Genomic DNA, 57,034 nt, shown 5'->3' with positions numbered 1-57,034 from the left:
GACGCCGACGTTCCCGTGGCTCGGACCGCTCGGGGCGATCCCCTTGCCGACCAAGTGGACGATCCAGTTCGGCGAGCCGATCCCGACCGACGGGTATCCGCCGGAGGCGGCCGAGGACCCGATGCTGATGTTCAACCTGACCGATCAGGTACGGGAGCAGATCCAGCACACGCTGTACAAGCTGCTGGTGCAGCGGAGGTCGGTGTTCTTCTGAGACGTGCCGGGGAGGGGGTCGGCGGACGGAGTCCGGCGCAGCCGTGCGAAGCCCGCGGAGCGGTGCGAGGGCGGCAGACGGGAGGGGCCAAGCTGCTGGTGCAGCGGAGGTCGGTGTTCTTCTGAGACGTGCCGTTGAGCCACGCAAGTGCCCGTGTACGGCAGCGGGGGCGCCCCGCTCGGATGGGGCGCCCCCGCTGCCGTGACCGGTCCGGCGTCAGTGTGCGTCCTGGCCCTCGATGCCCAGGCCCGGCAGGAGGCCGGGGAGGAGCGGGGGGAGGGTGACGTCGGGGGCGGTGGCCGGCGGTTTGCTCGTGGACGGGGCGCTGCTGCCCGTGCTGGTCTTGGGCGGCTCCAGCAGGCCCCCCGTGTCGCCGCCGAGCAGGCCCTCGCCGCTGCTGCCGGTGGCCGTGCCGCTGGGGTCGCCGGTGCGTGCGTGCCTGCCGGAGGACGGGGTGGAGCCGGAGGAGCTGGGCGCGGTCGAGCGGTGGCCGCCGGAGGAGCCCGAGGACGACGGGCCGGAGCCCGGCTGCTTGTCGTCGCCGCCCTGGGCGGGCGGCTGCGGCAGCAGGGACTGCAGCGGGGCGACCTCCTGGTCTATGGCGTCGAACACCGACGACACCTGCTGTTTGACGTCCCCGAGCTGCACCGGCAGCTTGTCGCTGAGCGCGCTCCAGGCCTGGCGGTGGGAGCGGGAGAACGTGGACAGCGCCTGGATCGGGCCGAGGGAGTTCGGGTCGGCCTCGTACGCCTCGTGGAGCAGGCGGTGGCCCTCGGTGACGTCGTGCTGCATGCCGGAGAGCGTGCGGCGGATCTCGCCGATGGACTCGTGGTCGAGGTGGCCGCCGCGGCCGCGCTCCAGCAGCCGGCGGGCCTCGTTGAGCCGGGTGGAGGCCTGGTCGAGGTAGGTCTGGCCGCGGGCGTCGTCGCCGTCGGTCAGATAGTTGAGCTTGAAGTCCTCGATCCCGCGTTTGAGGCCGTAGAGGGAGTCACCGGGCAGGGCGTTGGAACTGGCGGCGGCGACTCCGCCGAAGGCTCCCGCGGCCACGCCGACGCTGAGCCCGCCGGCGGCGAGACCCTTGGTCAGCCGCGAGCGCGGGCGGAGCTTGCCCAGCGACGTCGCCCGGTGTGCGCCCCGGCCGCGTGAGCGCTGTTCGGGTACCGACGCGTCCGCCCCCGTGCCTTCCTGGAGCATGGCCTCCATCGCGGCCACCAGCTGCGCCCGCTGCACGACCTTGACCTCGGGGTCGAGCTGCGGCTTGGGCAGCGCGCCGAGGCCCGCGGCCAGGGCCAGCAGCTCGCCCTGCTCCGGCTGTTCCTCGGCGGTCGGCGGAGAACCCGCCGGGCTCACGGCCTGCTCGGCCGCCGTGTCCCGGTCGGACTGCTCCTCCAGGGCCTGGGCGAAGGCGTTCGCCCGCCGGTGCGCCGATACGTTCGCGATCACTGGCGGCACCTCCTCTCGTCATGACGGTCGACTCCCCAGGGGGTCCTGAGGGTTGCACGCCCGCGACCACTTGCACACGATCGAGCGATCAGGTCGGCCAGAACGTGACCACAGGGAGCCTGTATCCCGCACAACGACTGGCGCGGCACTTCGGTTACGGATGCCGGGCGCCCGGATCGAAATGGCAACCCGCTTTCACGGAGCGTGAGTTGAGCGTTGCTCAGGGTGGCGGACGGTCAGCGGGCGTCGTCCGGAAGGAGCCGGGCGAGGGTGCGCACGGCGCGGTACTGGAGGGTCTTGATGGCGCCCTCGTTCTTGCCCATGACACGGGCGGTCTCGGCGACCGAGAGGCCCTGGAGGAAGCGGAGGGTCACGCACTCCTGCTGCTGCGGGTTGAGCCGGCGTACGGCGTCCAGCAGCGCGGCGTTCGACAGGGACTCCAGGACCGAGTCCTCCGGGGAGCGCTCGACCTCGTTGGCGTCGAGCATCTCGCCGGTGGTGACCTCCAGCCGGAAGCGGCTGGACTTGAAGTGGTCGGCGACCAGGTTCCGGGCGATGGTCACCAGCCAGGCCCCGAAGTCGCGGCCCTGCCAGGTGAAGGTGCCGATCCGGCGCAGGGCGCGCAGAAAGGTCTCGCTGGTCAGGTCCTCGGCGGTGGCCCGGCCGCCCACGCGGTAGTAGATGTACCGGTACACCGTGTCGCTGTACTGGTCGTACAGCCGGCCGAAGGCCTCGGCCTCGCCGGCCTGGGCGCGCTCGACCAGGTCCATCATCCGGGCGCTGTCGCTGTCCGCGGCCGGGCGGCGGGCGGTGGCGGCGCCGGCCGAGCGCCCTCGTCTGCCCACGGCGGCGCTGCCCTCGGCCAGTGCGTAGCACGGGCCGACGGGCGCGGCGGCGAAGGCGGGGACGGCGTACGCGGTGGGGACGAGGCCGCGCAGCGTCTCTTTGACCGTTGCGACTGTTGCGCGCAGCGTAGCCAGGCCCGAGGCGTCAACCCCGACGTGTGGGTACACGGGACTCCCAGAGGCAGAGCTTCCATCACGTGCAGTGCGGGACCGTTCACCCGTCGTAGCGACGGCGAGGTACCGGTTTGCGTCTGAGGAGAATAACGCTTCGTACAGGCCCTGCTACACCGAGTTGCTCAAATCGTCGATTGCGTCGCTTCTGTTACCGATTGACGCCTCATCAAGTGCCGCAGTGTGATCGATTCCTGACCGATATTCGGCCGGTTTCGGTGAAGTCCAGGGCGTGTTGAAATGGCCGCGGCATAATCCGAGCGCGCGGCGCGGTCGCGGGGCTGTGTTGATGTGCGGCTCCGCCGCGTGGGCGCGACCAGCCCGCGACCGGTCGGCACTGACCCGCGCCCGGCGGCCGGCCCCTGCTTATCGACGCCGCCGGCTCAACGCGATCGCCGCCGCGGTGCCACCGGCGACCGCGCCGACCCCGGCCGCCGCCGGGATCCCGACCTTCGCCGCCTTGCGCCCGGTGCGGTAGTCGCGCAGCCGCCAGTCCTTCTCGCGGGCGTGCTTGCGCAGCTTGGCGTCGGGGTTGATGGCGTAGGGGTGCCCCACGAGGGAGAGCATCGGGATGTCGTTGTGGCTGTCGCTGTAGGCGGCGCAGCGGGAGAGGTCGAGCCCCTCGGCCGCGGCCAGCGCGCGCACCGCCTCCGCCTTCGCCGGCCCGTGCAGCGGCTCGCCCACCAGCCGGCCCGTGTAGACGCCGTCGACGGACTCCGCCACCGTGCCCAGCGCGCCGGTCAGGCCCAGGCGGCGGGCGATCACCTGGGCGATCTCCACCGGGGCCGCCGTGACCAGCCACACCTTCTGCCCGGCGTCCAGGTGGGCCTGGGCCAGGGCGCGGGTGCCGGGCCAGATGCGGTCGGCCATGTACTCGTCGTAGATCTCCTCGCCGATCGACTCCAGCTCGGCGACCCGGTGGCCCTTGACGATCGACAGCGCGGAGTCGCGGGCGTCCTGCATGTGCTCGGGGTCCTCGACGCCGGCCAGCCGGAACCAGGCCTGCTGCCAGGCGAACTTGGCGAGGTCGCGCGTCTCGAAGAACTTCCGCTTGTACAGGCCCCGGCCGAAGTGGAACAGCGCGGCGCCCTGCATGACGGTGTTGTCGAGGTCGAAGAAGGCGGCCGCCTTGTCGTCGCCGATCACCGGGAACTCCGGCTCCGTCTGCTGCGCCGGCGGGGCTTCCCGCGAGGACTTGCGGGCAGCCTCCGCCGAGGCCTCGCCTGCCAACACGCTGCGCGCCGTGGCGGAGCGCCTACGGGGAGTGAGCCATCCGAGAGCGGCCATGGCGTGAGCATAGCCAGTTCGTAGGGCCGATCCGTCGGTGGACAGGTTGGGTGTGTGTGAACTCTCCGCGACCGAGTCGTTAAAGAGCCGGTCCGAAGCGGGCGCGGCGCGAGCGAGAATGGCCGGTATGAGTCCTCTTTTCCGGCGCAAGGCCGACCCCGCCGACCCTCGTGACCGGCTCGTCACCCTGATCCGCAAGCCCGGCTGCCATCTGTGCGACGACGCGCAGGCGGTGATCGAGAAGGTGTGCGGGGAACTCGGGGTGCCCTGGGAGGGCAAGGACATCACCGAGGACCGGGCGCTGCACGACCGGTACTGGGAGCAGATCCCGGTCGTCCTGATCGACGGCGAGCAGCACACCTTCTGGCGCGTGAACGAGGAGCGGCTCCGTCGCGCACTGACCGACTAGTCCAAAGAGGCGGGAAAGTCGCTTAGGATCGACGGCGGTCTGATCTCGGGGGCGGGATTCGTGAGGAGAGTGTGCGGTTTTGCCCCCAGTAACGAAGGGACGCCGGTGTGTATGCACCGGTTCCGGCCACGGGCGTGAAAGCTGCGTGACCCCGGTCACTTCTGCCGGGCAAATCGGACACCATCTTTGTGCACGCGTTCACAAAGACATAGCCTGCTGTCGACGGGGCGGTCTGGGGACGTATGACCGCCTGCAGCCCCGCTCTACCCGCAGGAGCACCGTGGCAACTGGCCGAACACACCGACCGGCGACCCGCAGCCGAGGGATTCCCGAGGCCACCGTCGCCCGGCTTCCGCTGTACCTCCGAGCCCTCACCGCGCTGTCGGAGCGCTCGGTGCCCACGGTCTCCTCCGAGGAGCTGGCCGCGGCGGCGGGAGTCAACTCCGCCAAGCTGCGCAAGGACTTCTCGTACCTCGGGTCGTACGGAACGCGCGGTGTCGGCTACGACGTCGAGTATCTCGTCTACCAGATCTCCCGCGAACTCGGCCTCACCCAGGACTGGCCGGTCGTCATCGTCGGCATCGGCAACCTGGGCGCAGCCCTCGCCGGCTACGGCGGTTTCGCCTCCCGCGGCTTCCGGGTCGCCGCGCTCATCGACGCCGACCCCGCCCTGACCGGCAAGCCGGTCGCGGGCATCCCCGTGCAGCACTCCGACGACCTCGAGAAGATCATCAAGGACAACGGGGTCTCCATCGGCGTCATCGCCACCCCCGCCGGCGTCGCCCAGCAGGTCTGCGACCGGCTCGTGGCCGCCGGGGTCACCTCCATCCTGAACTTCGCGCCGACCGTGCTGTCCGTCCCGGACGGCGTCGACGTGCGCAAGGTCGACCTCTCGATCGAACTGCAGATCCTCGCCTTCCACGAGCAGCGCAAGGCCGGCGAGGAGACCGCGGCCGGCGACGTCGGCTCGGTGCCCGCCACCGCCCGCGACGCCTCCGGCGACCAGGGACCCGACGGGGACGTGCCCGCCGTGATGCCGGCATGAGTCTCCTCGTCGTCGGACTGAGTCACCGCAGCGCGCCGGTCAGCGTGCTGGAGCGGGCCGCGCTGAGCTCGGACGCCCAGATCAAGCTGCTGCAGGACACGGTCGCCGCCGAGCCGGCCACCGAGGCCGCGGTGCTCGCCACCTGCAACCGCATCGAGCTGTACGCCGACGTGGACAAGTTCCACGCCGGCGTCGCCGAGCTGTCCACGCTGCTCGCCCGGCACAGCGGGGTCGGCCTGGACGAGCTGAGCCCCTATCTGTACGTGCACTACGAGGACCGGGCCGTCCACCACCTGTTCTCGGTGGCCTGCGGCCTGGACTCGATGGTCGTCGGCGAGGGGCAGATCCTCGGCCAGATCAAGGACTCCCTGGCCACCGCCCAGGAGCTGCACACCGCCGGCAAGCTGCTGAACGACCTGTTCCAGCAGGCCCTCAGGGTCGGCAAGCGCGCCCACTCCGAGACCGGCATCGACCGCGCCGGCCAGTCCCTGGTCACCTTCGGCCTGGAGCAGCTGGCCGCCGGCGGCGACGTGCCGGCCTGGGCGTCCGGCCGCAGGGCGCTGGTCATCGGCGCCGGGTCGATGTCCTCGCTGGCCGCCGCCACGCTGGCGCGGGCCGGGGTCGCCGAGGTCGTCGTCGCCAACCGCACCTTCGAGCGCGCCGAGCGGCTCGCACAGATACTCACCGAGGCCGACGACAACGCGGTGGCCGCCCGCGCGGTACGGATGGACGCCGTGCCGGACGAGCTGACACGTGCCGACGTCGTCGTCTCCTGTACCGGGGCGACCGGTCTGGTGCTCACCGCGGAGGCGGTCGCCCACGCCGTCGAGGGCCGCACCGGGCAGCCCGCCGTCGCCCACACCACGGTGCCCGAGGTGAGCGCGAAGACCCCGCTGCCTCCCGCCGGCGCCGACGAGAACTGCCCGCTGGACCTGGCCGCCGTACAGCCCGGCTTCTCCGTCATGGGCGAGGCCGCCGTCGCCGGCATGGACGCGGCCACCCTCGAGCAGCACGCGGCCTGGGTCGCCGGAGGAACGATCGACCGCACGGCCCGCCGCAGCCCCGAGGCCGATGCCGAGCTGATCGCCGCGCTCGCCGCGACCGCCGCCACCGTGGGCCGGATCCCCGAGCGACGCAGGCCGGAGCCGCCGGCCGAGCGCCCGGCGCCCTTCTTCTTCCTTCTCGACCTGGCCATGCCCCGCGACATCGACGCGGCCGTGCACCGGCTGGCCGGGGTGCGGCTGGTGGACATCGAGTCGCTGGCGGAAGCCTCCGCCGACGCTCCGATGGCTGCCGACGTCGACCAGGTCCGGCGTATCGTCTCCGACGAGGTCGCGGCCTTCGGCGCGGCACAGCGGGCGGCGCACATCACACCGACCGTGGTCGCGCTGCGCACCATGGCCGCCGACGTCGTCGCCAGCGAGATCGCTCGGCTCGACGGCCGCCTGCCCGACCTGGACGAACGCCAGCGCGGGGAGATCCGCCAGGCCGTGCACCGGGTCGTCGACAAGCTGCTGCACGCGCCGACCGTACGGGTCAAGCAGCTCGCGGCCGAGCCCGGCGGCGCCGGGTACGCGGACGCGCTGCGCACCCTGTTCGACCTCGACCCCGAGACGGTCGCCGCCGTCTCCCGGGCCGGGGACAGCACAGACGAGAAGGACCGACCGGCATGACTGAGAAGGCACTGAGGCTGGGGACCAGGCGCAGCAAGCTCGCCCTGGCCCAGTCCGGCCAGGTGGCGCAGGCCGTCCGCCGGGTGACCGGTCGGCCCGTGGAGCTGGTCGAGATCACCACGTACGGCGACGTCTCCCGCGAGGCGCTGGCGCAGATCGGCGGCACCGGCGTGTTCGTCACCGCGCTGCGGGACGCGCTGCTCAAGGGCGAGGTCGACTTCGCGGTTCATTCGCTCAAGGACCTCCCGACGGCACAGCCCGAGGAACTGGTCCTGGCCGCCGTACCGGAGCGCGAGGACCCCCGCGACGTGATCGTCGCGCGGGACGCGCTGAAGTTCACGGACCTGCCGCGCGGGGCGCGCATCGGCACCGGCGCGCCGCGCCGCATGGCGCAGCTGAACGCGTACGCCCGCGCGCACGGCCTGGACATAGAGACGGTTCCGATACGCGGCAACGTCGACACCCGCATCCGGTACGTCCGCGACGGCGAACTCGACGCCGTCGTCCTGGCGGCCGCCGGCCTGAACCGGATCGGCCGGATCGACGAGGTGACCGACTTCCTGTCGGTCGACACGGTTCTGCCCGCCCCCGGCCAGGGGGCACTGGCGATCGAGTGCGCCGCGGACGCCGCGGACCTGATCGCCGCGCTCGGCGAACTCGACGACCCGCTCACGCGGGCCGCCGTCACCGCCGAACGGTCACTGCTCGCCGCCCTGGAGGCCGGTTGCAGCGCCCCTGTGGGCGCGCTGGCCGACCTTCCCCCACTCTCGGCTCCGCTCGAGCGGGGGGACCCCCATGCCGACGGGCAGATTGTCAAGGAAATGCGCCTGCGCGGCGTCGTCGGCACCACCGACGGTTCCCGCATGGTGCAGCTGTCCACCACCGGTCCCGTGCCCCAGACGCACGACCAGGCGTGGGCACTCGGTCGCGGCCTCGCCACCGAGATGCTCGCCCAGGGCGCGGCCGGTCTGATGGGGGAGCGAGCACATTGAGCCCCACCGCCCTTCCTGCCGCCGGTCCGGAACACGGGCACGTCACCTTCCTCGGTGCCGGACCCGGAGATCCGGGACTGCTGACTCTGCGCGCCGTGGAGGCGCTGTCGCACGCGGACGTCCTGATCGCCGAGCACGAGGTGCTCGACGTGATCCGGACGCACGCCCGACAGGGCGTCTCCGTGGTCCGGACGGACGCCGACCCCTCTTCGGTCTCGCCGCCTGGCACGGGCACGCCCCAGCTGACGGTCGTTGACGGCACGTCAACACCCGCCGCTGTCCCGGCTGCTGCCCGGGATGCCGCTCATCTTGTCATGGAGGCCGCGCGGGGCGGCAGGCGGGTCGTCCGTGCGGTGTCGGGGGACCCGGGACTCGATACGTACGCGGCCGGGGAAATGCTCGCCTGCGCCGCCGCCGGGGTGCCCTTCGAGGTGGTCCCGGGTGTGGCGGCGGCGGTCGGTGTGCCCGCGTACGCCGGTGTGCCGCTGCGGGACGCCGAGGGCGCCGACGTCCGGTTCGTGGACGCCCGTACGGCCTCGGACCGCTGCTGGACCGAGGTGGGCGCCTCCGACGGCACGGTGGTCGTCTCCACGACCCTGGACTCGGTGGCCGCGGCGGCGGGCGAACTGGTCTCGGCGGGCCGCAAGCCCGACACCCCCCTGACGGTCACCGTCGCCGGCACGACCACCCGCCAGCGCACCTGGGCGGCGACCCTCGGCACGATCGCGCAGACCCTGAAGCAGGCGAAGGTCCTGCCGTCCCCGGACGGCGGCCGGCCGGTCATAGCCGTGGTCGGCGAGCGCAGCGCAGCCGCCCGGCGCGACCAGCTGTCGTGGTTCGAGTCCAAGCCGCTGTTCGGCTGGAAGGTGCTCGTGCCGCGCACGAAGGAGCAGGCGGCGTCGCTCTCCGACCAGCTGCGGTCCTACGGCGCGGTGCCGCACGAGGTCCCGACCATCGCGGTGGAGCCCCCGCGCACCCCGCAGCAGATGGAGCGCGCGGTCAAGGGCCTGGTCACCGGCCGCTACGAGTGGATCGCCTTCACGTCGGTCAACGCGGTGAAGGCGGTACGGGAGAAGTTCGAGGAGTACGGCCTTGACGCTCGGGCTTTTGCGGGTATCAAGGTGGCTGCGGTGGGCGAGCAGACGGCGAAGGCCCTCGTCGCCTTCGGCGTGAAGCCGGACCTGGTGCCGAGCGGCGAGCAGTCCGCGGCCGGCCTCCTGGAGGACTGGCCGCCGTACGACCCGGTCTTCGACCCGATCGACCGCGTCTTCCTGCCGCGCGCCGACATCGCCACGGAGACGCTGGTCGCCGGCCTGATCGAGCTGGGCTGGGAGGTGGACGACGTGACCGCCTACCGGACGGTCCGCGCCTCGCCGCCCCCGGCCGAGACCCGCGAGGCCATCAAGGGCGGCGGCTTCGACGCCGTGCTCTTCACGTCGTCTTCGACGGTCCGGAACCTGGTCGGCATCGCGGGCAAGCCGCACAACGTGACGGTCATCGCCTGCATCGGCCCGGCCACGGCCAAGACGGCCGAGGAACACGGCCTGCGGGTGGACGTGATGGCCCCGGAGCCCTCGGTCCACAAGCTGGCCGAGGCCCTGGCGGAGTTCGGCGCAAAGCGCAGGGCCGCCGCCTTGGAGGCCGGCGACCCGGTGACCCGGCCGAGCGAGCGGAGGCCGGGGGCGCGGAGGCGGCGGTCGACGACGTGAGCCCACGGCGGAGTGCTCCTTAACGGGGCACTCCGCCGCGCTGTTTACCTTGCCTACTGAGCTGGCGTCAGCCATCGAGTGTCATGGGCAATGTGAAGTCCCTTGATCTGCCGGTCCGTTCATGTCATCCTGCAAGGCTTTGCTCGCGACATGACGACCAGTTGTTTGGGGGAAGTATGGTGACGGCGGCGGTGGGGAGCCCGTCCGGCGGGGATGACGAGCAGGTCGCACGTCTCGCTGCGGGCTCGTCGAATTTCGGGCACCTGCTCAAGCACGAGCCGTTGCTGGTGACGCTCGGCTGCGCGGCAGAGTCGTACGTGCACACCGATCCGCACGCGGCCATGGTGAAAACCCGCCTCTTCGGTGAGGTCATGACGCGGCACCTGGTCACGCTCCTCGGACTCACCGTCCCTGGAACCCGGCAGGTCGATCGGATCAACGCGCTCACCAGGGCCGGTGTTCTCGTCCCGCAGGTCCGCGGGTGGTTCGAAGCCGTCCGTACGACGGGGAACCGGGCGGTCCACGAGTACTACGCCAACGTGCGTGAGGCACTCCAGTCCGTCGAGACCTGCTTCCGTCTCGGTGACTGGCTGCACCGTGCCTTGGACCCGTCCGACACCACGCACAGGGTCTTCCTGGCGCCCGCATCGCCCTCGTCCGCGCCTGCGCCTACGACCGCCGCCGACCAGCAGGAGCTGGAGCAGCTCCGCGCCGAGCTGGAGGCGTACCGCCGTCGGCTGGAGGAGGCTCGGCTCCGCTACGACGGCAAGCAGAGCCGCCTGGAACGTGAGCAGGCGGCACGCGCTCAGGCCGAGGCGGAGCTGGCTCGCGCGGAGGCTGAGCGGGCGGCATTGCAGGGCCTGATCGCCGAGTTGAGCGACAAGATCACCGAGCTGACGGCTCCGGCCATGGAGTCCCGTTCAGCCGCCCGCCCGCTGGACGGGGCCTCTCAGCGCGACGAGTTCATCGCCCACGCGCAGAAGGCCGCCCGCCCGCCGATGAGCGAGGCGCAGGTCCGTGCCGAGCTTGACCGCATCCTGGAGAAGGCGGGCTGGGTCGTCCAGGACGACAGCACCAAGGACCTCTTCGCGGGCCGTGGCGTCGCCGTCCGGGAGGTCTCCACCGCCGTCGGACGCGCCGACTACCTCCTCTACGTCGACCAGCGCCTGGTCGGCGTCATAGAGGCCAAGCGGGAGGGCGCCGACTTGGAGGCAGCCATGCAGCAGGCGGCCCGCTACGCCACCGGCCTCACCCGTAGCCAGCAGCTCAGCGCCTGGCGCGCCAGCCTGCCCTTCCGGTACGTCGCCGACGGCAACACCGTGCGCTTCCACAACGCGCTGGACCCGTCCCCTCGCACGCGTGACGTCTTCGCCGTGCACCAGCCGGAGACCATCGCGCGCTGGGTCGAGGAGGCGGAGGCCGACCCGAGCGCGCCGACTCTGCGCGCCCGGATGCGTCGGCTGCCGCAGACCTTCCTCGACCCGGAGCCGCTGCGCCCGGCGCAGCGCAAGGCGATCACGGGTCTGGAGCGCTCCCTGGCCAAGGACGACCCGCGCGCCCTCATCCAGATGGCGACCGGCGCGGGTAAGACGTACACGGTGGTCAGTGAGAGCTACCGGCTGCTCAAGCACGCCGGCGCCAAGCGCATTCTGTTCCTCGTCGACCGCAACAATCTGGGCAGCCAGGCTGCCACGGAGTTCGAGAACTTCGACACCCCGGACGACGGCCGTAAGTTCACCGAGCTGTACGTGGTGCAGCGCCTGGCGGGTGACACCGTGCTGGGCTCGGCTCACGTGGTGGTCTCCACGGTGCAGCGGCTGTGGCTGGCGCTGACGGGCCGCGAGGTCCCGAGCGCCGACAGCGAGGACGCCGCCCTCGACCGCTACGACCTGGTCGACGAGCCGGTGGAGGTCGGCTACAACGCGGACCTGCCGCCGGAGTCCTTCGACCTCATCGTCGTCGACGAGTGCCACCGCTCCATCTACGGCAAGTGGCGCGCGGTGCTCGAATACTTCGACGCCCACCTTGTCGGCCTGACCGCCACCCCGGTCAAGCAGACCTTCGGCTTCTTCTTCCAGAACCTCGTCAGCGAGTACCCGTACGAGCAGGCCGTCGCCGACGGCGTGAACGTCGACTTCGATGTCTTCCGGATCCGTACCGAGCTGGGGGAGAACGGCGGCACGATCCCGGCGGAGACGGTCGTCCCCATGCGCGAGCGCAAGACCCGCCGCGAGCGGTACGAGGAGCTGGAGGAGAACCTGGAGTGGAAGGCGTCCCAGCTGGGACGCCACGTCATCAGCAAGGGCCAGCTCAAGCTCGTCGTCGAGACGTTCCGCAAGCACCTGTTCACGGACATCTTCCCCCCGGTGGGGGACGGGGATGCGCAGCGGTCGCGTACGCACGTGCCCAAGACGCTGATCTTCGCCGTGGACGACAACCACGCCGACGAGATCGTCCAGACGGTCCGGCAGGTGTTCGGGGAGGGCGACGACTTCTGCACGAAGATCACGCACGCGGCCAAGCGGCCCGCCGAGCTGATCAAGGCGTTTCGCAACAGCCCCGAGCTGCGGGTCGCGGTGACCGTCGACATGATCGCCACGGGGACCGACATCCCGCCGCTGGAGTGTGTGTTCTTCCTGCGGGACGTCAAGAGCTGGGCGTACTTCGAGCAGATGAAGGGGCGGGGCTCGCGGACCGTGGACCCGGCGGAGTTCCAGTCGGTGACGCCTGACGCCGAGGTCAAGGAGCGGTTCGTGATCGTCGACGCGGTCGGTGTGACGGACTCGCCCCGTGTGGACGCCCGCCCGCTGGTCCGTGTTTCCGAGCGGAAGATTCCGCTGGAGCGGCTGATGGCGAAGACGGCGGGTCTGGCACTGACGGAAGACGAGGTCGCCACGCTGGCAGGCCGTCTGGCACGACTCGACCGCCAGCTCACGCCTGAGGAACGGGAGGAGATCGAGGAACTCGCCGACCAGCCGCTTCAGGAGATCGTCGGTGGTCTGGTCCGGTCCGTCGACCCCGACCAGCAGGAGAAAGCCCGCCGCATCGGCGGTGAGAAGCAGGTCCGGCAGGACATGCTGGAGGCGCTGAAACCGATCGCCTCCAACCGCGAGCTGCGGGACCGGCTGATGTCCATGCGCCGCGCCCACGACATCGTCATAGACGAGGTCAGCGTGGACGAGGTGAAAGAGGCGCGCGGCATCACGGCGGACGAGCTGGCGATGCGGAAGGTGACCTCCTGGCAGCAGTACATCAAGGAGCATGAGGACGAGATCGCCGCGCTCACCCTCGCGTTCAGCGAGCGCCGGGACCCGAAGGAGGTCTACCGGCGGCTGAAGGACCTCGCCCGCAAGATCGAGCGTCCTCCGTTCCAGTGGACCCCGGCGCGGCTGTACGACGCGTACGTCCAGCTCGGCAAGGCGGCCAAGCATCCCCGGGGCGCGGCCGGCGTGGTCGACCTCGTCGGCCTGCTGCGCTTCGAGCTGGGGTTGGACCAGGAGGTCCGGCCGTACCGGGCGCTGGTGGAGGAGCGGTACGCGGCGTGGCGGGCTCGGCAGGAGCAGGCGGGGGCGATGTTCACCGAGGATCAGGTGTGGTGGCTGGACCGGATCGTGGACGTCATAGCGACGGATGCGGCGATCGAGCCGGATCACTTGAAGGACGTACCCTTCATCGAGCGCGGGGGCGTGGACGGGTTCCTTCGGGAGTTCGGGGCGGACCGGGGGGCTGAGATTTTGGATGAGCTGGGACGGGAGTTGGGTGCGTGAGTAATCCTTCAGGGCTGCCGAAGGGGTGGGTTTGGGTGGCGCTGGATGACGTTGCTGAGTCTGTACGTAACGGAATCTTCGTCTCCCGTCCGGGTACGGAACCTAATGGTGTGCCCATTCTGCGTATTGGGGCAGTTCGGCCGCTTCGTTTGGACTTGAGCGACCTCCGATACAGTGGTGAATCAGCGGAAGATCTCCGGGCCGGTGACCGCCTGGCGCTGCCGGGAGATCTCCTTTTCACGCGATACAACGGCAACCCGGAACTGGTCGGGGCATGTGCAGTTGTTCCTCCTGCGGCACCTACGCTTACGTACCCGGACAAGCTCATTCGGGTACGCGTTGATCGACGGTTGGCGGTGCCCCAATTTTTGGCCTACGCGTTCTCGTGGCAGGAGACTCGTGCTCAGGTTCGTGAGCATGTGAAGACGAGTGCTGGACAGGCTGGGATTGCTGGAGGCGAGCTAAAAAAGATTCGGCTTCCCCTGCCCCCGCTGGAGGAACAGCGGCGTATCGTTGCTGTGCTCGATGAACACCTAGCCCAGCTGGTGCGAGCACAAGATCTTCTAAGGTCTAACCTGCGCAAGCTCTCGGCATACGGTGATCGTTTGCTCCTTCAAGCTGGCACTGGTCAGCTTCTTGGGCTGCCTCCTTCCGGTGATCAGCCTGCCCCTTCCGCTGCCGATTGCATCGATGGCGACCTCCCGCCGTTGTCCGAAGGGTGGACCTGGCGACGCCTTGGTGAGATCGCCGATGTGGTTGGTGGCATCACAAAAGACGCCAAAAAGCAGTCAGATGCCGAGTTGCCGGAAGTGCCTTACCTCCGAGTGGCTAATGTGCAACGTGGACGCTTGGATCTGTCAAACATCTCCTATATTCGCACCACGCCTGAGAAGGTGGCCGCGCTGACCCTTCAAGCAGGCGACGTACTGTTGAATGAGGGCGGAGATCGGGACAAGCTCGGGAGGGGATGGATTTGGGAAGGTCAGATCGAGAAGTGTATCCATCAAAACCACGTATTTCGGGCGCGGGTTCGTGATGGTTTGCTCGATCCCAAGATCCTTGCCTGGCATGCAAACAGCTTCGGGCGCCGCTGGTTCGAGGTGAATGGAAAGCAGAGTGTGAATCTCGCCTCGATCAGCCTTCGGAAGATCAAGCAGTTCCCTGTGCCGATCCCCCCTCAACCTCTCCAGGGGCGGATTGTCCAGGAAACCGAACGTCAACTGTCGGTGCTTGAAAATACGGAAGCGGCTGTCCGGTCTGCGCTGGTTCGTTCTGAAGTCCTTCGCCGCTCCCTGCTTACCGAAGCCTTCGCCGGTCGGCTGGTCTCCCAAGCGCCCTCTGACGAGCCCGCTGAAGCCCTGTTGGCCGGTATCCGCGCGGAGCGTGAGGCCGCCCGGGCAACCACAACCCGTCGGCGACCACGACGAGCCCCTGCTCAGCGGAAGAGTGTCCCGGACGCACCGCCCGCACCCCGGCCCAACGCCCCCGCGCTGTCCGCTGCCACTCAGCCCACCCTCGACCTGGAGATCCCCTCGTGACCACGACCGAGGCCCGTCGGCTTGTCGACAAGCTCTGGAGCTACTGCCATGTCCTGCGTGACGACGGCGTCTCCACCATCGACTACGTTGAGCAGTTGACGCTTCTTGTCTTCCTGAAGATGGCGCACGAGGCGCAGACCCGTCCCCCGATGTTCCGCGAGCAGATCATGCCCGAGGGGTCGGTCTGGGAGAACCGTGGGTGGCCGGAGCTGTTGAAGTACGACGGTGCCGCGCTCGAAGCCGCCTATACGGAACTGCTCGAAGACCTCGGCGCCCAGCGGGCCGGGACCACCTTCCACCTGATCTTCAACGGTGCCCGTAACCGCATCCACGACCCCGCCAAGCTCAAGCGCCTCGTCAAGGATCTGATCGACAAGGAGAACTGGTCGGGTCAGAAGACCGACATTAAGGGCGATGCCTACGAGGAACTGCTCTCCCGGGGTGCAGAGGACATCAAGTCCGGCGCCGGACAGTACTTCACCCCCCGCTCGCTCATCCAGGCCATCATCGACTGCGTCCGCCCGACCCCGGACGACACGATCACCGACCCCGCCTGCGGAACCGGCGGCTTCCTGCTCGCCGCCGCCGAGTACATCCTCCACGAGTACGGCAACCAGCTCACCCCCGAGCAGCGCAAGCACCTGAGCAGCGGCGGTATCTGGGGCACCGAGCTGGTGAGGAACACCGCCCGTCTCGCCGCGATGAACCTCTTCCTGCACGGCATCGGCCAGCCCACCGGCCCCGCGCTCGTGCGCACCAAGGACGCCCTCGCCGCCCCACCCGACAAGCGCGCGAGCCTGGTCCTGGCCAACCCGCCCTTCGGTAAGAAGTCGTCCATCACCGTCTACGGCGACGACGGATCCGCCGCACGCGAAGCCATCGCCTATGAGCGGCGCGACTTCTGGGTCACCACGACCAACAAGCAGCTCAACTTCGTCCAGCACATCGCCTCGCTGCTGGAGATCCACGGCCGGGCGGCCGTCGTCGTCCCCGACAACGTCCTCTTCGAGGGCGGTGCGGGTGAGACCATCCGCCGACGCCTGCTCAAGGAGTACGACGTCCACACGCTGCTGCGCCTGCCCACTGGCATCTTCTACGCGGGCGGCGTCAAGGCCAACGTGCTCTTCTTCGAACGCAAGCCGGCCCGCCCCAACCAGCCGTGGACCGAGAAGCTGTGGGTCTACGACTTCCGTACCGCCCAGCACTTCACCCTCAAGCAGAACCCGCTCACCCGGGCCCACCTGGAGGACTTCGTCCAGTGCTACAGCGCTGACGACCGCTCCAAGCGCGTCGAGACTGAGCGTTTCAAGGCGTTCACGTACGACGAGCTGGTGGCCCGCGACAAGGCCAACCTCGACATCACCTGGCTCCGCGACCCGAGCCTCGACGATGCGGACAACCTGCCTGCGCCCGAGGTGCTGGCTGCTGAGATCGTCGAAGACCTTCAGGCGGCGCTTGAGGAGTTCGCCGCGATCGCGGAGACGTTGCAGCAGGCGCGCAGCAAGGGCGAAGACGTATCGGTCGCCGAGTGATGCATCTGGATGCGGCCCGCACCCTGTCAGTGGAGCGCGGGCCGCGTTCCTCAGCCTTCAGCGGGCGGCGTACGGCAGGAAGGCTGACCAAGTGGCGGACGTCAGGGCGAGTCGGGGACCAGTGGGGTTCTTGGAGTCGCGGACGAGGACGTGGTCCGAGATCGCGGCCACTTCGACGCAGTCGGGGCCCTCGTCCGTGCTGTAGCTGCTCTTTATCCACTCCAGCTCAAGGGTGTTCTCGGGGGTCATGTCTCTCCAAGCACCTTCTCGATGAGGGCCTTCGACTCTCGGGTACTGAGAGCCTGTGCCCGGATGATCCCATAGCGCATGTCGAGGAGCTGCACCTCTTTCGGGTCGGTGATCACCCGGCTGATGTGCTGCACCTCCACGTGCCCGGCCGTGGTGCCGTCCTTCAGCCTGAGTAGTCTGAACGAACCAGCGAGCCCCGGGTTCTCCTCGTGCCCGAGCGGCAGCACCTGGAGATCGACATTGCGGAACTCGGCGAGGTCCAACAGCCGTTGGAGCTGACCGCGCATGACCATCTTGCCCCCGATGGGGCGTCGTAGCGTCGACTCGCACTGAACAAAGCTGAAGACAGGGCGTGCCGTTCTGCCATTGATGATCTCCTGGCGTGCGACGCGCGCCGCCAGTCGCTGCTCCACCTCCTCCTCGGTGAAGGGGGGACGTCGGGCACTGAACACGGCCCGCGCGTACTCCTCTGTCTGCAACAACCCGTGCACGACCGAATTGTTGTAGGCGCACAGCTCGGTGGCCTCCGCCTCCAGCTTTTTGAGGTCCCGCACCTTCTTCGGATACCGGACCTCCGCCAAGTCCCTCTTCATGGCCGCGATCCTGCCGCCCGCACCCAGCGCCTCATCCGCCGCGTCCAGGTACTCCGGTCGTGGGATCCGCCGCCCCCGCTCCACCGAGGAGACGAGTTCCTCCCCGTACCCGATGGCCGCTCCGAACGCGGCCTGGGTGAGGCCGGCCGCCTCCCGCCACAGCTTCAACTGCCGTGAGACCGTCCGCATGACTGCCCCGGCCTCCTCGTCCTCCGGCCTCGCATCCCAGTCGCTCACGTACATCGTCCTCCCGTCACCACTCACCCCGTACGGCCCGGACGCAACCGCACACCACGCGGACAGCCCCCGTCCGCACGGGCCGCCGCTCTTCACAGGCTAAGCACGCTTGGACACGCTGAGTGACGTGAACGAGCGAATCTCCACCCTCCCCATTGCGGCGCGCCAGTTCCGCGTGCCCCTCTCCGCGACCCGACGCGGTGCCCGCCTCGGCCGGCTGCTCGCAACCGAGCAACTGCGCTCCTGGGGGCTGCCGTTGGACCCAGCCCGGCTGATCGTCGCAGAGCTGACGGCGAACGCCGCGCTGCACGGCCGGGTTCCGGGACGGAGCTTCCGGCTCGCTCTCACAGTGACGGTCGAGGGCGTTCTGCGAATCGAGGTCACCGACACACGTAGTGACGTACTGCCCGTTCCACAAACTGTCGCCACTGGACCGGCCGAGTCGGGCTACGGCCTGCTGCTGGTCGCGGAGTTGGCGGACCGGTGGGGCGTACGGCTCGGCCCGGTGCCGTGCAAGACGGTGTGGGCGGAGCTGGATCCGGCGACCGGCGCCAGGAAGGGCGTACCACGGTCGTAGGCGACCCGGGGCTGCGGGCTGTAAAAGACCAAAGAACCCGGGGAAATAACCAACCAACCAAACCAAACCCGGCATCCGTCACTCGGGCGGGTGAAAGTGGGCGGTCTGGCTGGCGTGGCGGCGGTTCGGACGTGCAGGCTCAGGCCGAGGCGATCGAGGCATATGCACCTCACCAACGCGCTGACAATCCCACACATGCATCGGCCCCCGCCGGGACGGCAATCCCAGTGCGAGGGCCTGACCAACGAGGAAGAACAGACCTTCCCCATGGCTGAGAAGAAGCCTAACGCCGCCCCGCGCCCGATTCACGGTGTTCGACGATCCACCACCCCCTCCGGTGTCATCCACGTACGCACGTACCAGTCCGGTCAGTACGTCGTCGTCGGCAACCACCTCGCCCAGCACCGCGAGCTGTCGCTGACCGCCATCGGGCTCGCCACCCACATCCTCTCGGTGCCCGAGGGCACCCCGGTCGACATCCGCAGCCTCGCCGAACGCTTCCCCGAGGGGCGGGACCGGATCGCCTCCGCGCTGCGGGAGCTGGAGGCGCACGGCTATCTGCGGCGGGTCCGGGAGCACACTGAGTCCGGTCGGCTGGTCACGCGTACATACGCCCACCACACCCCGGTCGCCGCCCCGGCGCCGCTCCGCGTGGCCGGACACCCTGCGCCGACCCGTCGTACCGGAGACCGTCGGCTCAGCGCGGGCACGAATCTTCCGGCAGCGCCCGAGGAGGACGACCAACCCACCCAGCCGGACGCGCCCGAACCTGCCCCCGCGCCCGTGGTGGCGCCGAAGCCGGCCGCGACGCCGGAAGCGCATGGCCGCCCTCGCGACCCCTGCCACGACAAGGCAGTCACCCTGCTCGCGGGCCTCCGCAGGACCGATGACCGGCTCATCCTTTCCCGCCGTGACGTGGACCGGCTCGCGCCCGCCGTCACCGCCTGGTTCGACAGCGGGGCGACGGCCGCGGTCATCCACCACGCCCTGACCGCCGACCTCCCCGCCGTGCTGAAAAGCCCGGCCAGGCTGCTCGGCTACCGGCTGGAAGCGCTGCTCCCGGTACCGCTCCCGGCCCGCCCCGCGCCCCGGCCGGACACTGGCGCGGAGGCCGGAGCCGGCCGCAGGCGTGATCCCCTTCAGAACTGCGACGGCTGCGACCGCGCCTTCCGCGCCCCACACCCGGGCCGCTGCCGCGACTGCCGCGCCGCCCGCACAGTCCCGAAGGAGAACGCATGCGCCGCGTGAGTCTGCTGCACCAGTCCGTGCCGTCTGCGCAAGCCGCCTGCGTCAGGGGGAGCCGTTCCTATACTTGCCGCATGGACCAGGACCTGGAGCGGGCCGCCCTCGTCGCACTCCTGCGGCGCGGCGACCGTCCATGGTCCGAGGTGACCGACCAGGTCGAAGCGGTCGGAAGCGCCCGCGACGTCCTCGAGGACGCACTCGACCGTTCAGGCCAGGGGAAGCTCTTCGACACCGGCCCCTCGGCCGACCTGGACAGTGTTGCGTCGGAGATCGCCGCCTGGGAGCGCGAGGGCATGCGGCTGGTCACCATCCTGGATGACGACTATCCGCTCTATCTGAGGCTGGTCCACCAGCGGCCCCCCTTTCTCTTCCTGAGGGGACGGACCGCCGACGACGACCTTCGTGTCGCTGTCGTGGGCACCCGCACTCCCACCCCTGAGGGCGTCGCCCACGCTCGTGCGATCGCGGGTGGTCTTGCCGAACGTGGCGTCACAGTTGTCAGCGGGCTGGCTGCAGGCATCGACACCGCTGCGCATGGCAGCGCTCTGGCTGCCGGTGGCCGTACCGTCGCCGTGATCGGAACCGGCCTGCGCCGGGTCTACCCGCCTCAGAATGCTCAGCTCCAGCAGGAGATCGCCGAGAAGGGGCTGCTGATCTCCCAGTTCTGGCCGGACGCTGCTCCGTCGAAGACGTCCTTCCCCATGCGCAACGCGGTGATGAGCGGTTACAGCCTGGCCACCGTCGTGATCGAGGCCGCCTACCGCAGCGGCGCCCGCATGCAGGCCAGGCTTGCCCTGGAACACGGTCGCCGGGTGTTCCTCATGCGCTCTCTGCTGACTCACACGTGGGCGAGGGAGTACGCCGCCAGGCCCAACACGACGGTGATCGACGGCCCCGAAGACGTCTTCAGCCACCTCGACTCTCTCGTCCCCACCACGGGCGAGCTGACCTGGCGCTAGCCGGCGGACCGGCGTGGCCACCGTCGTCGGGCTGTCCGCCCGCTACGCCAACTTCCTGGTCCACCCGCTGCTGCCCGGCCCGGGCGTGTGCCGGGTCTGTCGGGGTCCCGCCAAGATCGGGTATTACCTGTGCCGCCCCTGCAACGAGACCACCAAGCTTCTCGGGACGGGGGTGGCTGACGCCGTCGTCCCGGTCAGCCTGGCCCTCAAGGGCGAGCAGTATGCCCACGAACTCTGGCGGTACAAGAACGCGGTCGGCCGTCAGCAGCAGTACTTCCGCATGGGGCTGGCAGCCGTGTTATGGCGTTTCCTCGCCCAGCACGAGGACTGCATCAGGGCTCGCTGTGCGGTGTCCTGCTTCGACAGCGTGACCATGGTGCCCAGTACCAGCGGGCGTCCGGGTCATCCCCTCCGTACCATGCTCGCCGAGATGGTCGGTGTCACTCGCGCCCGTTATCGTGATCTGCTCGTTCCGACACCCGAGGCCGACGGCCTGGGCCGGGCGGCCTCTTCCGGGCGCTATGAGGCAGTGGCCCTCCGGGGCGAGAACGTCCTGCTCATCGATGACACCTGGGCCACGGGCAACCACGCGCAGTCCGCGGCCGCCGCACTGAAGGCGGCCGGTGCCGGCAGCGTGGCCATCGTGGTCCTCGGCCGCCACCTCAACATCGACTACGGCAACACGGCCGATCACGTCGAGCAGGCACGCTTACGACGCTTTTCCTGGGACGCCTGCGCCCTGCGTCCCTGGAGCCATCCGGGTGGCGTCTCCGGGTCCGGCGTTCCATGACCCCGTGCGCGTGCGGACGGCGGCTCGTGGGAGTTCCCCGCGGTGGTGCCCACGGGCCGCCGTGTCAGGGTGGGGCTACGGGCTCGTGCAGGTCAGGGAGTCCGACGGGAGGTTGTTTCCGGAGGACGTCGCGATGAAGCCGAACGTCGTGCTGCCGTCCGCCGGGACGGTGCGGTTGTAGTCGGCGTTGGTGACCGTCACCGCCCCGTTCGTGCCCTTGGACAGGACGCCGTTCCACACGCTGCTGATCGTCGTGCCGCTGCCGGGGGTCCAGCCGACGTGCCAGCCGCTCAACGGCGACGTGCCGTGGTTCATGACCGTGACCGTCGCCTGGAAGCCGCCGTTCCAGGAGCTGTCCACGCTGTAGGCGGCCATGCAGGAACCGCTGCCGTTGTCCGGGGGCGGGGTGGTACCGCCGCCGTCCGGGGGCGGGGTCGTGTCGCCGCTGCCGCGGATGCCCGTCACCTCGCCGTGGCCGCCGTCGAAGACGATGTCGGAGCAGGAGAAGAAGTTCTCGTTGCTGTCCGACCGCACCCACTGGACGAACAGCAGCGCGTTGCCCGACCGGCCCGAGGGCAGGGCCTGGTTCCAGTAGTAGTGGCCGCCGTCCGTGCCCGGCGAGCCGGACGCGGGCGGGTTGGTGACCGTCGAGAGCAGTTGCAGGTCCGACCAGGCGAGCGGGGTCGTGGGGGACCAGCCCTGCTTGGTGATGTAGACCCGGAAGTCACCCGGGTGCGCGGCCCAGTTGCTGTACTGCAGCTGGATCGTGGAGCCCGAGGTCAGGTGCGTCTTCGGCCAGTCGTCGCGGGCGAGGTTGTAGCCGCTGAAGTCGTACGGCGACTTGTTGCCGGCACTGCAGATGGTGCCGTCCGGGACGTAACCCGCGCCGCGCCCGGCGGCGTTGGAGTCCAGCACCGCGAACCAGTTGTAGAGGGAGGTCGCACCGCTCTGCGCGATGGCCGCCGCGCAGGCCGGGTTGGTCGGGTCGACCGCGCCGGTGCTCGTGATGGCGTCCTTGTAGCAGAGGTAGGTGCGTGAGCCCGGGAACATGGCGACGCCGTGGGCCGACGCGGCTCCCGTGCCGTAGATGACCAGCCCTAACGCGGAGAGCATGGTGGCGACTGCCGCGAGCAGCGCCGACGTTCTGCTGCGTCTGATCATGGGGGGAGTGACCCTTCGCAGAGGGACGTACAGGACGTGAGGGAGTTATGGGAGCGCTCCCATTGTTCGGGAGGGTAGAGTGACGCACCTCATATGTAAACCGCCTGGACGAAATGCTCTTGGTGCGGCGGAAAACGATCGGCCCGGGTGGGGCGGTCGAAGCCGCGCCAACCGGGCCGAGCGGTGGAGCCTGTACGAGGGCACTTACGCCGGCGTGCCACCCGCGTAGTCGCTGTTGAACGTCGTCTCGACGGTCTGTGCCACCGGTTGGGCCACGCCGGTGCCGGTGAGGATGATGCCCAGCTCCCGGTTGTTGCTCAGGGAGTTGCTGCTGATGTTCATGGAGCCGGCCTCGACCTCCTGGGTGCTCAGACCGTAGTCGGCGACCATGGCCTTGGCGTGGATGTAGAAGCCGTTGGGGTCGGAGTAGCCGACGACCGTGCCGCCCGCGGCCTTGATGGCGGAGACCTGGCTGGAGTAGCTGGAGGGATTCTCCAGGACCACGCGGACCTTCACGCCGGCCTTGGCGCGGGCCACGATCGCGTTGACCACCGTGCTGTCGCTGAACTCCAGCTCCTCCACGTCCAGGCTCTTGGTGGCGGAGTTGATGAAGGACACCAGGCGGTTGCGGGAGTCGGTCGGGGACCAGAGCAGGTGGTCGCCGTCGGTCGGGGTGACCGACGTCGCCGTGTAGTCGGCGTTGAAGACCTTCTCGATGGCGGCGACGTCGCGGGTGTCGTCGGTGAAGACGCCGTAGTCGCGGCTGGTCGTGTAGTACTGCGAGGTCAGGTTCCCGGTCATGATCAGGGACTTGACGCCGTCGACCGTGATCGTCTTCTGGTGGGTGTAGACGTAGGCGGAGGACGACCAGACCACGCCTATGCCCGCGTTCTTCAGGGACGTGTAGGCGGAGTTGTTCGCGGACTGGTGCTGGCGGTCGAGGATGACGCGGACCGTGACACCCTTGTTCTTCAGGGCTATGAGGTCGTTGACGGCCGTGGTGTCCTCCAGCTCGTACATCGTCATGTCGAGCGTGCTGGTGGCCGAGTCGATGAAGTCGTAGATCGTGGGCTGGCTGCCGCTCCGGGAGAAGGCGAACGCCGAGTAGCTCGCGGCGTTCGCGGGGACGGCGGTGGCGACGACGGCGGCGCCGGCGGTGACGGCGACGGCCGCGCGGGTGAGGACCTTCCGCAGCATGCGTGACTCCTGGGTGAGCGCACGGGGAGGGGGTGGCGCGTGCATGACACCACGCGCGTAGAACGCTGGGGAGGCCGTGGGTTCCAGGGATGACCAGGGGACCGCAAAGACTTCGTATGGCGGGGCCGGTTTGCCCGTGAATGGGCTCGCTGAGGGCCGCCTGGGAGCCGCCTATGAGCCGCCGCCCAGACCGACATCTAGTCGGCAAAGGCGCGGGCCGGGCGGGCGTAGCGTAGAAGGCATGACGAAGTACGGATCCTTCCCCGGTACGCGTCCCCGGCGGCTGCGCACGTCGCCCGTCATGCGCCGCATGGTCGCCGAGACGCGACTGCACCCGGCCGACTTCATCCTCCCGGCGTTCGTCCGGGAGGGCGTGAGCGAGCCCGTGCCGATCGCCGCCATGCCCGGTGTCGTCCAGCACACCCGCGACAGCCTGAAGAAGGCCGCGCTGGAGGCCGTGCAGGCCGGGGTCTCCGGGATCATGCTGTTCGGCGTGCCGGAGGAGGCCAAGAAGGACGCGCAGGGCACGGCCGGCACGGACCCGGACGGGATCCTTCAGGTCGCGCTGCGCGACGTGCGCGCCGAGGTCGGCGACGAGCTGCTCGTCATGTCCGACCTGTGCCTGGACGAGTTCACCGACCACGGGCACTGCGGCGTGCTGGACGCCGAGGGACGGGTCGACAACGACGCGACCCTCGAGCGGTACGCCGAGATGGCCCAGGTGCAGGCCGACGCCGGCGCCCATGTCGTCGGGCCCAGCGGGATGATGGACGGCCAGATCGGCGTCATCCGCGACGCGCTCGACCAGATCGGGCGCGAGGACGTGGCGATCCTCGCCTACACCGCCAAGTACTCCTCCGCCTTCTACGGCCCCTTCCGCGAGGCCGTCGCCTCCTCGCTCCAGGGCGACCGCAAGACCTACCAGCAGGACCCGGCCAACTGGCGCGAGTCCCTGCGGGAGCTGGAGCTGGACCTGGCCGAGGGTGCGGACATGGTCATGGTCAAGCCGGCCGGGCCGTACCTCGACATCCTCGCGCGGGTCGCGGACGCCGTGGACGTGCCCGTCACCGCCTACCAGATCTCCGGCGAGTACGCGATGATCGAGGCCGCCGCCGAGAAGGGCTGGCTCGACCGCGACCGCGCCATCCTCGAAACCCTGACCGGCATCAAGCGGGCGGGGGCGCGGAACATCCTCACGTACTGGGCTGTCGAGGTGGCGCAGAAGCTGCACTGACGGACACAGGAGGAGGTCGTTCCGGTACCGAAGTGGTGGCGGAACGGCCTCGGTTGACCGTCGGTTGGGTAACGGAACGAGCTCGGCGCCCCCAACGGCCCGCCGCCGTAGGGGAAACGGCCCGTGCTCGCGGGGGGATCTGTCCGGAAACCGATGTTTGAGACGGGGTGATTCCGGCTCAGCGGCCGGGCCGGGACGCTGACCTGGGCTCCCCGATGCGAATGACGGGGTCTCGACAAAGCTCTACCCTCTGCGCTGGCCGGATCCGGATCACGGACGGCCTGAACATCGATCCCAGGGGGGTTGTCATGAGCTGGTTCCTCGCCGCGCTCAAGAAGTACGCGGTCTTCAGCGGGCGCGCGCGCCGCAAGGAGTACTGGCTGTTCATCCTGTTCATGTACATCATCTACGCCGTGCTGGGAGGCATCGCGGCCGCGACCAAGGCGTCGGCCCTCTTCGCTCTCCTCGGCATCGTCTACCTCGCCTTCCTGCTGCCGGCCTGGGGTGTCGCCGTGCGCCGCCTGCACGACACCGGACGCTCCGGCTGGTGGCTGCTGTTCGGGATCGTCCCGCTCGCCGGCCCCATCACCCTGCTGGTCTTCTTCTGCTCGGACAGCCAGGCGGGCGCCAACCAGTACGGCCCGAACCCCAAGGAGACCCCGGCGTTCGCGTAAACGCCCGGCGGCCGTGCGGTCCGGATCGCGGAACGAACCGGTGTACATGGCACCTTGATCCGTAGGCTCCGGGGTGGTGGAGACACCGCCCCGGAGCCGAAGGAGAGCCGCGCCATGACCGTCACCGAGCCCGCCGCCCCGAGTCCTGGCGCCGCCGCAAGTCCTGGTGCGGCTGCCCCGATTCCCGGTGCCGCCGGCGTCGAGTCGGCCTACCCGAGCGGCGCCAAGACCGGCGCCGAGCCCGTGGTTCCCAGTCCCGCCGGGACCGTCGCCGAGTCTGCCCCGGCTCCGGCGGAGCCGGCCCGTGCCCCCGTCCCGCCGCTCGCCGCGCGTGCCCGTACCGTGGGCGGCTCGCCGGTGCGGGACATCCTCGCGGTCACCGCACGTCCGGAGATGATCAACTTCGCGGGCGGGCTTCCGGCGCCGGAGCTGTTCGACAAGGACGGCATAGCCGCGGCGTTCGAGGAGACCCTCGCGCGGACCCCGGCGCAGGCGCTGCAGTACTCCACCACCGAGGGCGAGCCCACGCTCCGGGCCGCCCTGGCCGCGCGGGCCACCGCCCGGGGCCTGCCCACCACCGCAGACGACCTGCTCGTCACCACCGGCTCCCAGCAGGCCCTGTCCCTCCTGGCGACCGCCCTGCTCGAACCCGGCGACACCGTCCTCGTCGAAAGCCCCTGCTACCTGGCGGCACTTCAGGTCTTCGGCCTCGCGGGCGCGCGCCTCGTGCCCGTGCCCGGTGACGCGGACGGCGTGGACCCGGCCGCCCTGGAACAGGCGATCCGCCGCGAACGCCCCAAGCTGCTCTACCTCGTCCCCACCTTCCAGAACCCCACCGGCCGTACGATGCCCGCGCCGCGCCGCGCCGAGATCGCCGCCGTGGCCGCCCGCGAGGGTGTGTGGATCGTCGAGGACGACCCCTACGGCGAACTCCGCTACGACGGCCAGCCCGTCCCCTGGATCGCCTCCCTCCCCGGCGCCGAGGACCGGACGGTGCTCCTCGGCTCCCTCTCCAAGGTCATGGCCCCCGGCCTGCGCCTGGGCTGGCTGCGCGCGCCCGCCGAACTGCGCCGGGCCTGCGCGGTGGCCAAGCAGGCCGCCGACCTGCACACCCCGACGCTCAACCAGCTCGCAGCCGCCCGCTATCTGGACGTCCTCGACGCCCACGTGAAGCGGGTGCGCGCCGTGTACGGCGAACGCCGGGACGCCATGCTCGCCGGCCTGCCGGCCGCCCTCCCGCCCGGCTCGCAGTGGGACAGGCCCGAGGGCGGCATGTTCCTCTGGGCGCGCCTGCCCGAGTCGTACGACACCCTCGCCCTGCTGCCCCGCGCGGTCGAGCAGAACGTGGCCTACGTGCCCGGCGCGCCCTTCTACGCGGGCGCCCCCGCCCCCTCCACCCTGCGCCTGTGCTTCGTCACCCAGACGCCGCAGGAGATCGCGGAGGGGCTGCGCAGGCTGGGGCGGGCCCTGCAGAGCTGACGGACGTGCGCCCTCAGTCCCACCAGAAGGTCCAGACGGGCCGTCCGACCAGCCCCTTCGCATACGTGCGCACGGTGGTCTCCTCGCCCTGGAGCACATTGTCCGGGCAGAACGCGAAGTGCTCCGCCGCCACCGCCTCGGCGTCCTCCTGGGTGGCCGGCGGAGCCGCCACGGAGACGACGAGGGTGTCCAGGCCGAGAGCCACCACCCGTATGCCGAAGCGGTCCTCCCAGGAACGCAGCACCGCGCACATCCGGGCCACGTCGCTCTCGTAGTTCACCGGACCCGTCCAGCCGATCGCCGCCGGGATGTCCGCGGACCGGCGCGCCGGCACCAGGGCGAGGTGCCCCTCTTCGATCGCCGCGCCCCGGCCGCCCTCCAGCCCGTCGGCGATCTGCGCGGCGCGGGTGTCCGGGTCCGCGGCGAGCGAGCCGGCCGGTGCGAGACCGGGCCACGCCTCACCGAACGGCTCGATCTCCTCGGTGAGTTCGCCGTCCTCCGTCTCCTCCTGCCAGTACTCCGCCAGGACGTCCTCGGCGTCGTGGTCACCCGGATACGACGTCTCGCCGGGCAGCAGCGCCCAGTCCTCCAGCCGCCCCCGGGACACGCCCAGGTCTATGAGCACCGGCAGCAGACCGGCCCGCGCCGCGGGCGCGCCCAGTGCCTTCCACGTGCCCGGCGCGGCGGGCTTCTCCGCATGCCACAGCAGCGGTTCGTGCCAGGGGCCGTCGTACGCCAGGTCGACCAGCCGGCCGGGAGGGAGCCGCAGCCCCAGGGAACGACCGCTGGGGTCGGTGGCCAGCCTGGGCAGCGGGTTCGGAAGAGTCGCCATACCCGTGACTGTAAAGGCCGCCACTGACAACGCCGTTGACCGTCCGCACCCGAGGAACCCATGACGCCCGAACCCGCTCTTACCGGGTGGTGTTGTGATGGGCGGGACACGGTGGCCGGCGTGACGGGAAGGACGGAGGAACGTGCGGATCGGGCGTTACCGGGTGCGGTGGCACATCGTGCTGCTCACCCTGTGGACGACCGTCTGGTTCGCCGTGGCCGAACGGCACGCGGCCGTGTCCTGGCACTATCTGCGCCAGGGCGAGCAACTGCTCTTCGGCCTGGCGAACGGCGGCGGACTCGCCCTCTACGCCAACCATCCCGAACTGCAGATCGGCCCCGTCAGCTTCCTGGTCGCAGGGCTCTTCGCACCGTTCCCCGCCGGCCTGGGTGAGAAACTGGCCGACGCGTTCATGTCCGGCCTCGGCCTGTACATGCTCGTCCTGGTCGGCCGCGCCGCCGCCGACCACTACCTCGGCACCGGCGTCAACCACAGACGCCTCCAGCAACGCGTCCTGGTCGCCGGAGCCGCCTTCATCCCCATGTGGGTCGAGGTCGCGGTCCGCTTCGCCCACCTCGACGACGTCCTCGCCCTGTTCTTCACCACGCTCGCCGTCCGCGCGCTGGTCCGGGGCAACGCCACGGCGGTGGGCGTTCTCCTGGCCCTCGCGGTCGACTCCAAGCCCTGGGCCGTAGGCTTCCTGCCGCTGCTGCTCGCCCTGCCCCGCCCGGCCCGCCTGCGCGCCGCGGCCTGGACGTTCGGCCTGGTGGCGGTGGCCTGGCTGCCCTTCTACCTGACGCATCTGGAGACCCTGCACGCGGCCCGCTTCACGATCCCCAACCAGCCGGCGTCCTCCCTGCGCTGGTTCGGCGTCGACGACCCCCAGACCCCCTGGTGGGACCGCCCCGCCCAGATGGCCCTCGGCATGGGCCTGGGCGCGCTGGCGGTACGGCGCGGCCGCTGGCCGGCGGTGGTGTTCCTGGCAGCCGACGCCCGCATCCTCCTCGACCCCAGCGTGTACACGTACTACAACGCCTCGGTCCTGCTGGGCACCCTGATCTGGGACTCGATCGGCCAGCGCCGCCTGGTTCCGTGGGTCAGCTGGATCGCGCTCATCTCCCTGTACGGCAGCGCCCTGCTGATCCCGTCGGACGCCACCCGGGGCTTCATCCGCCTGACGTTCTGCCTGGGCTCGGCGGCGTACGTCCTGCTGTGGCCCCAGCGCCCCCCGCGCGGCAACCGCCGGCGCCCCCGCCCCGGCCGCGAGCCGGTGCAGGGGGCGCTCGTCAGGAACTGAGAGGGGCGCGCATCGGAAACCGGAGTCTCAGACGAGCGTCGTGATGCAGAACGGGTGCCCGGCCGGATCCAGCAGCACCCGCCACCGGTCCCCGCCCGGCTGGAACTCCGGCTTCTCCGCACCCAGTTCGAGCAGCCGCTTCTCCGCGGCGTCCAGGTCGTCCACGCCCAGCTCGATGTGGGCCTGCTTCTCCTGGGCCGGGTCCGGCCAGGTGGGCCGGCGGTAGTCGGCGAGGCGGTTGAAGCCCAGGCCGGTCGAACCCTCCTTGCCGAGGAAGACGAAGTCGTCGCTGGAGAAGGCGACGGACATGCCGAGCAACTCGCTGTAGAAGCGCGCCATTTCGGCGGGATCGGCGCAGTCGAAGGTGACGGCGGCGAAACGGAACGCGGGGGTGGACGAGGTTTCTGTGATCGTGGTCTCTGCGGTCATGGGGAGGACGGTAGGACATGACCAGGACAGTTCCGGTCCTGGTCGCGCACCGGCCTCTGACAGACTTCCCGCCGTGCTGAGCTCCTCCGCCCGCCTCCTGCGCCTGCTGTCCCTGCTGTCCGCCCGCCCTTCCTGGACCTGCACGGAGCTGGCCGAGCGCATGGAGGTCACCGACCGCACGGTCCGCCGGGACATAGCGCGGCTCCGGGACCTCGGCTACTCGGTCGACTCGGAGGCCGGCCCCTGGGGCGGCTACCGCCTGCGCGCCGGATCCCGCGTGCCGCCGCTGATCCTGGACGACGAGGAAGCCCTGGCCGTGGCGGTCGGTCTGCGCGGAGCCGCACTGAGCGGCGCGCTCGGCGGCGACCAGGCGGCCCTCTCGGCGCTGCTGAAGCTGCGGCAGGTACTGCCCCGGCACATCGCGGACCGCCTCGGCGACCTGGACGACGCCTTCGTACGCCTCCCGGGGACGGACGGGACCGACACACCGCACATCCGCCCCGGCCTGCTGCTGGAGCTGGCCGTCGCCTGCCGGGAAGGACGCCGCGCCCGGCTGTCGTACACCGACGGGGAGGGCAGGAGCACGACCAGGGACGTGGACCCGTACCGGCTCGTCCACACGGGCCGCCGCTGGTACTTCGTCGCACGGGACGTCGCCCGCGCCCAATGGCGCACCTTCCGCGCCGACCGGGTGGACCGCCTCCAGCCCACCGCCCACCCGGCGGACCTCACCGACCCACCGGACCCGGCCCACCTGGTCTCCCGCAACATCGCGAACGGCCCCTACCCCCTCTCGGCGACCATCCGCCTCCCCCTCCCCCTGAACGAGGCTCTGCGGCTGATCCCACCCACGGTCGGCACCCACCGCCCCGACGGCCCCGACGCGACCGTCGTCGACGTGGGCGGCCCCGACCCGGACGGCCTCGCCCGCTACCTCCTCACCCTGGGCACGCCCCTGCGCGTCCTCACCCCGGACGCCGTACGCCGGGCGCTGGCCCGTCGTGCGGGGGAGCTTGCCACGGAGAACGCGGAGGATCCGGAGGCGCCCACCGGCTGACGGACCGCGGTCAGATGGCGTACGCCCCCGTGCTCGGCTTTCCGTGCTCCCGCGCGTACGGGGTGAGGGCCACGAGCCCGGCTCCCCGTACGGTGGTGTCCGGGCCCAGGTCGAAGGGACTGACGCCCAGCCGGCGTGCCAGCTCCGGCGCGAGGTACGGGGCGAAGTCCGCCCACTCCTCGTTCTCGTCGCCGTCAGCGGGCTCGTCGCCCACCGGCGTGACGCCTTCCTCGACGCAGGCGGCGCGCTCTTCCGGCAGGGGCGGGCCCAGCGTGTACCGCGCGTCGTCCTTGTCCCAGGAGCCGCGGCAGCGACGTACGACGTCGCCGTCCGCCGCGACGAGCCAGCCGGAACCGCCGCCCTGTTCGCCGAAGTAGTACGCCTGGGCCCGGCCGTAGCGGCGGCTCAGTTCGGTGACGACGCGCAGCACGTCCTCGGCGCGCTCCGGGTCGACGGGGTTGCACCAAGGGCCGAGGACCAGCGTCCAGCCGTCGACTTCCGGGGTGACGTAGACCCTGCCGTATTCGGCGCCGTCGTGGCTGTCGTGGGCGCCGACGCTGAGGCCCAGCGCGAACGTGGCGGGGCGCGTGTCGAAGAGTTCGAGCACGTCCACGATTCCTTGCTGATCGCCGCCGGGGACGGCGATCCAGGACGTGAAGCAGGCGTCCAGGGGACGGGCCTGGTCGTACGGCAGCTTGACACGGATGAGCCGCTCGACGGCGGCGCGGTCGGCCGCCGACAGCGCCTCCTCGCCGCCGACGGCAGCGAGCACGGAGAGCGCGCGTGCCCGGAGCCGGCCTGGTCCATGGGCGCGCACCCGGCGCAGAGGTTCGACGACACCCGGGCCCAGCATGGTCAGGACCCACATCACCCGCTGGGCCACCTCTGGGTCCGGATCGGCGAGCAGCGGGATCAGTGCGTCGATCACGCGGCCGTAGTCCACGCCGGGGTTCGGCTCCCTGCCGTAGGCCACCGAGCAGGCGGACTGGATGCCGAAGGCCGCGGACTGGCGTACGGACGCGGAAGGGTGACTCAGCGCTTCGAGATAGCGGTCGACCGTACCGAACCTCGAGAAGGCTCCGCTCAGGCGGCGCCGCGATTCCTCGTCCGGTGCGGCGGCGAGGGCGGCCAGCACCTCGTCGTAGGCGGCCGGCCCGATCCGTTTCGACAGCACCGTCTGTATCTCCCACGGCGGTACGGGTGATGCCGTGTCCGACAGCTCCGTGATCAGAAGGCCCACCACCACCGACGGTGCGAGCGCGGCCAGTCGCTCCCGAGCCGCTTGCTGCTGGTCCCGGTCGGCGAGCGCCTTCACCACTTCCGCCGCGGTCTGTTCCCAGACGGGGGGCTTCCAGGGGCTCAGGACGGTTTCGGGGAGTGACAGCCCGATGAGCGGGCGTGGATTCTTCACCGCAGCGGTCCTACCAGATCCCGTGCTCTACTTCCTCGAGCGACAGATTCCACTGCGACTCCTTTTCGGCGAACGGCGTGGGATCGAAGGCCCCGACCACTTGCCTGAAACGTTCGGTGAGTTCCGCAGGGTCGACGTTGTTCTCGTGGTCGACTTCCAGCTTTCGGAACTCGATGAGGCTGAAGAGCAGCGATTCCACTCCGCGCTCCTCACCACATACCTTCCAGGACCTCGTCGAGAAGACGGTTCCACTCGGTCTCCTCGTCGGCGAGAGGGGTGGGGTCCATGGCGGTGACAGTCTGCCGGAACTGGTAGGCGGACTCCTCCACCCGGTCCTCGTCCTCGGTGCAGGCGTCGATGAGCTCACGGAAGGCGCACAGTGTGAAGACGAACGACTCGATGTCGCGGTGGAGTAGCTGGCTCTCCACTTCACCCTCGGGGTAGACATGGACCGTTCCGGTCCTGGGGTCGAGGACGACCAAAGCCGTGACGAGGTAACCGAGTACCGGCCAATGGCGCCGTTCCGGCGGGCACGCCTGGCCCCGGCGATCGAACAGCGGGCCCAGTTCGTTGGGCGTGGGGAAGCCGCTCTCCGGTTCCGCGCGTGAGGCAAAGGTGCGGTCGGTGGGCAGGCCTGCACTGGCGAGGAACTCGGCGGTCGAGGGGTCGAGTTCACCGTCGGTGTACTGGGGGTAGTAGTTCATGCCGCCCAAGCCGAACAGGCGGATGACGTCGCCGCTGCTCACTGCGCAGCTCGTGGGAGTCGCTGAGTTGTTCAGGTGTAGATCCCCATCCAGAGGTTCTCGAAGAGTTCGTTCCATGTGCTCTGCTCGTGCGCGAAGGGCAACGGGTCGATTCGCCGGATGTCGGCCATCAGCACCTCGACTTCGCGTCGTCGGCGAGCGTCGTCGTACTCGTCGTCGTCCGACGGTGTGTAGGACTCGATGCAGCCGAGAAATGCGAGCACGGTGTGAGCGAGCGAAGAGACATCTCCGTGGAGGGGAACAACCTGCTTTGTGCCCTCGGTGTACTGATAGACCAGACCGGACCTCGGGTCGGCCGCGACCGAGTTGGTGAGGAAGCCACCGAGTTTCACGACCGTCTGAGCCGCATCGGGATTGACCCAGCCCTTGGCCGCCAGTGTCTCGAAGTCCCAGACGAAGTCCGGGTCGAAGTCCTGAGGCGGCCCGAACCACAGGTCGTACGCGTCGGAGGACGGCAGCCCTGTTCGCACCAGGAAGTCCAGGGTGTCTCCGGAGAAGCCGTACCTACGGGCTGTGTCCTCCGGAAGACGCTTGACCTCGTCCACAAGGCTGACGTCTGCCAAGGCGTCAGGATCAACACTGAAGAGCACTTACCAGCCTCACTTACCACGCGCGGCCTTCATGGCCGTGGGTGAAGGCGTCCTTGCCCCTGGTGCGACCGAACAGGCCCTTGGCTCTGCCCAGCGGGGCGGCGCTGTTCGCGTGGAGTTCGCTGCCGTGGAAGGACCGGCGCCGCTCTCGAACTCCTCGTGGTCGATGTGGAGGTCGCCTCCCGTGCAACCGCCGGACGCGGAGGCCAGTTCCATGCCATCGGCTCCGGATCCCCGCCGAGGCCAGCTTCATGCCGCCGTGGCCGTGGCCGTGGCCGTGGCCGTGCCCGCCGTCCGCGCCACCACCCGCTCCGCCACCGCCCCCGCCGGTCGGATCCGGTGGGAGGGGGAAAGCGTCCTCCGCCAGGTTCAGCACCGCGTCCTCGGTCATCGCCTCCAGCTTGGCGTTGACCGGCTCGCTGACCTTGGCGATCAGCTTGTTCACGATCTGGTCGGCAGCCTCGTCGATGATGCGTTTCACCAGCTGGCGCATGGCGGTGACCTCCGCCGCGCCGAGCACGGCGGACAGACCGCCGGTGAGGAAGGCCGCGCCGATCGACAGGCCCACCGAGCCCGCCATGATAGCGAGTTCGGCCTCCGCCTTGGTCTTCATCCCGAAGATCACGTCCGCGACCACGTCCAGGGCGTCGGCGAACAGGCGGGCCAGTTCCGGGATCTTGTCCAGGTGGCCGGCCTTGACCTGGTTCCAGTGGGTCTGCATCGAGTGGACGGCCCAGCCCTTGGACGAGGCGAGGATCTGCTCCACCGCCTTGTGCGCCAAGCCAGCCCGGAATCGTGTAGCCCATCCCCCGTGACGCCCCCTCGTCCTACCGGTCGTCAGATAAGTAATAAAACCCTAGCGGGCGGGGGCCGTTGGGGCCCAAGAACGGCTCACCTCTCTATGGCATGACTGTGACACCACACCGATGGGGTGGTTCTCAGGCCGGCCTCAGGTGCACGCGTCCGCCCAGCCGATGGCCAGCATCAGCCCGTCCGCGGTGGTCGTCGCTGCCGGGTCCGTCACCGGGCACGACCGCGATGGGACAGGGACGCGAGCGGGTCCGCTCCGGGACCCCAGGCCCGTACCGTGCCGTCGAAGCCGCCGCTGTAGACCAACGGGATCCCCGGGGGCAGGCGCAGGGTTAGAGCTGGCGGCGGCGTGCCGGTAGCCCCCCCGACGGTCGGCACCCACCGCCCCGACGGCCCCCACGCGACGATCGTCGGGGCGGACGGTCCCAACACGGACGGCCTCGCCCGCTACCCCCTCACCCTGGCGAGTGCATGCCCCGAGGGCCGGCCTGCCTACCAGGTTCCGTCGAAGACCTCTTCCAGGACCAGACTCCATTGCGAATTGCCGTCGTTGAACGGTGCGGCGTCGAATTTACTGATCCGGGAGCGAAGATGGTCAACGCGGGCTTCCAGCTCGTCGTCGTCTCCTCGCTCCTGCTTCAGGAACTGTTGGAACAGGTGCAGGGAATAGACGAGCGACTCGACGTGCCTGTGGAGCTCGGTGTAGGACTCCAGTGGATCGCCTTCTCCGAATGCGTAGACCTTGCCGCTTTTGGGGTCCAGCGCGAGCAGGGACGCAGCGAAGTGAGCCAGTACGAGCCAACCGCTGCATTCCTCGGGAAGTACTCCGTCCTCGGGGCGGAACCATTCGGCCAGGCTGACCGATTCACCCTGGCTGAGGCTCGCTTTGGACGTGAACCAACGGGTGTGCGGCAGTCCGACTTGGCTGAGAAACAGCGTCGTCCGATCGTCAAGCAAGTTGTCTGCAGAGTCAGACCTCGGAAAGTACACGACTCCCGTCAGTCCGAAGGATTCCAGTACTTCATGCGAGGAGACGGCGAACTTCATGCGAGCGCCAGACAGGCCAGCGTCTCATCCGTGCCGATCAGCAGATGGCCGGCCCCGGTCAGCGCGAGCGAGTGCACCGGGGCGCCGGACCAGAAGGTGCGGACCTGGCCGCCCTCCTCCAGCGTCTCGTGTTCCACCAGGCCGTCCGCCCAGGCGACTGCCAGCACCGGGCCGGCATCCGCGGACGCCGCGGCCAGCGCCGTCACCGGGCACGGCCGGGACCGGACGGGGGTGGCGAGCGGCTCGGCGCCGGGGCCCCACGCCCGCACCGTGCCGTCGTAACCGCCGCTGTAGACCAGGGGGATGCCCGGCGCGTCGTCGGGCATCTCGAGGCGCAGCGCTGCCACGGCCGCCACCTCGCCCTCGTGCAGGCGTGCCGTCAGCGGCCCCGGCTCACCCTCGGTCTCCGAGACCACGTGCACCCGGCCCGTCGCGTCGCCCACCGCCAGCAGGTCCTCCGTGCACGCCAACGCCCGTGCCGAGCCGTCGAGTTGCCTCCGGGCCGCCTCCACCAGCCGGTCCAGCGGCGTCGGACCGTCCTCCAGCAGCGCCGCCAGGCCCGTCGCCCTCGGTGCCGCCGGACTGCGCCTGGTGTGCAGCCGGCCCTCCGCGTCCAGGATCAGGACGTCGCCCTCGGGTACGGCGGCCACCGCGCGCACCCCCGCCACCGGCTCGGGCAGCCGGCCGGACGGCGTCGCGTTCGCCTCGTCCAGCAGGCGGACCGTGCCCTGGTGGTCGGCCACGACCAGCTTGCCCGCCAGGTGCCCGCGCCCCGACGACAGCGCGCGTGCCGGTCCCGGCCACGGCGGGCGGATGTCGCCGCGCACCCTGCGCCAGACACATCCCGCGCTGCCCGTGACGACACACAGGCGCGGGGTCTGCGGATCGGCCAGCCAGGACAGCAGTGCGGCGGCGGCCGGTTCGCGGCCCGCTGCCGGGCGGGACCACTTCTGTGCCTCGGTCACCGGCGGCCCGCCTGCTTCGCCGCGTACGTGATCAACTCCTTGAGTCCTTCTTCGCGGGAGTCCGCCGTGTCGCCGTAGTCGAAGCTGTGCGTGAACTCCGCGTGCGGGAAGGTGGCCTGCAGCCAGACCGCGCAGTAGTGGCCCGGCATCATGCAGGGCTCCAGTTCGCAGTAGACGCGGCGGACCTGCTCCGGGGCCACCCCCTGCGCGTGCAGGCGCTGCCAGACCAGTTCCTCGGGATGCGGGCGGCCCGGCCCGGTCGCCTCGGTGACGATCTGCTTGGCACCGGACGCGTCGACGTACTCGAAGGCGGAGGAGAACGGGAAGTTGAGGGTGTGCCGCACGTCGTCCAGCACCCTCGGCCACCAGCTCTCCCGGTCCTCGAACGCGGCGGCGTCGATCTGCCGCAGCTCGGCGTTGAGTTCGCGGAACGCGGCCGCCGCCACCGGCAGACTGGTCGAGGCGGCGATCACCGGCATACGGCGGTCCAGGGCGGCCAGCGAGGCGGTGAACGCCCCCACGTCCGAGCTGACGAACAGGTCGTCCTCGCCGAGTCCCAGGAACACCGCCTGCACCGCGCTGTCCGGGCGCACGCACAGATGGGCCAGCGGGTCGCCGCCGATCCGCAGCCAGTTCTCCCGTCCGTCGGCGGGCGCGGGCAGCCCCTGGTGCCGGGCGGTGAGCCCCAGGGTCGGGTCGTCGGTGTCACCGGCCGCCGTGAAGTACGGCTGCACGTGCAGCGGAACCCCGGTCTCCGCCAGCTCCGCCCGGGTCGCCTCGGGCAGCTGGACGCCGTGGGAGGCCGGCACCGTGAACCGGCGCATGCCGTCCCGGCCGAAATGGGCGGTGGCGGGATCAGGGACTCGCTCGGACATCGGGCTCCCTCAGAGTCTGCGGAGACGGTCTCCGCAGACTCTAAGGGCTGCCGGTCACAGCTTCTCGGGCGTCCTGATGCCCAGCAGCGCCATCCCCTGGTGCAGGGTGCGGGCCGTGATGTCGCACAGGAAGAGACGGTTCTCGACCTGGGCCGGCGTCTCGGCCTTCAGCACCGGGCACTTGTCGTAGAACGACGTGTACAGCGACGCCAGCTGGTACAGGTACGCGGCCAGCTTGTGCGGGGCGTACTCCGCCGCCGCCTCCGTGACCGTCTCCGCGAAGGCGTCCACGTGCAGACCGAGGGCGCGCTCGGCGTCCGTCAGCGCCAGCTCCGGGTGCGCGGCCGGGCGGGTCTCGCCGGCCTTGCGCAGGATGGACCGGATACGGGCGTACGCGTACTGCAGGTACACGCTCGTGTCGCCGTTCAGCGAGACCATCTGGTCCAGGTCGAACTTGTAGTCCCGGTTCGCCGACGTCGACAGGTCCGCGTACTTCACCGCGCCGATGCCCACCTGGGCGCCCCGCTCGGCGATCTCCTCCTCGGACAGGTCCTGGGCCTTCTCCCGTACGACGGCCGAGGCGCGCTCGATCGCCTCGTCCAGCAGGTCCACCAGCCGGACCGTCTCGCCCTCACGCGTCTTGAACGGCTTGCCGTCCTTGCCGAGGACCGTGCCGAACGCCAGCTGGTGCGCCTTGACGTCCTCGTTCAGCCAGCCGGCCCGCCGCGCGGTCTCGAAGACCATCTTGAAGTGCAGCGCCTGGCGGGCGTCCACCACGTACAGCAGCGTGTTCGCCTTCAGGTTGAAGACGCGGTCGCGGATCGCCGACAGGTCGGTGGCCGCGTAGCCGTAGCCGCCGTCCGACTTCTGGACGATCAGCGGGACCGGGTTGCCGTCCGGGCCCTTGATGTCGTCGAAGAACACGCACAGGGCGCCTTCGCTGCGCACGGCGACGCCGGACTCCTCCAGCAGGCGGCAGGTCTCCGCCAGCATGTCGTTGTACCCCGACTCGCCGACGATGTCCGGATCCCGGATCTCCATGTCCAGCTTCTCGAAGACGGAGAAGAAGTAGATCTTCGACTCGTCCACGAACTTCTGCCACATGGCCAGCGTGTGCGGGTCACCCGCCTGGAGGTCGACCACCCGGCGCCGGGCGCGCGTCCTGAACTCCTCGTCCGAGTCGAACTTCTTCCGCGCCGCCTTGTAGAGGCGGTCCAGGTTGGACATCGCCTCCTCGCCGGTGACCCGGGCGTCCTTGTGGTCCAGCTCGTGCGGGTGCTCGTCCAGGTACTGGATCAGCATGCCGAACTGGGTGCCCCAGTCGCCGATGTGGTGCCGGCGGATCACGTTCTCGCCGGTGAACTCCAGCAGCTGGACCACCGAGTCGCCGATGACCGCCGACCGCAGATGGCCGACGTGCATCTCCTTCGCCACGTTCGGCTGCGCGTAGTCGATCACCGTCGTGCCCGGGTCCGGGGCGGTCGGCACGCCGAGGCGGCCCGACTCGTCCGCGTACCGCGCGGCCAGGTTCCCGGTGATCGCCCGGTCCGCGATCGTGATGTTCAGGAAGCCGGGGCCGGAGACCTCGACGTCCTTGATCAGCTCGTCGCCCGTCACCACACGGGACACGACCTGCGTCGCCAGCTCCCGAGGGTTCGCCTTCGCCTTCTTGGCCAGCGCCAGGATGCCGTTGGCCTGGAAGTCGGCCCGGTCGCTTCGTCGCAGCAGCGGGTCCGCGCCGGCGGCCTCGGGCAGGGTGGCCGAGAGGGCGGACGCGAGGTGCTGCTGGACGCTGTCGCTGAGGGACGTGACCGAGGCCATAGGAATGGGTGCCGTTCTCCTCGTGGGATGGATAGACCCACTCAGTATCCCATGGCAGGTAAAGCCGTTTTCGTCGTCGCATCCCGGTCTGTGAGAATGGAGTGGCACCCGGATCAGACGGAGTGCCGCCCCGTTCAGAAAGAAGGACGTGCCGATCGTGGCTCAGAGCACCGAGACCACCGACTGGGTCTCCCGTTTCGCGGATGAGGTCATCGAGGAGTCGGAGCGCCGGGCCCCGGGCAAACCGGTCGTCGTCGCGTCCGGACTCTCCCCGTCCGGCCCCATCCACCTGGGCAACCTCCGCGAGGTCATGACCCCGCACCTCGTCGCCGACGAGATCCGCCGCCGCGGACACCAGGTCCGGCACCTGATCTCCTGGGACGACTACGACCGCTACCGCAAGGTCCCGGCCGGTGTCGAGGGCATCGACGAGACCTGGGCCGAGCACATCGGCAAGCCGCTGACCTCGGTGCCCGCGCCGCACGGGTCGCAGTACCCGAACTGGGCGGAGCACTTCAAGGCCGCGATGATCGCCTCGCTGGCCGAGCTGGGCGTCGAGTTCGACGGCATCAGCCAGACCGCGCAGTACACCTCCGGCGCCTACCGCGAGCAGATCCTGCACGCCATGAAGCACCGGAACGAGATCGACGCGATCCTCGCCCAGTACCGCACCAAGAAGGCCCCCAAGAAGCAGCAGCAGAAGCCCGTCGACGAGGCCGAGCTGGAGGCCGAGGAGGGCTCCGGCGCGGCCGGCGAGGACGACGGCTCCTCCGGCTCCGCCGGCTACTTCCCGTACAAGCCGTACTGCGGCAACTGCGAGAAGGACCTGACGACCGTCACCTCCTACGACGACGACTCCACCGAGCTGTCGTACACCTGCACCGCCTGCGGCTTCGCCGAGACCGTCCGGCTCAGCGAGTTCAACCGCGGCAAGCTGGTCTGGAAGGTCGACTGGCCGATGCGCTGGGCGTACGAGGGCGTGATCTTCGAGCCGAGCGGCGTCGACCACTCCTCGCCGGGCTCGTCGTACCAGGTCGGCGGCCAGATCGTGCCCATCTTCGGCGGCAAGCAGCCCATCGGGCCCATGTACGCCTTCGTCGGCATCAGCGGCATGGCGAAGATGTCCTCCTCCCGTGGCGGTGTCCCCACCCCGGCCGACGCGCTGAAGATCATGGAGCCGCAGCTCATCCGCTGGCTCTACGCCCGCCGCAAGCCCAACCAGTCCTTCAAGATCGCCTTCGACCAGGAGATCCAGCGGCTCTACGACGAGTGGGACAAGCTCGCCGCCAAGGTCGCCGACGGCTCCGCGCTGCCCGGCGACGTCGCCGCCTACACCCGCGCGGTCGGCACCGCCACCGGTGAGCTGCCCAAGACGCCGCGCCCGCTGCCGTACCGCACCCTCGCCTCCGTCGCCGACATCACCGCCGGCCACGAGGACCAGGCCCTGCGGATCCTCTCCGAGCTCGACCCGGAGCAGCCCCTCGCCTCCCTGGACGAGGCACGGCCCCGGTACGACAAGGCCGAGGCCTGGATCAACACCCACGTCCCCGCCGACCAGCGCACCATCGTCCGCGACGAACCCGACGTGGAACTGCTGAAGTCCCTCGACGAGGCCTCCCAGCAGTCCGTACGGCTCCTCCTCGACGGCCTCGCCGACCACTGGTCCCTCGACGGACTGACCCACCTCGTCTACGGCGTCCCCAAGGTCCAGGCCGGCTTCCCCGCCGACGCCACGCCGAAGGAACTGCCGCCCGAGATCAAGACCGCCCAGCGGTCCTTCTTCGCCCTGCTCTACCACCTGCTCGTCGGCCGCGACACCGGGCCCCGGCTGCCCACCCTGCTGCTCGCGGTGGGACAGGAACGGGTCCGCAAGCTGCTCGGCGAGTAAGAACGCCGTAGGAAACCGCGTAAGAAGAACACGAAGAAGGGGCCCTCCCGGCGGAGGGCCCCCTCTTCATTCCGTTCCGTTCGCGCCGCTACGCGATGTGGTTCTCCTCCAGCTCCGCGTTGAAGCGGTTGGTGAAACGCTTGACCATGCGGTCCGCGTCACGCGGCGCGAGCGTCTGCCCGTACGTCGCCTCCACCGCCTCGCTGAACTGGTGCGGCGTCGGGAAGCTGCCGTCGATCGACTTCCGGAAGACCTGGTAGTAGTCGTCCTCCGTCGGATCCGGCTCCGGCGTGCCCCCGCCCTCGCCCAGCTCGCGGGTGCGGTTCGGGCCCACCGGAATCGGGAAGCTGCCCGTCTCCTCCGGAGAGGGCTGCTGGAACTGCTCCGCCGGCTGATCCTCGTACCACTCCTCGTACTGCTCCTCCGGAGCGTACTGAGGCTCCTGCATCATCGGGTCGTACGTCGGGTCGTAGCCCCCGTGGTACTCCACCTCGCGCGGCGCCTGGAACCACGGGCTCGCCTCGTCCACCGGAACCTCCTCCGGCTGCCCGGCGTACTGGCCCGGCAGCTCCGGACGCTGCTCCCCGGCGGACACCGGCCGCTGCTGGGCGGGCACCGCGCCACCGCCCTGCGCCACCGCCGGTACCAGACTCGGCTCGATGCCCGCCGCGGCCAGACCCGCCGGAGCCGTCTCCGCCAGCGGAACGCCGTACCGCGCCAGCCGCAGCGGCATCAGCGACTCCACCGGAGCCTTCCTGCGCCACGCACGGCCGAACCGGGACCGCAGCCTCGCCTGATACACCAGACGCTCCTGCTCCAGCTTGATCACCTGGTCGTACGACCGCAGCTCCCACAGCTTCATACGACGCCACAGCAGGAACGTCGGCACCGGCGACAGCAGCCACCGGGTCAGCCGCACCCCCTCCATGTGCTTGTCCGCCGTGATGTCGGCGATCCGGCCGATCGCGTGCCGCGCCGCCTCCACCGCCACCACGAACAGCACCGGAATCACCGCGTGCATGCCCACACCCAGCGGATCCGGCCAGGCCGCGGCGCCGTTGAACGCGATCGTCGCCGCCGTCAGCAGCCACGCCGTCTGCCGCAGCAGCGGGAAGGGGATACGGATCCAGGTCAGGAGCAGGTCCAGGGCGAGCAGCACGCAGATACCCGCGTCGATGCCCACCGGGAACACGTACGAGAAGTTCCCGAAGCCCTTCTTGATGGCCAGCTCACGGACGGCCGCGTACGAGCCGGCGAAACCGATACCGGCGATGATCAAGGCGCCGGTCACGACCACGCCGATGAGAACGCGGTGTATCCGAGTCAGCTGCAGTGGCGCGGCCACGCGTACTCCCCTCCCGTTGCCTGTTGTTGCGCGCAACAGGGTGGCACACGCATACGGCGGACGTCGTACCGGTCAGAGCTTCGAAGCCCGCTCAGCTCTTCTTCGCCGCCGACTTGGACGGAGAAGCACCGGAAGAGGCCGACTTGCCGGGAGACGGCGACTTCGAGGCGGACTGCGACGGCGACTTCGACGGCGACGTGGAAGGAGACGCCGACGCCGACGAACCCGAACCACCCGACGACGAGACGCCGTTGGCGGACGACACCGCGCCGACCGCCTCCTTGACCGCGGCCTGCGCAGCCTTCGCCAGATCGTCCGCGTCCGGCGTCTTCTCACCCGCCAGACCCGCGCCGTTGTAGTCGAGCGTGACCACCACGTTCTCGACCCGCGCGACCACCGTCTGCTGCCTGAACAGGCCTTCCTTCTTCTTCAGGTCGTAGCGCACGGCCGTCGCCTCCGCGCCCGTACCCGACAGGGGGGTCTGCTTCGTGTTCTTCGCGCCGTCCACCACCGACGCGTCCTTCACCTGCCGGACGAAGTAGGCGTGCGCCTGCGCGTCACCGGAACCGCGCGTGCTGTCCGAGTCGAAGCGCAGCAGCGACACGTTCAGCCAGCGGAACTGCGAACCCTTCACGCCGTTGTTGTCCAGGCTGCTCCACGAACACGACGCACGCGACGACGGATCGTCCGAACTGCCCTTCTTGCCCGACGTGTCCTTCGGCACCAGATCCGTCAGCGTCTTCTTCGACAGCACCGCGCACGCGTCCGGCAGCTTCTTGTACGCCGCCGCCTGCACCGTCGGCGACGCACTCGCCGACGGCCCCGCGCTCCCGCCCGCGGACTGCTGCACACCGGTGCCGGACCCCTTCGCCTTGGAGTCACCGGAGTCCGACGAACAGGCGGCGGTGATCAGCACCGCCGGCACGGCTGCCGCGCAGACAAGAACACGGCTCAGGCGCTTCCCACGCGTCTGTCGGGCACGGTCGTCTCGCTGGGCTGCTCGCTGCATGGTTCCTTCACTCATGACGCTCGGTGGTCGTGCGGGTTCCTGCGGGGCCCCACGGTACGCGGTGAAGGAGCTGCGCGGTTTCCGTTCGGGCGCTTCGCACGCGCCCCGGCGAACGGCCCCGGGGGCCGTCAACCGCCCAGCGCGTCATCCAGGTGCGAGGCCAGATTCCGGGCCCTGTCCTGCATTTCCTTGCTGTCCGGGACCGATCCGAGCGCCGTCGGCTGCTCCTCGTACACGAGGGTGACGACGACGTTGGACGTGCGGAACACCACAGTCACCGTCCGCTGTTCGGCCGTCGAACCGGCCGGACTGAGCTGGTCGTCGATATACGCCTCGTCACCGAGATCCGACAGCACCCGCGGCAGCAGATCGGCCGCGGACGCGCCGGAGGAGGGGGAGCCGGACGGCGATCCGGAGGGGGATCCGGAGGGAGATCCGGAGGGAGAGGCGCCGCCGCTGGACGACGCCGACGCGCTGGGATCGGGCGTACCCGCCCCGCTCGCTCCGCCCGCCGGCGAACTGCTGCCCGGCGCAGGCAGATCGGCCGCGGCCTCCTTCTCCCCGAACAGCTTCTTCGCCTGGTCGTCGTCGCTGACCGAGTTGTCGTACGACACCACGCGCTCGAGGTCGACCGAGAGACGGTCCGTGGCGTCCGCGGACTCCACCTTCCAGCGGCAGCCGACCTTGCGATCGGTGTCGTACGTGAGCGCGGCCTGCCCCTGGTAGGCCTTGTCCCGCTGCACGGGGTCCGTGATCTGCTTGATGCCGGGCAGCATCGAGTCGAGCGTGTCGTGACCGATCGCACCGCAGGGTTCGGGAAGCGTGCGGTACTTGCCGGGCTGCGCGGCGACGGTGGCCGTGCCGGCGTCACCCGGATGGGAGTCGTCCGACGGACCGTCGCTGGCCGAGCCGCTCGAGCAGCCGGCCAGCAGCGCCGCGAGGAGGGCTGCGGTGCCGGTCACATAGGCCTTCCGCTGCACGGTCGGGCTCCTCTCGGGTGTGCGGTCGCTCGGTGCTCCAGTGTCCCCGCCGGTTATTCGCTTGCCGCGGCGGGGCGTCCCCTGGAGACAATGTGTATCGCACGCGCCGCCGTGGCCGCCGGTCCCTTGTCCTTTTTCACCGGCGTAAGCGCTGCTTTTCCACTTTGCCGTCTATAAGCCCTGGCTAAGCCTTTGTTGTCGTTTTCGGGGGAATGAGGAACGTATGTCGTACGTCGAGATGCCGGGCGCGAAGGTCCCCATCCGCATGTGGACCGACCCCGCCACGGTCGAGGACGTGGCGCTGCGCCAGCTCCAGAACGTCGCCACCCTGCCCTGGATCAAGGGCCTCGCCGTGATGCCGGACGTGCACTACGGCAAGGGCGCGACGGTCGGGTCCGTCATCGCCATGCAGGGCGCGGTGTGCCCGGCGGCGGTCGGTGTGGACATCGGCTGCGGAATGTCCGCGGTGAAGACGTCCCTGACCGCCAACGACCTGCCGGGCGACCTGTCGCGGCTCCGGTCGAGGATCGAGCAGGCGATCCCGGTGGGGCGGGGCATGCACGAGGATCCCGTGGAGCCGGGGGACTTCCACGGGCTGGCGACCGCCGGCTGGGACGACTTCTGGGGGCGGTTTGATGGGATTGCCGAATCGGTCAAGTTCCGTCAGGAACGGGCCTCGAAGCAGATGGGAACGCTCGGATCGGGCAACCATTTTGTCGAGGTCTGCATAGACACGTCCGGCTCGGTGTGGCTCATGCTGCACTCCGGTTCCCGCAACATCGGCAAGGAACTGGCCGAGCACCACATCGGCGTGGCCCAGAAGCTCCCGCACAACCAGGGCCTGGTCGACCGCGACTTGGCGGTCTTCGTGGCGGACACCCCGCAGATGGCGGCCTACCGCAACGACCTGTTCTGGGCGCAGGAGTACGCCAGGTACAACCGCACGCTGATGATGGCGCTGCTGAAGGACGTCATCCGCAAGGAGTTCAAGAAGGCGAAGCCGGCCTTCGAGCCGGAGATCTCCTGTCACCACAATTACGTGGCGGAGGAGCGGTATGACGGCATGGACCTGCTCGTGACCCGCAAGGGCGCGATCCGTGCCGGCTCCGGGGACTACGGAATCATCCCGGGCTCCATGGGTACGGGGTCGTACATCGTGAAGGGCCTCGGTAACGAGAAGTCCTTCAACTCCGCCTCGCACGGCGCGGGCCGGCGGATGAGCCGCAACGCCGCCAAGCGGCGCTTCTCGACGAAGGACCTGGAGGAGCAGACCCGGGGCGTGGAGTGCCGCAAGGACTCCGGCGTCGTGGACGAGATCCCGGGGGCCTACAAGTCGATCGACCAGGTCATCGACCAGCAGCGGGACTTGGTGGAGGTCGTGGCGAAGCTGAAGCAGGTCGTCTGCGTGAAGGGCTAGGCACGGCAGTGGGCGTGGCGAACGATCGCCGCGCCCATCGGTCTGCTCGGCGGGCTACTTCGCGTGGCGGACCGCGTAGATCATGACGAAGGCCACGATGTGGATGCCGAAGAGGAAGTAGCCGAGGAAGTACCAGACCTTGCGTTCGTCCTTGGTTTCCTGGGCCAGGCGGGCCTGTTCCAGGGGGTCGGGGGTCTGGGGGGCGGAGTCGGGCATCAGCGTTCCCGGTGGACCTTCGTGTTGGACGCCTGGGCGCGGGGGCGGAGGACGAGGAGGTCGACGTTGACGTGGCTGGGGCGGGTCACCGCCCAGGTGATGGTCTCGGCGACGTCGTCCGCCGTGAGGGGGTCGGGCACGCCCTCGTAGACCTTGGCGGCCTTCGCCTCGTCGCCGGCGAAGCGGGTCAGGGCGAACTCCTCCGTCTTGACCATGCCGGGGGCGATCTCGATGACGCGGACCGGCTGGCCGACGATCTCCAGGCGGAGGGTCTCGGCGAGGACGTGGGCGCCGTGCTTGGCGGCGACATAGCCCGCGCCGCCCTCGTAGGTGCCGTGGCCGGCGGTGGAGGAGACGACCACGACCACGCCGTCGCCGCTCGCGATCAGCTTGGGCAGCAGGGCCTGGGTGAGGTTGAGGGTGCCGATGACGTTGGTCTCGTACATCGCGCGCCAGTCGGCCGGGTCGCCGGTGGCCACGGGGTCCGCGCCGAGCGCGCCGCCCGCGTTGTTGACCAGGACGGCGATGGTCCGGAAGGCCGTGGCGAACTCGTCCACCGCCGCGCGGTCGGTGACGTCGAGCTGGTAGGCGACCGCCGAGTGGCCCGCCGTGGTCAGTTCCTCGGCCAGCGCCTCGATGCGGTCCTTGCGGCGGGCGGTGAGGACGACGCGGTAGCCGGCCTGGGCGAGCTGCCGGGCCGTGGCGGCGCCGATGCCGCTGCTCGCACCGGTGACGACGGCGATGCGGGAGGCGGGGGCCATGGGCAGCTCCTGGGGTCCGGGTGGTGTACGGCTTCGGCCGGCGTGGGTTCCGGCCGGCGTGGGTTTCGGCCTGCGTGGGTCTCGACCCGCGCAGGTGTCGTCCAGCGTAAGTGAGGCTCAGGAGCCGTTCCGCGGGGCCCACATGATCACGGCCATTCCGGCGAGGCAGATCAGTGCCCCGGTGACGTCCCAGCGATCGGGCCGGTAGCCGTCGGCGAGCGCGCCCCACAGCAGTGAGCCGGCCACGAAGACGCCGCCGTACGCGGCCAGGACGCGGCCGAAGTGGGCGTCCGGCTGGAAGGTGGCGACGAAGCCGTACGCGCCGAGGGCCAGGACCCCGCCGGTCGCCCACAGCCAGCCGCGGTGTTCGCGCACGCCCTGCCAGACCAGCCAGGCGCCGCCGATCTCGAAGACGGCGGCGAGGACGAACAGGGCGGCGGAGCGGAGGATCGACATGGGCCGCAGCTTGGCACGCGGGGCCCGCGCGGTGTTCCGGGGCCGCGCCGTCGTCCGGCGGACGGCGTCCGGGCGCCGCGGGGCGCCGTCTCAGTTCGGGTTCTGGGCGTCGTAGCGTTCGCGGGCCGCTCGTACGTCCTCGAAGTGGGTCTCGGCCCAGTCCTTCACGGCGGTGAGCAGGCCGGCGAGGCTGGTGCCGAGGGGCGTGAGGGCGTAGTCGACGCGGACGGGGACGGTGGGGGTGACGGTGCGGCTGATGATGCCGTCGCGTTCGAGGGCGCGCAGGGTCTGGGTGAGCATCTTGGGGCTGACGCCGGCGATCGTGCGGCTGAGGTCGCTGTAGCGCCGGGAGCCGCCGGAGAGGGCGGCGATGACGAGGCTGACCCATTTGTCGCTGAGCCGGCCGAGGAGCTGGTGGGAGGGGCACGCGCGGAGGAAGGCGTCGTAGTCGGCGCGGGCCTGTTCGCGGCGCTGGGCCGCGGTCATGGTCGCCATGGGTTCTTCCCTCCGGGACAGCTAGGCACTCTCAGGTAACTACTTACCGATCGATAGTAGCTCTCCTACGGTTGGTGCTGCGGCCGGAACGCGGTCGCGAAGCCATCAACTGCCTTGAGGAAAGGGAGAGTTGTCATGCGTGCTGCTGTGGTGCGGTCGTTCGGCGGGCCGGAGCAGGTGGAGATCGCGGACGTCGCGGTGCCGGAGCCGGGGCCGGGGCAGGTGCGGATCAAGGTGGCCGCGGGTGCGCTGAACCCGGTGGACGCGGCCGTGCGCGCCGGAGCCTTCGGCGGGGCCGGGAAGACCCTGGGGCTCGGCTGGGACGTGGCCGGCACGGTGGACGCGGTCGGTGTGGCCGCGGCCTGGGGGGTCGGTGATCCGGTGGTGGCGCTGACGCCGAGCGTGGGTGTGCCGCTGGGCGCTCACGCCGAGTACGTCGTCGTGGCGGCGGACGCCGTGGCGGCGGCGCCCGCCTCGGTGGACGCCGTGCACGCGGGCACCCTGCCGCTGAACGGGCTGACCGCGGCGCAGGCCCTGGATCTGCTGGATCTCGCGGCGGGCGACCGGCTGCTGGTGACCGGCGCCGCGGGGGCGGTCGGCGGGTTCGCGGTGCAGCTGGCCGCGCACCGGGGGATCGAGGTGACCGGGCATGCCCGTGCGGGCGACGAGGAGCTGGTGCGCTCGCTGGGCGCCGCGCGCTTCACCGCGGACGGGGTGGAGCCGGGGAGCGTGGACGGGGTGCTGGACGCGGCCGTGCTGGGGGCGCCGGCGCTTGCGTGGGTGCGGGACGGGGGCGCGTTCGTCGCGGTCAGGGACGGGGCGCTGCCCGAGGCCGAGCGGGGGGTGCGGACGGAGAACGTGTGGGTGCGGCCCGACGGCGGGCGGCTCGCGGAGCTGGTCCGGCTGGTGGACGAGGGCGTGCTGACGCTGCGGGTGGCGGAGACGTACGCGCTTCAGGACGCGGCCAAGGCGCATGCGCGGCTCGCGGAGGGCGGGCTGCGGGGGCGGCTGGTGATCGTGCCCTGAGCGGTCCGGAATATCCGGGTGGTGGGGGACTGTTCGGCGGGTATAGTTGAACAGTAAACAAGCTGGAGGGTGAGCGACCATGCAGTTCGGGATCTTCACGGTCGGCGACGTCACGCCGGACCCCACCACGGGGCGTACGCCGACCGAGCGCGAGCGGATCAAGGCCATGGTCGCCATCGCGCTCCACGCCGAGGAGGCCGGCCTGGACGTCTTCGCCACCGGCGAGCACCACAACCCGCCGTTCGTGCCGTCGTCCCCGACGACCATGCTCGGCTACGTGGCGGCCCGGACGACCAAGCTGATCCTGTCCACCTCCACCACCCTGATCACCACCAACGACCCGGTGAAGATCGCCGAGGACTACGCGATGCTGCAGCACCTGGCCGACGGACGCGTCGACCTGATGATGGGCCGCGGCAACACCGGGCCGGTCTACCCCTGGTTCGGCCAGGACATCCGGCAGGGCATCAACCTCGCCATCGAGAACTACGCCCTGCTGCGCCGGCTGTGGCGCGAGGACGTCGTGGACTGGGAGGGGAAGTTCCGCACCCCGCTGCAGGGCTTCACCTCCACCCCGCGCCCGCTGGACGGCGTACCGCCGTTCGTCTGGCACGGCTCCATCCGCTCGCCGGAGATCGCCGAGCAGGCGGCCTACTACGGCGACGGCTTCTTCCACAACAACATCTTCTGGCCGGCCGACCACACCAGGCGGATGGTCGAGCTGTACCGGACCCGGTACGCCCACTACGGCCACGGCACGCCCGAGCAGGCGATCGTCGGCCTCGGCGGCCAGGTGTTCATGCGCCGGAAGTCGCAGGACGCGGTGCGCGAGTTCCGCCCGTACTTCGACAACGCGCCGGTGTACGGCCACGGGCCCTCCCTGGAGGACTTCACCGCCCAGACCCCGCTGACCGTCGGCACCCCCGAGCAGGTCGTCGAGAAGACGCTGTCCTTCCGCGAGTACGCCGGCGACTACCAGCGCCAGCTGTTCCTGGTGGACCACGCCGGGCTGCCGCTGAAGACCGTGCTGGAGCAGATCGACATGCTCGGCGAGGAGGTCGTGCCCGTGCTGCGCAAGGAGTTCGCGAACGGCCGTCCCGCCGGCGTGCCCGAGGCGCCGACCCACGCCTCGCTGCTCGCCGCAGCGCGGAAGGAGGCCGCCGAGGCGGGCGGCGCCGAGAAGGAAGCGGTCGTATGAAGCGGGAAGGGAGCCGTCGCATGAAGCTCGTCGTCGTCTCGGCGGGGCTGAGCGTGCCCTCCTCCACCCGGCTGCTCGGTGACCGGCTGGCCGCCGCGGTGGCCCGGCGGGCCGAGGCGGGCGTGGAGGTGGTCGAGCTGCGGGACCTCGCTGTGGAGATCGCCCACAACTTCACCAACGGGTTCGCCGGGAAGGCGCTCGCCGCCGCGCAGGACGCGGTGGCGGCGGCCGACGGGCTGATCGTCGTGACACCGGTGTTCTCCGCTTCGTACAGCGGACTGTTCAAGTCGTTCTTCGACGTCCTCGACAAGGACGCGCTGACGGGCAAGCCGGTGCTGATCGCGGCCACCGGCGGCACGGCCCGGCACTCCCTGGTGCTGGAACACGCCCTGCGGCCGCTGTTCGCCTACCTGCGGGCCGTGGTCGTGCCGACGGGGGTGTACGCCGCGTCGGAGGACTGGGGCGAGGAGGGACTCGCCGGGCGGATCGAGCGGGCGGCCGGGGAGCTGGCCGCGCTGATGGCGCGGCTGCCGGCGGCCGGGGCGGGCGCGGCGGGCGTCTCCGGAGGGCTCACGGCCGGTGTCCCGGACGCCTTCGGAGCGGGTGCTCCGGGCGGCTTCGATGCGGGTGCCCCGGGCGGGTTCGGCGTCGTGCCCTTCGAGGAGCAGCTGGCCAGACTCGCCGCGTCCGGCGACTGAAGGCAGGGATGGCAGGCGCCGAAGCGGGGGTCCGGGAACGCCGTCACCGGTGGCCGGGCGCGGTGACGGTGAGAAGACGGTAGATCCGGGGGCCGGGTTGCCCGTGTGACGGTGAGAGGCGGGTAAAAAGGGTGATCGTAGGTCCACTCGCCCCGCTCGAACCGTCGAACACCTTGGCAGACTGGGTGCGTGCCCCAGACTGTGCTGCTCGCTGAAGACGACCGTGCCATCCGCCACGCCCTCGAGCGTGCCCTGACCCTGGAAGGGTACGAGGTGACGGCGGTGGCCGACGGCGTCGAGGCGCTGGCGCAGGCCCACAAGACGCCGCCGGACGTCCTCGTGCTCGACGTGATGATGCCCGGGATCGACGGCCTCCAGGTCTGCCGTGTGCTGCGCGCCGAGGGCGACCGCACCCCGATCCTCATGCTGACCGCGCTGGTGGAGACCGCCGACCGGATCGCGGGCCTCGACGCCGGCGCCGACGACTACGTGGTCAAGCCGTTCGACGTCGAGGAGGTCTTCGCCCGGCTGCGTGCCCTGCTCCGCCGTACCAGCCCGGTGCCGGCCGGCGCGGGCGCTGGCGGCGGCGGCGCGGAGAACGGCAGCCGTGAGGTCCAGCTCTCCGACCGGCAGGTGGAGGCCGCCGGCATCCGCATGGACCTGCAGGCCCGCCGGGCCTGGCGGGGCGAGCGCGAGCTGGAGCTGACCCGCACCGAGTTCGAGCTGCTGGAGCTGCTCGTGCGCAACGCGGGCATCGTGCTCGACCACTCGACGATCTACGACCGGATCTGGGGCTACGACTTCGGGCCCGGCTCGAAGAACCTCGCCGTCTACGTCGGCTACCTGCGCCGCAAGCTCGACGAGCCCGGCGCCCCGCAGCTGATCCACACCGTGCGAGGCGTGGGTTACGTGCTGCGGGAGGACTAGGTGGGCCGCCTGCGGCGGCTGTCGGCCCGGCGCCGGCCCAAGCTGGTCTCCCTGCGCACCACGTTCGCCGTCTCCTTCGCGGCCGTCACCGCCGCCGTCACGATCCTCGTCGGGATCCTGTCGTACGGCAGCGCGGCGCGGCTGGTCCGCGTCGACCAGCAGTCGGTGTTCACGCAGGTCGTGCAGGACGTCCAGAGCGAGGTACGGCAGCACGAGATGGTCCCGGAGGACTTCTCCTCCTCCCGCCCCGGGCACGACCTGGTGCGGCCCGCCCGCACCGATGTCCAGGTGCTGGGCGCGCAGGGTCAGATCGTGGACCACGGCAACCCGTCCCTGCCCGTCACCTCCCGCGACAAGGCCATGGCGCTGGCGACGACGGCCGGGAAGGTCGTCCAGCACAAGGACGTACCGGTGGACGGGGACCTGTTCCGCATCGCGACCGTCTCGCTCGGCGACGGGCGGGGCGCGGTGCAGGTCGCGCAGGAGTTCAGCGACACCGAGGACCTGCTGCGGACGCTGCAGCAGCGCACGCTGATCCTGATGGCGGCCGTCGTGGTGGCGGCCGGTCTGTTCGGCTGGTGGCTGGCCCGCCGGATCACCCGGCGCCTGGTCGTCCTCACCACCGCCGCGGAGGACGTGGCCCGCACCCGGCAGCTGGGCATCGAGGTGCCGGTGGCCGGCCTCGACGAGGTGGGCCGGCTCGGCCGCGCCTTCGACCGCATGCTGGGCCGGCTCGCCCAGTCCGAGGAGGACCAGCGCCGTCTGGTGCAGGACGCCGGGCACGAGCTGCGCACCCCGCTGACGTCCCTGCGCACGAACATCTCGCTGCTGCGCCGTATCGACGAGCTGCCCCCCGCCACCCGGGAGGAACTGGTCGCCGACCTCACCCAGGAGGCACGGGAGCTGACCGACCTGGTCAACGAGCTGGTCGACCTCGCGGCGGGCCAGTCCGACACCGAGCCGCCGCAGCGGGTCGACATCGCCGACATCGCCGAGGACGTCGTGGGGCTCGCCAAACGGCGCACCGGACGCGAGATCGTGCTGCACACCAGCGGCGACACGACGACCGACGGGCGGCCCGCCATGCTCCAGCGGGCCATCTCGAACCTGGTGGAGAACGCGGCCAAGTTCGACCGGGACAACAAGGCGCCGATCGAGGTCAGCATCACCGGGCCCGCCCGGCAGGGGACGGTACGGGTGGAGGTGCTGGACCGGGGGCCCGGTATCGCCGAGGGCGACCTCATGCGCATCTTCGACCGCTTCTACCGGGCCGCCGACGCGCGCTCCCTCCCCGGCTCCGGGCTCGGGCTGTCCATCGTCCGGGAGGTCGCCATGGCACACGGCGGGGCGCCCTTCGCCTTCCAGCGCGAGGGCGGCGGAGCGGTGATCGGCTTCACCGTGGGCGGCGGCCTCGCGAGGAGTTCCGGCACCGGGCACGGGGGCGGCGGGGGCTGAGCGGCCTGGGGCCGCGGGAGGGTCTGGCGGCGCGGTCCGTCGCCGCGTACGAGTGGTCCGGGACGCGCCACGCCCTACGGCAGCGACCTGCGCCTGTACGCGGCGGCCGGGATACCGGCCCTGCAGTACGGTCCGGGCGACGTGCGGGTGGCCCACAGCCCCCGGGAGTGCCTCTCGGTACCGGAAGTGGTGCGGGTGACCAGGGCGCTGATCCTGACGGCACTCCGGGCGGCGGGCGTGAAGTGACGGACCGGCGTGAAGTGACCGCCGGCGTGAAGTGACCGACCGGCGGCGGGGCCCGGGACGGCCGAAAGCCCCGCCTCGGACCGCCGGACGCCGCCTCGGACCGTCGTACGCCCCCTCAGGACCGTCGGCTCCCCACCCCCGGCAAGGTCAGGAAACCCTCCGCGCGGGCGCTCGCCAGGCCGATCCGCGGGATGTCGCTGCTCTTGGCGAAGAGGAGGAAGCGCGGCTCCCAGACCGGGCGGTACTTGGCGTTGGCGCGGTAGAGGGACTCGATCTGCCACCAGCGTGAGAAGAAGGTGAGGGTCGAGCGCCACAGCCGCAGGACCGGGCCCGCGCCGAGCCGGGCGCCGCGTTCGAAGACCGAGCGGAACATCGCGAAGTTCAGCGACACCCGCTCGATGCCCAACTCCTTGCCCCGCAGCAGGAGTTCCACGACCATGTACTCCATCAGGCCGTTCTCGCAGTCGCGGTCCCGGCGCATCAGGTCAAGGGACAGGCCGTGCTCGCCCCACGGGACGAAGCTGAGCAGGGCGCGCGGCTCGTCGTTCGCGTCCCGGCACTCCAGCATCACGCAGCGGCCGTCCGAGGGGTCGCCGAGCCGGCCGAGGGCCATGGAGAAGCCGCGCTCGGTGGCGCCGTCGCGCCAGCGGTCGGCGCACTCGATCAGCCGGGCCATCTCGTCGGCGGGGATGTCCTCGTGGCGGCGGATGCGGACCGTGTAGCCCGCCCGCCTGACCCGGTTGTGGGCCTGCCGGACCACGCGCATGGCACGGCCCTCCAGGCTGAAGTCGGCGATGTCGACGATGGCCTCGTCGCCGAGTTCGAGGGCGTCCAGGCCGTGCCGGGCGTAGATGGTGCCGGCCTCCTCGCTGGCGCCCATGACGGCCGGGGTCCAGGCGTGCCGGCGGGCCTCGGTGAGCCAGGCCTCGATGGCGCCGGGCCACGCCTCGGGATCGCCGATGGGGTCGCCGGAGGCGAGGGAGACGGCCCCGACGACGCGGTAGGTGACGGCGGCCTTGCCGGTGGGGGAGAAGATGGCGGCCTTGTCGCGGCGCAGCGCGAAATAGCCGAGGGAGTCCCGGGCGCCGTGCTTGTCCAGCAGGGCCCGCAGCCGGGCCTCGTCCTCCTCGGTGAGCAGTTTGCGGCCGCGCGGCGAGCGGAAGCAGGCGTACAGGACCAGGCAGAAGGCCGCGGCGAGCAGGATGTTGATGACGATGTCCACCCAGCGGGGCGCGTGCACGGAGTCGACGCGGTCGGCGAGCGGGCCGACGCTGATGCCGCGCAGCAGGGAGTAGGCGAGCTCCTCGAGCACGGGCGCGTGCGGCACCTTGTTGGTGGCGTGCACGAGCAGCGTGCCGAGCCCGCCGGTCGCCACGACGCCGCCGAAGCCCACGGCGAGCGCGAGCCTGGGGTTGGAGGGGTCGCCGATGGCGTTGAACTCGCGGCGGCCGATCAGCAGCGCGGCCACGAACAGGCCGGTGAGAGCGGTGGAGATCCAGTTGAAGACGTGGTCGCGGTAGGGGTGCTGGGTGAGCGCGAGGACGTAGAGCGCGAACAGGGGACCGGCGAGCAGCAGGTTGACCACCCATGCGGCCCGCTTGCCGCGCCGCATCACCAGCGCCAGGAAGATGGCCGCCGCGGCCGAGGCGAGGCCCGCGGTGGCCAGGTACGGCGTGAAGAACTGGCCGGCGTGGTGGGTGTGGGCGTGCACATGGCGGGCGGTGAAGAGCTTGCCGTCGTTGTGTTCCTGCACCTCTTTGCGGAACGGCAGCGACATGACCGCGACGATGTTGAAGACGGCGATCAGCCGCAGGTACCACACGGTGGCCGAGGCCGCCCGGGCACGCAGGCGGGGGCTGGGCTGGGGCAGCTGGGGCAGGCGGCGCGGGCCGCGCTGTGCGGGGACCTGGGGGGTGGTCAGGGTCGGCTGCTGAGCGGGCATGGTGACTGGTCACCTTGACAGGGGAGGGGGACGGTGCGGCCCCGGGGCGGGGCCCCCTTGACCCTACAGTTTGTAGGGTAGTGGGCTTGGATGCGCTTCGGGAGAGGAGCGTACCGGCATCCGCCCTCACCCCGTCCTTGCCGTGCCCCGCCTCTTACCTGGCCTTGTACCGCCTTACCCGGCCTTTTCCCGCGCGCGCCGGGCCGCCGCCAGATGCCAGCCGAGGTTCCCGAACGCCGCGCCGGCCGCCACCGCGGCGACGATCACCCCGCCGGTCGCGAGGCCGTCACTGAACAGATGCGGGCGCCGGTCCAGGCTGTGCAGCCCGAACCCGCACAGCTCGTACACGCCGACGGCGGCGACGAGGAGGCTGACGGCCAGCAGGGCCAGCGTCGGCGCCAGGGTGCGCGCACAGACCTCGCCGCGGGCCTCCGTTTCCGTGTCCTGCATGGAACCCCCGTGAACAGACGAATGAACGGCCTCGCGGCAGCCGGTGCTTGGGAACCTACAATACGTAGGGTCGGTTAGGGTCGACGGCGTGCGCATCTACATCAGCGTGGACATGGAGGGCGTCACCGGCCTCGTCGACGCCGACGACGTCCAGCCGGACGGCCGGGACTACGAGCGCGGCCGCTCCATGATGGCCGAGGACGTGAACGCGGCGGTGCGCGGCGCGCTGGCGGCCGGCGCGGCCGACATCCTCGTCAACGACGCGCACGGCCCGATGCGCAACCTGCTGCCCGAGGCGCTGCACCCGGCCGTCCGGCTGGTGCGCGGCAAGCCCAAGCAGATGGGGATGCTGGAGGGCCTGACGGGGGAGTACGACGCCGCGCTGTGCGTCGGCTACCACTCCCGGGCCGGTGCGCCGGGCGTGCTCAGCCACAGCTTCATGGGCCACGAGATCGAGGACATGTGGCTGGACGGCCGGCCGGTCGGCGAGATCGGGCTCGCCCACGCCACGGCGGCGGCCCTGGGGGTGCCGGTGGTGGCCCTCACGGGTGACGACGTGGCGTGCGCGGAGATGACGGCGTGGGACGCGTCCGTCGTCACCGTGCCCGTGAAGAACGCCCACGGCCGGTTCGCGGCCGAGCTGCGTCCGCCGGCGGAGGCGCGGAAGGCCGTCGAGGAGGCGGTCGCGGCGGCCCTGACCCCGGCTCCGCGCCGCCCCGCGCCCGCCACCGCCGAGGCCACCCTCACCGTGCGCTGGCAGTCCGCCTCCGTCGCCGCGACCCTCCTCGGCATACCGGGCGTGGTGTCCGAGAACAGCCGCACGATCCACGCGACCGGCCCCCTCCCGGCCCTTTACCGCCAGTTCGGCGTGTGGATGCGGGTCGCGGCCTCGCTGACCGGCCAGGCGCCGTACTGCTAGGCGCATCGGCCTGAAGCACCGGTCACACGCCGGACCGGCGGGCAGCCGCCGCGCGGCTCGACGGGTGGACCGGCGGGTGGATCGACGGACGGGCCGGCGGGCGGCCGTCGGCGCCGCCGTGACGGAGACGCCCCGCGTGCACTCTCCAGCGGCCCCCGGCGTCCCGCCCGCACGGCGGCCGCCTCGGCCTCCCCGCCGACGTCCTGATCGCCGCCGACGGCACCGTGCTCGCCGCGAAGTACGGCGAGCACGCGTACGACCAGTGGGAGGTCGCGGAACTGCTGGAACTGGCCCACGCGGCACGCCGGACCGGCCCCGCCCGCACCTGAGGGGCGCCGGGGCCGCGGGGGCGGCCGGCCGGGGGGAGGTTCCCTTCCCCGAGCGGTGAACGGCCCGGCCCCGACCGGCACTTCACGGTCGCCGGGGCCGGACGGCCGTACCGAGGAGCTAGTCGACGTTCACCGGGCCGTCGTCCGACCGGCGGTCCTTGCTGCCCGAGTGCAGCTGGAGCAGGCCGTTGGCGTCGGACCTGCCGCCCTGGTCGCCCTGGCCGGCCTTGTCCTGGCCGCCCAGGTTCTGGCGGACCGAGTCGAGGATCGTCAGGCCCTGCGACACCAGGCCGGCGGCGATCTCGCCGAGGCCGTCCGCGCCGTTCAGGACGTTGACGTTGGCGCCCGACAGGCCGCCC

General features: G+C 70.6%; 54 protein-coding genes (2 of these 54 only partly in view). 26 read left to right on the top strand and 28 right to left on the bottom strand.

The annotated features are described in order from the left end of the window. On the top strand, positions 1-214 hold the final stretch of the coding sequence (locus OG956_RS15365) for a lysophospholipid acyltransferase family protein (protein ID WP_330338538.1). 860 nt of this gene lie to the left of the window's left edge; 214 of the gene's 1,074 nt are visible here — the last part of the coding sequence; the start codon falls outside the window, past its left edge; the stop codon is at positions 212-214. 216 nt (positions 215-430) lie between these two features. Here the strand turns inward: OG956_RS15365 and OG956_RS15360 are convergent, their stop codons facing one another. The 3 genes from OG956_RS15360 to OG956_RS15350 all read right to left on the bottom strand — a co-directional run bounded on the left by OG956_RS15360 (position 431) and on the right by OG956_RS15350 (position 3,960). Beyond that, positions 431-1,657, bottom strand: a complete 1,227-nt coding sequence (locus tag OG956_RS15360) for a DUF5667 domain-containing protein (protein WP_330338537.1) — start codon at positions 1,655-1,657, stop codon at positions 431-433. A 236-nt stretch (positions 1,658-1,893) separates the two neighbouring features. Continuing rightward, a complete protein-coding gene (locus OG956_RS15355; protein ID WP_330338536.1) occupies positions 1,894-2,670 on the bottom strand; it encodes an ECF subfamily RNA polymerase sigma factor, BldN family in 777 nt (258 codons plus the stop codon). A gap of 369 nt (positions 2,671-3,039) precedes the next feature. Continuing rightward, complete coding sequence (locus OG956_RS15350) at positions 3,040-3,960, bottom strand: HAD family hydrolase (protein WP_330338535.1); 921 nt, start codon at positions 3,958-3,960, stop codon at positions 3,040-3,042. Between the two features lie 127 nt (positions 3,961-4,087). Here OG956_RS15350 and OG956_RS15345 point away from each other — a divergent pair, with 127 nt between their 5' ends. From OG956_RS15345 to OG956_RS15310, 8 genes are all read left to right on the top strand, one after another. Beyond that, on the top strand, positions 4,088-4,369 hold the full coding sequence (locus tag OG956_RS15345) for a glutaredoxin family protein (protein WP_330338534.1): 282 nt from the start codon (positions 4,088-4,090) through the stop codon (positions 4,367-4,369). 280 nt (positions 4,370-4,649) lie between these two features. Further along, positions 4,650-5,414: a redox-sensing transcriptional repressor Rex gene (locus tag OG956_RS15340; RefSeq protein WP_330338533.1), complete on the top strand. Its 765-nt coding sequence runs from the start codon at positions 4,650-4,652 to the stop codon at positions 5,412-5,414. Beyond that, on the top strand, positions 5,411-7,087 hold the full coding sequence (locus tag OG956_RS15335; protein ID WP_330338532.1) for a glutamyl-tRNA reductase: 1,677 nt from the start codon (positions 5,411-5,413) through the stop codon (positions 7,085-7,087). The genes OG956_RS15340 and OG956_RS15335 overlap by 4 nt, the downstream gene beginning before the upstream one ends. Next, on the top strand, positions 7,084-8,079 hold the full coding sequence (gene hemC / locus OG956_RS15330) for a hydroxymethylbilane synthase (RefSeq protein WP_330338531.1): 996 nt from the start codon (positions 7,084-7,086) through the stop codon (positions 8,077-8,079). Before OG956_RS15335 ends, hemC begins: the two co-directional genes overlap by 4 nt. Next, a complete protein-coding gene (locus tag OG956_RS15325) occupies positions 8,076-9,788 on the top strand; it encodes a uroporphyrinogen-III synthase (protein WP_330338530.1) in 1,713 nt (570 codons plus the stop codon). The genes hemC and OG956_RS15325 overlap by 4 nt, the downstream gene beginning before the upstream one ends. Positions 9,789-9,979: 191 nt before the next feature. Beyond that, a complete protein-coding gene (locus OG956_RS15320; protein ID WP_330338529.1) occupies positions 9,980-13,555 on the top strand; it encodes a DEAD/DEAH box helicase family protein in 3,576 nt (1,191 codons plus the stop codon). A 35-nt stretch (positions 13,556-13,590) separates the two neighbouring features. Next, entirely contained in the window at positions 13,591-15,093 is a 1,503-nt protein-coding gene (locus tag OG956_RS15315; protein ID WP_330338528.1) for a restriction endonuclease subunit S, read from the top strand. Beyond that, positions 15,090-16,625 carry an HsdM family class I SAM-dependent methyltransferase gene (locus tag OG956_RS15310; RefSeq protein WP_330338527.1) on the top strand — a complete coding sequence of 512 codons (1,536 nt, stop codon included), beginning with the start codon at positions 15,090-15,092 and terminating at the stop codon, positions 16,623-16,625. The genes OG956_RS15315 and OG956_RS15310 overlap by 4 nt, the downstream gene beginning before the upstream one ends. A gap of 57 nt (positions 16,626-16,682) precedes the next feature. Here OG956_RS15310 and OG956_RS15305 read toward each other — a convergent pair whose 3' ends face one another. Beyond that, a complete protein-coding gene (locus OG956_RS15305; protein ID WP_330338526.1) occupies positions 16,683-16,874 on the bottom strand; it encodes a DUF397 domain-containing protein in 192 nt (63 codons plus the stop codon). After that, on the bottom strand, positions 16,871-17,710 hold the full coding sequence (locus OG956_RS15300; RefSeq protein WP_443065562.1) for a helix-turn-helix domain-containing protein: 840 nt from the start codon (positions 17,708-17,710) through the stop codon (positions 16,871-16,873). The genes OG956_RS15305 and OG956_RS15300 overlap by 4 nt, the downstream gene beginning before the upstream one ends. A 112-nt stretch (positions 17,711-17,822) precedes the next feature. Between OG956_RS15300 and OG956_RS15295 the strand changes: the two genes are divergently transcribed. From OG956_RS15295 to OG956_RS15280, 4 genes are all read left to right on the top strand, one after another. After that, positions 17,823-18,281 carry an ATP-binding protein gene (locus OG956_RS15295; RefSeq protein WP_443065678.1) on the top strand — a complete coding sequence of 153 codons (459 nt, stop codon included), beginning with the start codon at positions 17,823-17,825 and terminating at the stop codon, positions 18,279-18,281. A 267-nt stretch (positions 18,282-18,548) separates the two neighbouring features. Next, complete coding sequence (locus OG956_RS15290) at positions 18,549-19,529, top strand: helix-turn-helix domain-containing protein (protein ID WP_330338523.1); 981 nt, start codon at positions 18,549-18,551, stop codon at positions 19,527-19,529. Between the two features lie 71 nt (positions 19,530-19,600). Next, the gene (gene dprA / locus OG956_RS15285; RefSeq protein WP_330338522.1) at positions 19,601-20,485 is read left to right on the top strand and encodes a DNA-processing protein DprA; all 885 of its coding nucleotides are present in this window, start codon (positions 19,601-19,603) and stop codon (positions 20,483-20,485) included. 13 nt (positions 20,486-20,498) lie between these two features. After that, entirely contained in the window at positions 20,499-21,275 is a 777-nt protein-coding gene (locus OG956_RS15280) for a hypothetical protein (protein WP_330338521.1), read from the top strand. A 75-nt stretch (positions 21,276-21,350) separates the two neighbouring features. Here the strand turns inward: OG956_RS15280 and OG956_RS15275 are convergent, their stop codons facing one another. Continuing rightward, positions 21,351-22,436, bottom strand: coding sequence for a lytic polysaccharide monooxygenase auxiliary activity family 9 protein (locus tag OG956_RS15275; protein ID WP_330338520.1), 1,086 nt, complete (start codon positions 22,434-22,436; stop codon positions 21,351-21,353). Positions 22,437-22,640: 204 nt separating this feature from the next. Beyond that, a complete protein-coding gene (locus OG956_RS15270; protein WP_330338519.1) occupies positions 22,641-23,633 on the bottom strand; it encodes a phospholipase D-like domain-containing protein in 993 nt (330 codons plus the stop codon). Between the two features lie 241 nt (positions 23,634-23,874). On the opposite strand from OG956_RS15270, the gene hemB reads away from it, so the two are divergent. From hemB to OG956_RS15255, 3 genes are all read left to right on the top strand, one after another. Next, positions 23,875-24,867, top strand: a complete 993-nt coding sequence (hemB, locus tag OG956_RS15265; RefSeq protein ID WP_330338518.1) for a porphobilinogen synthase — start codon at positions 23,875-23,877, stop codon at positions 24,865-24,867. A 308-nt stretch (positions 24,868-25,175) separates the two neighbouring features. Beyond that, positions 25,176-25,541 carry a DUF805 domain-containing protein gene (locus tag OG956_RS15260; RefSeq protein WP_330338517.1) on the top strand — a complete coding sequence of 122 codons (366 nt, stop codon included), beginning with the start codon at positions 25,176-25,178 and terminating at the stop codon, positions 25,539-25,541. 114 nt (positions 25,542-25,655) lie between these two features. Beyond that, positions 25,656-27,020: an aminotransferase-like domain-containing protein gene (locus OG956_RS15255; RefSeq protein ID WP_330338516.1), complete on the top strand. Its 1,365-nt coding sequence runs from the start codon at positions 25,656-25,658 to the stop codon at positions 27,018-27,020. Between the two features lie 13 nt (positions 27,021-27,033). Here OG956_RS15255 and OG956_RS15250 read toward each other — a convergent pair whose 3' ends face one another. Then, positions 27,034-27,852 (bottom strand): DUF4253 domain-containing protein, encoded by an 819-nt coding sequence (locus tag OG956_RS15250; RefSeq protein WP_330338515.1) that lies wholly within the window; start codon positions 27,850-27,852, stop codon positions 27,034-27,036. A 142-nt stretch (positions 27,853-27,994) separates the two neighbouring features. Between OG956_RS15250 and OG956_RS15245 the strand changes: the two genes are divergently transcribed. After that, entirely contained in the window at positions 27,995-29,149 is a 1,155-nt protein-coding gene (locus tag OG956_RS15245; protein ID WP_330338514.1) for a hypothetical protein, read from the top strand. Positions 29,150-29,176: 27 nt separating this feature from the next. On the opposite strand, the gene OG956_RS15240 is transcribed toward OG956_RS15245, so the two are convergent. Next, on the bottom strand, positions 29,177-29,578 hold the full coding sequence (locus OG956_RS15240; protein ID WP_330338513.1) for a VOC family protein: 402 nt from the start codon (positions 29,576-29,578) through the stop codon (positions 29,177-29,179). Positions 29,579-29,651: 73 nt separating this feature from the next. On the opposite strand from OG956_RS15240, the gene OG956_RS15235 reads away from it, so the two are divergent. Further along, positions 29,652-30,635: a helix-turn-helix transcriptional regulator gene (locus OG956_RS15235; protein ID WP_330338512.1), complete on the top strand. Its 984-nt coding sequence runs from the start codon at positions 29,652-29,654 to the stop codon at positions 30,633-30,635. A 10-nt stretch (positions 30,636-30,645) separates the two neighbouring features. On the opposite strand, the gene OG956_RS15230 is transcribed toward OG956_RS15235, so the two are convergent. The 9 genes from OG956_RS15230 to argS all read right to left on the bottom strand — a co-directional run bounded on the left by OG956_RS15230 (position 30,646) and on the right by argS (position 38,918). Then, positions 30,646-32,046: a HEAT repeat domain-containing protein gene (locus OG956_RS15230; protein ID WP_330338511.1), complete on the bottom strand. Its 1,401-nt coding sequence runs from the start codon at positions 32,044-32,046 to the stop codon at positions 30,646-30,648. A 10-nt stretch (positions 32,047-32,056) separates the two neighbouring features. Continuing rightward, positions 32,057-32,245, bottom strand: a complete 189-nt coding sequence (locus OG956_RS15225) for a hypothetical protein (protein ID WP_330338510.1) — start codon at positions 32,243-32,245, stop codon at positions 32,057-32,059. Positions 32,246-32,255: 10 nt separating this feature from the next. Continuing rightward, positions 32,256-32,792, bottom strand: coding sequence for an SUKH-4 family immunity protein (locus tag OG956_RS15220; protein WP_330338509.1), 537 nt, complete (start codon positions 32,790-32,792; stop codon positions 32,256-32,258). 29 nt (positions 32,793-32,821) lie between these two features. Beyond that, positions 32,822-33,373 (bottom strand): SUKH-4 family immunity protein, encoded by a 552-nt coding sequence (locus tag OG956_RS15215; protein ID WP_443065561.1) that lies wholly within the window; start codon positions 33,371-33,373, stop codon positions 32,822-32,824. A gap of 40 nt (positions 33,374-33,413) precedes the next feature. Then, positions 33,414-34,181, bottom strand: a complete 768-nt coding sequence (locus OG956_RS15210) for a hypothetical protein (protein WP_330338507.1) — start codon at positions 34,179-34,181, stop codon at positions 33,414-33,416. Positions 34,182-34,702: 521 nt separating this feature from the next. Beyond that, entirely contained in the window at positions 34,703-35,257 is a 555-nt protein-coding gene (locus OG956_RS15205; protein WP_330338506.1) for an SUKH-4 family immunity protein, read from the bottom strand. After that, positions 35,254-36,222: a hypothetical protein gene (locus OG956_RS15200; RefSeq protein WP_330338505.1), complete on the bottom strand. Its 969-nt coding sequence runs from the start codon at positions 36,220-36,222 to the stop codon at positions 35,254-35,256. The genes OG956_RS15205 and OG956_RS15200 overlap by 4 nt, the downstream gene beginning before the upstream one ends. Then, positions 36,219-37,097, bottom strand: coding sequence for a nucleic acid/nucleotide deaminase domain-containing protein (locus OG956_RS15195; protein ID WP_330338504.1), 879 nt, complete (start codon positions 37,095-37,097; stop codon positions 36,219-36,221). Before OG956_RS15195 ends, OG956_RS15200 begins: the two co-directional genes overlap by 4 nt. Before the next feature lie 54 nt (positions 37,098-37,151). Next, positions 37,152-38,918: an arginine--tRNA ligase gene (gene argS / locus OG956_RS15190; protein WP_330338503.1), complete on the bottom strand. Its 1,767-nt coding sequence runs from the start codon at positions 38,916-38,918 to the stop codon at positions 37,152-37,154. Positions 38,919-39,066: 148 nt separating this feature from the next. Here argS and lysS point away from each other — a divergent pair, with 148 nt between their 5' ends. Then, positions 39,067-40,806 carry a lysine--tRNA ligase gene (gene lysS / locus OG956_RS15185; RefSeq protein WP_330338502.1) on the top strand — a complete coding sequence of 580 codons (1,740 nt, stop codon included), beginning with the start codon at positions 39,067-39,069 and terminating at the stop codon, positions 40,804-40,806. Between the two features lie 88 nt (positions 40,807-40,894). Here the strand turns inward: lysS and OG956_RS15180 are convergent, their stop codons facing one another. From OG956_RS15180 to OG956_RS15170, 3 genes are all read right to left on the bottom strand, one after another. Next, positions 40,895-42,151, bottom strand: a complete 1,257-nt coding sequence (locus OG956_RS15180) for a DUF2637 domain-containing protein (protein WP_330338501.1) — start codon at positions 42,149-42,151, stop codon at positions 40,895-40,897. A gap of 91 nt (positions 42,152-42,242) precedes the next feature. Then, positions 42,243-43,160, bottom strand: coding sequence for a DUF3558 domain-containing protein (locus tag OG956_RS15175; RefSeq protein WP_330338500.1), 918 nt, complete (start codon positions 43,158-43,160; stop codon positions 42,243-42,245). 128 nt (positions 43,161-43,288) lie between these two features. Continuing rightward, positions 43,289-44,140, bottom strand: coding sequence for a DUF3558 domain-containing protein (locus OG956_RS15170; protein WP_330338499.1), 852 nt, complete (start codon positions 44,138-44,140; stop codon positions 43,289-43,291). A 223-nt stretch (positions 44,141-44,363) separates the two neighbouring features. Here OG956_RS15170 and OG956_RS15165 point away from each other — a divergent pair, with 223 nt between their 5' ends. Next, complete coding sequence (locus OG956_RS15165; RefSeq protein ID WP_330338498.1) at positions 44,364-45,557, top strand: RtcB family protein; 1,194 nt, start codon at positions 44,364-44,366, stop codon at positions 45,555-45,557. Positions 45,558-45,611: 54 nt separating this feature from the next. Here the strand turns inward: OG956_RS15165 and OG956_RS15160 are convergent, their stop codons facing one another. From OG956_RS15160 to OG956_RS15145, 4 genes are all read right to left on the bottom strand, one after another. Next, positions 45,612-45,773 (bottom strand): hypothetical protein, encoded by a 162-nt coding sequence (locus tag OG956_RS15160; RefSeq protein ID WP_330338497.1) that lies wholly within the window; start codon positions 45,771-45,773, stop codon positions 45,612-45,614. Further along, a complete protein-coding gene (locus OG956_RS15155; protein ID WP_330338496.1) occupies positions 45,773-46,534 on the bottom strand; it encodes an SDR family NAD(P)-dependent oxidoreductase in 762 nt (253 codons plus the stop codon). The genes OG956_RS15160 and OG956_RS15155 overlap by 1 nt, the downstream gene beginning before the upstream one ends. Before the next feature lie 117 nt (positions 46,535-46,651). Next, positions 46,652-46,990: a YnfA family protein gene (locus OG956_RS15150; RefSeq protein WP_330338495.1), complete on the bottom strand. Its 339-nt coding sequence runs from the start codon at positions 46,988-46,990 to the stop codon at positions 46,652-46,654. Positions 46,991-47,080: 90 nt separating this feature from the next. Further along, positions 47,081-47,485, bottom strand: a complete 405-nt coding sequence (locus OG956_RS15145; protein ID WP_330338494.1) for a winged helix-turn-helix transcriptional regulator — start codon at positions 47,483-47,485, stop codon at positions 47,081-47,083. A gap of 135 nt (positions 47,486-47,620) precedes the next feature. Between OG956_RS15145 and OG956_RS15140 the strand changes: the two genes are divergently transcribed. From OG956_RS15140 to OG956_RS15120, 5 genes are all read left to right on the top strand, one after another. Next, complete coding sequence (locus OG956_RS15140) at positions 47,621-48,511, top strand: NADP-dependent oxidoreductase (protein WP_330338493.1); 891 nt, start codon at positions 47,621-47,623, stop codon at positions 48,509-48,511. A gap of 79 nt (positions 48,512-48,590) precedes the next feature. After that, a complete protein-coding gene (locus OG956_RS15135; RefSeq protein WP_330338492.1) occupies positions 48,591-49,709 on the top strand; it encodes an LLM class flavin-dependent oxidoreductase in 1,119 nt (372 codons plus the stop codon). A gap of 20 nt (positions 49,710-49,729) precedes the next feature. Beyond that, positions 49,730-50,407 (top strand): CE1759 family FMN reductase, encoded by a 678-nt coding sequence (locus OG956_RS15130; RefSeq protein ID WP_330338491.1) that lies wholly within the window; start codon positions 49,730-49,732, stop codon positions 50,405-50,407. Positions 50,408-50,596: 189 nt separating this feature from the next. Next, positions 50,597-51,334 carry a response regulator transcription factor gene (locus OG956_RS15125; RefSeq protein ID WP_330338490.1) on the top strand — a complete coding sequence of 246 codons (738 nt, stop codon included), beginning with the start codon at positions 50,597-50,599 and terminating at the stop codon, positions 51,332-51,334. Then, the gene (locus OG956_RS15120) at positions 51,335-52,789 is read left to right on the top strand and encodes a sensor histidine kinase (protein WP_330338489.1); all 1,455 of its coding nucleotides are present in this window, start codon (positions 51,335-51,337) and stop codon (positions 52,787-52,789) included. A 361-nt stretch (positions 52,790-53,150) separates the two neighbouring features. On the opposite strand, the gene OG956_RS15110 is transcribed toward OG956_RS15120, so the two are convergent. Next, a complete protein-coding gene (locus OG956_RS15110; RefSeq protein ID WP_330338488.1) occupies positions 53,151-54,977 on the bottom strand; it encodes a phosphatidylglycerol lysyltransferase domain-containing protein in 1,827 nt (608 codons plus the stop codon). A 174-nt stretch (positions 54,978-55,151) separates the two neighbouring features. After that, positions 55,152-55,427, bottom strand: coding sequence for a hypothetical protein (locus OG956_RS15105; RefSeq protein WP_330338487.1), 276 nt, complete (start codon positions 55,425-55,427; stop codon positions 55,152-55,154). Positions 55,428-55,515: 88 nt separating this feature from the next. Between OG956_RS15105 and OG956_RS15100 the strand changes: the two genes are divergently transcribed. Further along, entirely contained in the window at positions 55,516-56,346 is an 831-nt protein-coding gene (locus tag OG956_RS15100; RefSeq protein ID WP_330338486.1) for a M55 family metallopeptidase, read from the top strand. 447 nt (positions 56,347-56,793) lie between these two features. Here the strand turns inward: OG956_RS15100 and OG956_RS15095 are convergent, their stop codons facing one another. Further along, positions 56,794-57,034 carry the 3' portion of an SPFH domain-containing protein gene (locus OG956_RS15095; protein ID WP_330338485.1) on the bottom strand. The gene runs 953 nt beyond the window's last position, so the window shows 241 of its 1,194 coding nt (coding positions 954-1,194); its start codon lies beyond the right edge, outside the window; its stop codon occupies positions 56,794-56,796.

Source organism: Streptomyces sp. NBC_00557, assembly GCF_036345995.1.
In the GTDB taxonomy this organism is placed as follows: Bacteria; Actinomycetota; Actinomycetes; order Streptomycetales; family Streptomycetaceae; genus Streptomyces.
This window is presented reverse-complemented; position numbering and strand designations above follow the sequence as displayed.

Excerpts from the sequence above, each read along its gene's own strand:
- OG956_RS15130 (WP_330338491.1), top strand. The coding sequence starts at position 49,730 with ATGAAGCTCGTCGTCGTCTCGGCGGGGCTGAGCGTGCCCTCCTCCACC.
- OG956_RS15255 (WP_330338516.1), top strand. The coding sequence starts at position 25,656 with ATGACCGTCACCGAGCCCGCCGCCCCGAGTCCTGGCGCCGCCGCAAGT.
- OG956_RS15250 (WP_330338515.1), bottom strand. The coding sequence starts at position 27,852 with ATGGCGACTCTTCCGAACCCGCTGCCCAGGCTGGCCACCGACCCCAGC.
- OG956_RS15260 (WP_330338517.1), top strand. The coding sequence starts at position 25,176 with ATGAGCTGGTTCCTCGCCGCGCTCAAGAAGTACGCGGTCTTCAGCGGG.
- dprA (WP_330338522.1), top strand. The coding sequence starts at position 19,601 with ATGGACCAGGACCTGGAGCGGGCCGCCCTCGTCGCACTCCTGCGGCGC.
- OG956_RS15275 (WP_330338520.1), bottom strand. The coding sequence starts at position 22,436 with ATGATCAGACGCAGCAGAACGTCGGCGCTGCTCGCGGCAGTCGCCACC.
- OG956_RS15345 (WP_330338534.1), top strand. The coding sequence starts at position 4,088 with ATGAGTCCTCTTTTCCGGCGCAAGGCCGACCCCGCCGACCCTCGTGAC.
- OG956_RS15110 (WP_330338488.1), bottom strand. The coding sequence starts at position 54,977 with ATGCCCGCTCAGCAGCCGACCCTGACCACCCCCCAGGTCCCCGCACAG.
- OG956_RS15160 (WP_330338497.1), bottom strand. The coding sequence starts at position 45,773 with ATGCCCGACTCCGCCCCCCAGACCCCCGACCCCCTGGAACAGGCCCGC.
- argS (WP_330338503.1), bottom strand. The coding sequence starts at position 38,918 with ATGGCCTCGGTCACGTCCCTCAGCGACAGCGTCCAGCAGCACCTCGCG.
- OG956_RS15305 (WP_330338526.1), bottom strand. The coding sequence starts at position 16,874 with ATGACCCCCGAGAACACCCTTGAGCTGGAGTGGATAAAGAGCAGCTAC.
- OG956_RS15165 (WP_330338498.1), top strand. The coding sequence starts at position 44,364 with ATGTCGTACGTCGAGATGCCGGGCGCGAAGGTCCCCATCCGCATGTGG.
- OG956_RS15175 (WP_330338500.1), bottom strand. The coding sequence starts at position 43,160 with ATGCAGCGAGCAGCCCAGCGAGACGACCGTGCCCGACAGACGCGTGGG.
- hemB (WP_330338518.1), top strand. The coding sequence starts at position 23,875 with ATGACGAAGTACGGATCCTTCCCCGGTACGCGTCCCCGGCGGCTGCGC.
- OG956_RS15290 (WP_330338523.1), top strand. The coding sequence starts at position 18,549 with ATGGCTGAGAAGAAGCCTAACGCCGCCCCGCGCCCGATTCACGGTGTT.
- OG956_RS15270 (WP_330338519.1), bottom strand. The coding sequence starts at position 23,633 with ATGCTGCGGAAGGTCCTCACCCGCGCGGCCGTCGCCGTCACCGCCGGC.
- OG956_RS15140 (WP_330338493.1), top strand. The coding sequence starts at position 47,621 with ATGCGTGCTGCTGTGGTGCGGTCGTTCGGCGGGCCGGAGCAGGTGGAG.
- OG956_RS15350 (WP_330338535.1), bottom strand. The coding sequence starts at position 3,960 with ATGGCCGCTCTCGGATGGCTCACTCCCCGTAGGCGCTCCGCCACGGCG.
- OG956_RS15145 (WP_330338494.1), bottom strand. The coding sequence starts at position 47,485 with ATGGCGACCATGACCGCGGCCCAGCGCCGCGAACAGGCCCGCGCCGAC.
- OG956_RS15105 (WP_330338487.1), bottom strand. The coding sequence starts at position 55,427 with ATGCAGGACACGGAAACGGAGGCCCGCGGCGAGGTCTGTGCGCGCACC.
- OG956_RS15300 (WP_443065562.1), bottom strand. The coding sequence starts at position 17,710 with ATGTACGTGAGCGACTGGGATGCGAGGCCGGAGGACGAGGAGGCCGGG.
- OG956_RS15150 (WP_330338495.1), bottom strand. The coding sequence starts at position 46,990 with ATGTCGATCCTCCGCTCCGCCGCCCTGTTCGTCCTCGCCGCCGTCTTC.
- OG956_RS15135 (WP_330338492.1), top strand. The coding sequence starts at position 48,591 with ATGCAGTTCGGGATCTTCACGGTCGGCGACGTCACGCCGGACCCCACC.
- OG956_RS15195 (WP_330338504.1), bottom strand. The coding sequence starts at position 37,097 with ATGTCCGAGCGAGTCCCTGATCCCGCCACCGCCCATTTCGGCCGGGAC.
- hemC (WP_330338531.1), top strand. The coding sequence starts at position 7,084 with ATGACTGAGAAGGCACTGAGGCTGGGGACCAGGCGCAGCAAGCTCGCC.
- OG956_RS15240 (WP_330338513.1), bottom strand. The coding sequence starts at position 29,578 with ATGACCGCAGAGACCACGATCACAGAAACCTCGTCCACCCCCGCGTTC.
- OG956_RS15155 (WP_330338496.1), bottom strand. The coding sequence starts at position 46,534 with ATGGCCCCCGCCTCCCGCATCGCCGTCGTCACCGGTGCGAGCAGCGGC.
- OG956_RS15205 (WP_330338506.1), bottom strand. The coding sequence starts at position 35,257 with ATGAAGTTCGCCGTCTCCTCGCATGAAGTACTGGAATCCTTCGGACTG.
- OG956_RS15335 (WP_330338532.1), top strand. The coding sequence starts at position 5,411 with ATGAGTCTCCTCGTCGTCGGACTGAGTCACCGCAGCGCGCCGGTCAGC.